General features: G+C 54.5%; 46 protein-coding genes and 6 pseudogenes (1 of these 52 only partly in view). 39 read left to right on the top strand and 13 right to left on the bottom strand.

Translation table 11 applies throughout. The features are described 5' to 3' along the window. Positions 1-1,302, bottom strand: a complete 1,302-nt coding sequence (locus J5X93_RS27610; protein ID WP_011920678.1) for an ISL3-like element IS1411 family transposase — start codon at positions 1,300-1,302, stop codon at positions 1-3. A 305-nt stretch (positions 1,303-1,607) separates the two neighbouring features. Here J5X93_RS27610 and J5X93_RS27605 point away from each other — a divergent pair, with 305 nt between their 5' ends. After that, entirely contained in the window at positions 1,608-2,051 is a 444-nt protein-coding gene (locus J5X93_RS27605; RefSeq protein ID WP_250034211.1) for a nuclease-related domain-containing protein, read from the top strand. Positions 2,052-2,107: 56 nt separating this feature from the next. Continuing rightward, positions 2,108-3,264 (top strand): IS3 family transposase gene (locus J5X93_RS27600; protein ID WP_155738431.1). Its coding sequence is split into 2 segments (ribosomal slippage): positions 2,108-2,366 and positions 2,366-3,264, totalling 1,158 coding nucleotides; the frame shifts between segments, so codons are not numbered across the junction. 27 nt (positions 3,265-3,291) lie between these two features. Here the strand turns inward: J5X93_RS27600 and J5X93_RS27595 are convergent. Together J5X93_RS27595 and J5X93_RS27590 are read right to left on the bottom strand one after the other, a co-directional pair. Continuing rightward, positions 3,292-3,660, bottom strand: coding sequence for a hypothetical protein (locus J5X93_RS27595; RefSeq protein WP_250034210.1), 369 nt, complete (start codon positions 3,658-3,660; stop codon positions 3,292-3,294). A gap of 330 nt (positions 3,661-3,990) precedes the next feature. Further along, a complete protein-coding gene (locus J5X93_RS27590; protein WP_100412841.1) occupies positions 3,991-4,314 on the bottom strand; it encodes a helix-turn-helix domain-containing protein in 324 nt (107 codons plus the stop codon). An 87-nt stretch (positions 4,315-4,401) separates the two neighbouring features. Here J5X93_RS27590 and J5X93_RS27585 point away from each other — a divergent pair, with 87 nt between their 5' ends. Beyond that, complete coding sequence (locus J5X93_RS27585; RefSeq protein ID WP_100412840.1) at positions 4,402-4,818, top strand: hypothetical protein; 417 nt, start codon at positions 4,402-4,404, stop codon at positions 4,816-4,818. A gap of 8 nt (positions 4,819-4,826) precedes the next feature. Here the strand turns inward: J5X93_RS27585 and J5X93_RS27580 are convergent, their stop codons facing one another. Genes J5X93_RS27580 through J5X93_RS27565 form a run of 4 tightly spaced genes read right to left on the bottom strand, consistent with a single transcriptional unit; the run spans position 4,827 to position 10,375 of the window. Next, a complete protein-coding gene (locus J5X93_RS27580; RefSeq protein WP_100412839.1) occupies positions 4,827-5,186 on the bottom strand; it encodes a hypothetical protein in 360 nt (119 codons plus the stop codon). Further along, a complete protein-coding gene (locus J5X93_RS27575; protein ID WP_250342653.1) occupies positions 5,183-7,573 on the bottom strand; it encodes a site-specific integrase in 2,391 nt (796 codons plus the stop codon). The genes J5X93_RS27580 and J5X93_RS27575 overlap by 4 nt, the downstream gene beginning before the upstream one ends. Positions 7,574-7,581: 8 nt before the next feature. Next, positions 7,582-9,186, bottom strand: coding sequence for a site-specific integrase (locus J5X93_RS27570; protein WP_233097289.1), 1,605 nt, complete (start codon positions 9,184-9,186; stop codon positions 7,582-7,584). Continuing rightward, positions 9,179-10,375, bottom strand: a complete 1,197-nt coding sequence (locus J5X93_RS27565) for a tyrosine-type recombinase/integrase (RefSeq protein ID WP_100412847.1) — start codon at positions 10,373-10,375, stop codon at positions 9,179-9,181. Before J5X93_RS27565 ends, J5X93_RS27570 begins: the two co-directional genes overlap by 8 nt. Before the next feature lie 534 nt (positions 10,376-10,909). Between J5X93_RS27565 and J5X93_RS27560 the strand changes: the two genes are divergently transcribed. The 15 genes from J5X93_RS27560 (at position 10,910) to J5X93_RS27490 (ending at position 19,208) form a co-directional block, all read left to right on the top strand. Further along, positions 10,910-11,068, top strand: a complete 159-nt coding sequence (locus J5X93_RS27560; RefSeq protein WP_023662064.1) for a hypothetical protein — start codon at positions 10,910-10,912, stop codon at positions 11,066-11,068. A gap of 102 nt (positions 11,069-11,170) precedes the next feature. Continuing rightward, entirely contained in the window at positions 11,171-11,494 is a 324-nt protein-coding gene (locus J5X93_RS27555) for a hypothetical protein (RefSeq protein ID WP_031324888.1), read from the top strand. A 150-nt stretch (positions 11,495-11,644) separates the two neighbouring features. Next, positions 11,645-11,914 carry a hypothetical protein gene (locus tag J5X93_RS27550; protein WP_039614974.1) on the top strand — a complete coding sequence of 90 codons (270 nt, stop codon included), beginning with the start codon at positions 11,645-11,647 and terminating at the stop codon, positions 11,912-11,914. Beyond that, positions 11,911-12,069 carry a hypothetical protein gene (locus J5X93_RS27545; RefSeq protein WP_164842895.1) on the top strand — a complete coding sequence of 53 codons (159 nt, stop codon included), beginning with the start codon at positions 11,911-11,913 and terminating at the stop codon, positions 12,067-12,069. The genes J5X93_RS27550 and J5X93_RS27545 overlap by 4 nt, the downstream gene beginning before the upstream one ends. A 223-nt stretch (positions 12,070-12,292) precedes the next feature. Further along, the gene (locus J5X93_RS27540; protein WP_023662067.1) at positions 12,293-12,769 is read left to right on the top strand and encodes a hypothetical protein; all 477 of its coding nucleotides are present in this window, start codon (positions 12,293-12,295) and stop codon (positions 12,767-12,769) included. 317 nt (positions 12,770-13,086) lie between these two features. Beyond that, positions 13,087-13,335, top strand: a complete 249-nt coding sequence (locus J5X93_RS27535; protein ID WP_023662068.1) for a hypothetical protein — start codon at positions 13,087-13,089, stop codon at positions 13,333-13,335. A 148-nt stretch (positions 13,336-13,483) separates the two neighbouring features. After that, a complete protein-coding gene (locus tag J5X93_RS27530) occupies positions 13,484-13,726 on the top strand; it encodes a hypothetical protein (protein WP_023662069.1) in 243 nt (80 codons plus the stop codon). Between the two features lie 751 nt (positions 13,727-14,477). Further along, positions 14,478-14,738 carry a hypothetical protein gene (locus J5X93_RS27525; protein WP_250035244.1) on the top strand — a complete coding sequence of 87 codons (261 nt, stop codon included), beginning with the start codon at positions 14,478-14,480 and terminating at the stop codon, positions 14,736-14,738. Further along, on the top strand, positions 14,735-15,676 hold the full coding sequence (gene lepB / locus J5X93_RS27520) for a signal peptidase I (RefSeq protein WP_023662072.1): 942 nt from the start codon (positions 14,735-14,737) through the stop codon (positions 15,674-15,676). Before J5X93_RS27525 ends, lepB begins: the two co-directional genes overlap by 4 nt. 115 nt (positions 15,677-15,791) lie before the next feature. Continuing rightward, positions 15,792-16,322: a hypothetical protein gene (locus J5X93_RS27515; protein ID WP_250035256.1), complete on the top strand. Its 531-nt coding sequence runs from the start codon at positions 15,792-15,794 to the stop codon at positions 16,320-16,322. A gap of 140 nt (positions 16,323-16,462) precedes the next feature. After that, positions 16,463-16,708 carry a hypothetical protein gene (locus J5X93_RS27510; protein WP_023662074.1) on the top strand — a complete coding sequence of 82 codons (246 nt, stop codon included), beginning with the start codon at positions 16,463-16,465 and terminating at the stop codon, positions 16,706-16,708. Beyond that, positions 16,709-17,329, top strand: a complete 621-nt coding sequence (locus J5X93_RS27505; RefSeq protein ID WP_023662075.1) for a hypothetical protein — start codon at positions 16,709-16,711, stop codon at positions 17,327-17,329. It begins immediately after the preceding gene. A gap of 105 nt (positions 17,330-17,434) precedes the next feature. Further along, the gene (locus tag J5X93_RS27500; protein WP_023662076.1) at positions 17,435-18,067 is read left to right on the top strand and encodes a hypothetical protein; all 633 of its coding nucleotides are present in this window, start codon (positions 17,435-17,437) and stop codon (positions 18,065-18,067) included. Between the two features lie 125 nt (positions 18,068-18,192). Continuing rightward, a complete protein-coding gene (locus J5X93_RS27495) occupies positions 18,193-18,792 on the top strand; it encodes a hypothetical protein (RefSeq protein WP_023662077.1) in 600 nt (199 codons plus the stop codon). Between the two features lie 11 nt (positions 18,793-18,803). After that, positions 18,804-19,208, top strand: a complete 405-nt coding sequence (locus tag J5X93_RS27490) for a hypothetical protein (protein WP_023662078.1) — start codon at positions 18,804-18,806, stop codon at positions 19,206-19,208. Positions 19,209-19,355: 147 nt separating this feature from the next. On the opposite strand, the gene J5X93_RS27485 is transcribed toward J5X93_RS27490, so the two are convergent. Next, the gene (locus J5X93_RS27485; protein WP_023662079.1) at positions 19,356-19,838 is read right to left on the bottom strand and encodes a hypothetical protein; all 483 of its coding nucleotides are present in this window, start codon (positions 19,836-19,838) and stop codon (positions 19,356-19,358) included. 392 nt (positions 19,839-20,230) lie between these two features. Here J5X93_RS27485 and J5X93_RS27480 point away from each other — a divergent pair, with 392 nt between their 5' ends. Together J5X93_RS27480 and J5X93_RS28410 are read left to right on the top strand one after the other, a co-directional pair. Beyond that, positions 20,231-21,025, top strand: coding sequence for a hypothetical protein (locus J5X93_RS27480; RefSeq protein WP_039614972.1), 795 nt, complete (start codon positions 20,231-20,233; stop codon positions 21,023-21,025). Between the two features lie 6 nt (positions 21,026-21,031). After that, positions 21,032-21,670 (top strand): helix-turn-helix domain-containing protein, encoded by a 639-nt coding sequence (locus J5X93_RS28410; RefSeq protein WP_023662081.1) that lies wholly within the window; start codon positions 21,032-21,034, stop codon positions 21,668-21,670. A gap of 167 nt (positions 21,671-21,837) precedes the next feature. Here the strand turns inward: J5X93_RS28410 and J5X93_RS27475 are convergent, their stop codons facing one another. Beyond that, positions 21,838-22,767: a recombinase family protein gene (locus J5X93_RS27475; protein ID WP_003150544.1), complete on the bottom strand. Its 930-nt coding sequence runs from the start codon at positions 22,765-22,767 to the stop codon at positions 21,838-21,840. A gap of 300 nt (positions 22,768-23,067) precedes the next feature. After that, positions 23,068-24,081, bottom strand: coding sequence for a class 1 integron integrase IntI1 (intI1, locus tag J5X93_RS27470; protein WP_000845048.1), 1,014 nt, complete (start codon positions 24,079-24,081; stop codon positions 23,068-23,070). Between the two features lie 101 nt (positions 24,082-24,182). Between intI1 and sul1 the strand changes: the two genes are divergently transcribed. The 12 genes and pseudogenes from sul1 to J5X93_RS27400 all read left to right on the top strand — a co-directional run bounded on the left by sul1 (position 24,183) and on the right by J5X93_RS27400 (position 35,357). Further along, positions 24,183-25,034 carry a sulfonamide-resistant dihydropteroate synthase Sul1 gene (sul1, locus tag J5X93_RS27465; protein ID WP_000946487.1) on the top strand — a complete coding sequence of 284 codons (852 nt, stop codon included), beginning with the start codon at positions 24,183-24,185 and terminating at the stop codon, positions 25,032-25,034. 127 nt (positions 25,035-25,161) lie between these two features. After that, on the top strand, positions 25,162-25,662 hold the full coding sequence (locus J5X93_RS27460) for a GNAT family N-acetyltransferase (protein ID WP_000376623.1): 501 nt from the start codon (positions 25,162-25,164) through the stop codon (positions 25,660-25,662). Between the two features lie 506 nt (positions 25,663-26,168). Beyond that, entirely contained in the window at positions 26,169-26,933 is a 765-nt protein-coding gene (locus J5X93_RS27450) for an IS6-like element IS6100 family transposase (RefSeq protein ID WP_001389365.1), read from the top strand. A 371-nt stretch (positions 26,934-27,304) separates the two neighbouring features. Further along, on the top strand, positions 27,305-28,279 hold the full coding sequence (locus tag J5X93_RS27440; RefSeq protein WP_017735522.1) for a hypothetical protein: 975 nt from the start codon (positions 27,305-27,307) through the stop codon (positions 28,277-28,279). A gap of 548 nt (positions 28,280-28,827) precedes the next feature. Then, positions 28,828-29,193: a hypothetical protein gene (locus J5X93_RS27435; RefSeq protein ID WP_017735521.1), complete on the top strand. Its 366-nt coding sequence runs from the start codon at positions 28,828-28,830 to the stop codon at positions 29,191-29,193. Between the two features lie 207 nt (positions 29,194-29,400). After that, positions 29,401-29,913, top strand: a pseudogene (locus J5X93_RS27430) (IS5-like element ISPpu21 family transposase); the annotation flags it as partial. Between the two features lie 521 nt (positions 29,914-30,434). Continuing rightward, positions 30,435-31,702: pseudogene (ltrA, locus tag J5X93_RS27425) on the top strand (group II intron reverse transcriptase/maturase). A gap of 59 nt (positions 31,703-31,761) precedes the next feature. Beyond that, positions 31,762-32,232: pseudogene (locus J5X93_RS27420) on the top strand (IS5-like element ISPpu21 family transposase); the annotation flags it as partial. A 351-nt stretch (positions 32,233-32,583) separates the two neighbouring features. Then, positions 32,584-32,799: a helix-turn-helix transcriptional regulator gene (locus tag J5X93_RS27415; protein WP_054881519.1), complete on the top strand. Its 216-nt coding sequence runs from the start codon at positions 32,584-32,586 to the stop codon at positions 32,797-32,799. Further along, positions 32,799-33,422, top strand: coding sequence for an AAA family ATPase (locus J5X93_RS27410; RefSeq protein ID WP_250035270.1), 624 nt, complete (start codon positions 32,799-32,801; stop codon positions 33,420-33,422). The genes J5X93_RS27415 and J5X93_RS27410 overlap by 1 nt, the downstream gene beginning before the upstream one ends. A gap of 40 nt (positions 33,423-33,462) precedes the next feature. Further along, positions 33,463-34,251, top strand: a complete 789-nt coding sequence (locus J5X93_RS27405; protein WP_250035282.1) for a TnsA endonuclease N-terminal domain-containing protein — start codon at positions 33,463-33,465, stop codon at positions 34,249-34,251. After that, positions 34,248-35,357 carry a TnsB C-terminal domain-containing protein gene (locus J5X93_RS27400; RefSeq protein WP_250035295.1) on the top strand — a complete coding sequence of 370 codons (1,110 nt, stop codon included), beginning with the start codon at positions 34,248-34,250 and terminating at the stop codon, positions 35,355-35,357. Before J5X93_RS27405 ends, J5X93_RS27400 begins: the two co-directional genes overlap by 4 nt. Positions 35,358-35,424: 67 nt before the next feature. On the opposite strand, the gene J5X93_RS27395 is transcribed toward J5X93_RS27400, so the two are convergent. The 3 genes from J5X93_RS27395 to J5X93_RS27385 all read right to left on the bottom strand — a co-directional run bounded on the left by J5X93_RS27395 (position 35,425) and on the right by J5X93_RS27385 (position 39,225). Then, positions 35,425-36,726: an ISL3-like element IS1411 family transposase gene (locus tag J5X93_RS27395; RefSeq protein ID WP_011920678.1), complete on the bottom strand. Its 1,302-nt coding sequence runs from the start codon at positions 36,724-36,726 to the stop codon at positions 35,425-35,427. A 122-nt stretch (positions 36,727-36,848) separates the two neighbouring features. Further along, on the bottom strand, positions 36,849-38,150 hold the full coding sequence (locus J5X93_RS27390; RefSeq protein ID WP_011920678.1) for an ISL3-like element IS1411 family transposase: 1,302 nt from the start codon (positions 38,148-38,150) through the stop codon (positions 36,849-36,851). Positions 38,151-38,220: 70 nt separating this feature from the next. After that, positions 38,221-39,225, bottom strand: coding sequence for an IS30 family transposase (locus tag J5X93_RS27385; protein ID WP_250035310.1), 1,005 nt, complete (start codon positions 39,223-39,225; stop codon positions 38,221-38,223). A gap of 28 nt (positions 39,226-39,253) precedes the next feature. Between J5X93_RS27385 and J5X93_RS27380 the strand changes: the two genes are divergently transcribed. The 7 genes and pseudogenes from J5X93_RS27380 to J5X93_RS28405 all read left to right on the top strand — a co-directional run. Beyond that, positions 39,254-39,688, top strand: a complete 435-nt coding sequence (locus tag J5X93_RS27380) for a Mu transposase C-terminal domain-containing protein (protein WP_250035326.1) — start codon at positions 39,254-39,256, stop codon at positions 39,686-39,688. A gap of 70 nt (positions 39,689-39,758) precedes the next feature. After that, positions 39,759-40,127: pseudogene (locus tag J5X93_RS27375) on the top strand (transposase family protein); the annotation flags it as partial. 58 nt (positions 40,128-40,185) lie between these two features. Further along, a protein-coding gene (locus J5X93_RS27370; RefSeq protein WP_155738431.1) for an IS3 family transposase occupies positions 40,186-41,342 on the top strand; the annotation gives its coding sequence in 2 pieces (ribosomal slippage) (positions 40,186-40,444 and positions 40,444-41,342; 1,158 coding nt in all). A gap of 22 nt (positions 41,343-41,364) precedes the next feature. Continuing rightward, a pseudogene (locus J5X93_RS27365) lies at positions 41,365-42,309 on the top strand (ISL3-like element ISPsp2 family transposase); the annotation flags it as partial. A 121-nt stretch (positions 42,310-42,430) separates the two neighbouring features. Beyond that, a complete protein-coding gene (locus J5X93_RS27360; RefSeq protein ID WP_250035337.1) occupies positions 42,431-42,787 on the top strand; it encodes a hypothetical protein in 357 nt (118 codons plus the stop codon). Between the two features lie 15 nt (positions 42,788-42,802). Continuing rightward, on the top strand, positions 42,803-43,708 hold the full coding sequence (locus J5X93_RS27355; RefSeq protein ID WP_250035349.1) for a TniB family NTP-binding protein: 906 nt from the start codon (positions 42,803-42,805) through the stop codon (positions 43,706-43,708). Between the two features lie 38 nt (positions 43,709-43,746). After that, a pseudogene (locus J5X93_RS28405) lies at positions 43,747-43,836 on the top strand (TniQ family protein); its annotated part runs 315 nt beyond the window's last position; the annotation flags it as partial.

The raw sequence follows: 43,836 nt of genomic DNA, 5'->3' as shown, positions 1-43,836 counted from the left end.
TTAAGGGTGTAGCTGATTTCTAAACCCTCCTGACTTCAGCAAGCACCTGGCTATGTAATTGGTTAAATTTCTAAAGCCCAAGGCGGTACCTCGTAAGTGCTCAAGTCGCCCGTTGATAGCTTCTGTTGGACCGTTGCTGGTTCCTGGCCGGTCGAAGTAGGCAAGGATGCTCTCAGCGTATTTTTTCAGCGTTTCCCCCAAGCCTTTCACCTCGATGAGCGCTTTGGGCAAGTCGCTGGCTGTAATGATATTTATGACCTCTTCCATGAGTTTTTTACCACGTTTTCGATCCGGCTCGTTGTAGGCGCTGACCACCCGTTGGTACATGCTCCAGGTGCAATCCACTTCGAGGTGGTGCTCATCTGCAAACAGCTGGAACAGTTGCTTTTTGTTGGCGTCAGACAGGTAGCTGATCCGAGTCAGTAGCGTTCGACGGCTTTTGTAGAGCGGGTCATTTTTACGCCCTCTGCGGCCCAGGATGTCGTGTTGCACACGCCGGCGGCATTCATCCAGCATGTTGCTTGCCCAGCGCACGACATGGAAAGGATCCAGCACGGTTTGGGCTTGAGGCAGGGCTTCTTGCGCTGCAGATTTAAACCCCGTAAAACCGTCCATGGCAATGCTTTCGATCTGGTCACGCCACGATTTGGGGCGACTCTGTAGCCATTGCTTAAAGGCTTGTTTGGAGCGGCCTTCCAGCACATCGAGCAAGCGGGCCGGCCCGTTTTTGTTACGCACGGGCGTAAGGTCAACCACGATGGTGACGTACTTGTCACCACAGCGTGTATGTCGCCAAACATGCTCATCCACGCCCAGCACGGTCACACCGTCAAAACGTGTCGAGTCATTAAAAAGCAGGCGCCGTCCTTCGTTGATAATGGCATTATTAGCGGTGTGCCATGCAACATCAAGCTGGCTCGCAACACGAGATACCGACAGATGATCCAGCACGATGGCAGCTAATGCCCAGCGTATCGCCCCATATGAAAGCTTTGAACGTGGAGGTGCTGCACTGTTTGTATCTTCATGCCAGAAACAGCCGCAAGCACAACGCCAGCGACGGATACGCAGCAGCAATCTGGTTGGTCGTTGTCCGTAAGGTGTGTGAGCAAGATGCCTATCGACAGTACCGCGTGAAACACCAGCAGCCCCGCACTTGGGGCATGGCTCGGGTGCTTTGGTTAAACGACATTCGATGACGGCGCGCTCTGCACAAAGATGTTGTCCAGTGGCAGTCAGGCCGAGGTTATTCAGTTGGCAAAAGCTGGAAAGATCAGGGCTAGAAAAGGTAAGATTGTTCACGTCGGGGGCTTAGTTTTTGTTGGTGTGAGAGCTTACATTTTCTAAGATCCTCGACTCCTTTTCCAGCCGGTCAGATTTTTTCTACACCCTTAAATGCGAAGAGCCGATAAACCTTAATATCCACTGCTAGTAAATGCTGAGATAGGGGGTTGATAGCCCGAACGGGATAGGCAGAGCGATCTCTCCGGCACAAAAGCCGATATTAATCTGCTCCTAACCAGTCACCACACCCCATACGTTTCGCTTCTCAGTTTGTTCGATAGCAAAAGTGATAGGCGCGGTAGCTCATAGGAAGGAGCAAACAGATGAAGTTAGTAGTAATAGGCAAAAATGGATTGCATCCAAGAGAGGCCTATGCTGTAAGTCAGATGGAGGAACACTTTCAAACTACCTGGCAAGCCTATTCGTCTCTGGTGATTACCGATGACCAGGGCTCGATGGAGATTGATTTGCTGATCATCACCAGCGACCGTATTTTGCTGGTGGAGATTAAGGACTGGAACGGCAAACTCACCAGCTATCGTGGTGAGTGGCGAGTCAACGAGAAATCCCGAGGCAAAAGCCCTTTCACCATCAAGAAGGAGCATGCCATACGCATCAGCAAACTGCTGAGCAGTCATCTGCGCAGTAAAATCGGTTACGGCCCCATGGTCGAAGCGCATGTAGTGCTGTCCGGCTCAGCCACTCCAGAGCAGCTACCGCCAAACGAAGCACGCTATGTACACACCCTGGACACTTTCCTGAAGTGATCTTGCCCAGTCCCAGTGGACACCCCGTTAAGCGATAAACTGCAACGAGGTGAATCATGGCAAGACAAGCAACCCCAATGAAACAGACCCGCACCCGCCATTCCCAAGCCTACAAGGACGAAGCGCTGGCTTTGGCCGAGCGCATTGGCGTCAGCAAGGCTGCCGAACAGCTTGGCCTGCATGCTTCCCAGCTCTACGGCTGGCGGAGCAAGAAGCACCAGACTCAGGCCGGCAGCGAGCGCGAGCAGTCGCTGGCCGACGAGAATGCCCGACTCAAGCGGCTGTTGGCCGAGCACGCCGAGGAGCTGGCCATCGTAAAAAAGGCCGCCGCGTACTTTGCCAAGAGCCTCAAGTGAAGTACGCCTTCATGAGGACTCATACCGCGCATTTCTCGATCCAGGCCATGTGTCGCGTGTTGAGCGTTGCCCGCAGCGGTTACTACGCTTGGTGCTCTCGCAGGCCGTCAATGCGCCAGCGGCGAAGAGACGAACTGGATCGGCAGGTCGCTCAGGCATACAGCGCACGCAAGGGCCGCAGCGGGGCTCCACGGCTGTGCCATGACCTGCGGGAAGCCGGCCTACCCTGCAATCGCAAGACGGTAGCCGCCTCGATGCAACGGCAAGGACTGCGTGCCAAGGCCGCCAAGAAGTTCAAGGCCACGACCAATTCTCAGCACTCCCTGCCAGTGGCAGAGAACTTGCTCAAGCAGGATTTCAAGGCATCTGCGCCAAATCAGAAATGGGTGGGTGACATCACCTACCTGCATACGGAGGAAGGCTGGCTGTATCTGGCAGTGGTCATCGATCTGTATTCACGGATGGTGATCGGCTGGGCCATGAACGAACGCATGACGGCCGACTTGGTTTGCGATGCCTTGCACATGGCGCTGTGGCGACGCAGGCAGCCTAATGACGTGATCGTGCATAGCGACCGCGGCAGCCAGTACTGCTCAGCGGCTTACCAGGAGCTGATCTGCGCCCATCACTTGCGATGCAGCATGAGCGCCAAAGGCAACTGCTACGACAATGCCTGTGCAGAGAGCTTCTTCCACAGCCTGAAGGTCGAGTGCATCCACGGCGAGCGCTTCACGAGCCGCGCCCAGATGCGTGAAACCGTGTTTGAATACGTCGAAACCGATTACAACCGCCAGCGGCGACACAGCACGCTGGGGCACATCAGCCCAGAGGCCTTCGAGGCCAGGATGTGTGCTTAAACCCGTGTCCACGGCTGCTGGGCAAGATCACACAGTGTACGAGCTCATCAGTTGCGACGTGGACTTCATCGCTTGTTCCTGGGCGTTGTTGACCAGCGCGGCCTGCTCCCCTTGGAGTGTAACGAGCGGCGCCATCGGTATCGACGGGGCCATACTCACCGGCGTCTCCTGCGGGGTGATCGTCCATGCATCGTTCTGATCGATACGCAACTGAACGGTACCGACCGGCACCTTGAGCCGGCCGCCGGACATGATGCCGACGTAGATCTCGCCGTCTTCCTTGCGAACTACGGGATAGAAGTGCAGCGGCTGGGTGACGATCAGGCTCGGCGTGCTCTGATCACCTGTGGTGACCATCATAGTGGTCTTGTCAGTGAATTCGTCGATTGTGGCCATTGCCTTCTAGGTTTGCTGCTCAGTGGCGCATCCTGCGACGGATAGAGCGACACAGAGTGTTGCGGCGATCCGTTTCATTCCTATCTCTCTGGTCTATTTGAGACGATTGTGTCAGGGTGCCACCATACCCCTGCAGGGCTGCCACAGCCACCGTATCGTCCGGGCTTGATACCCAGAGTTCCTGATACGCTGTACCTGGCTATTCCTGCGCTGAGCCATGACTGTCCGGCTGTAGAGCCACGGGCAATGCGCCAGATCAGTGCTCCTACGTCGTCTACCAGGCCGCGTTCAGCTTCCTCACCTAAGATCCAGTCGACTCGCGCGGAGAGCCTAGGGGATCGAGCGAGAGGATTTACTCAATGCTGACAGTGCAGCCTCAAGGTCCATGTGTTCAGCTTCTTGAGCAACTTGAGCGAGGAGGTCCCTAGCTGATCGGTTCTCCTTAAGGGCATAGCTACCTATCATCAGCGTTACCGGATGCACTCCTAGCACCGGCGCGATCGTGTCCAATTTCTGTATGGTTGGAACGTATCGGCCCCGCTCCAGCGTGCTGATATAGGTACGGCTGCTCACAGTCGCGAAATCTTCCTGGGTCAGTTTTTGCTTGACTCTCATCCACTGCAAAATCCGGCCGAATGCGCTTTTCAATTCCACTTTGCATGTTCCACAAAAGGAACGATAAGGCACCCGACGAACAGTATATGACTACAATGTATGCTGTTCATTTGAGAGGGAGTCGGTATGTTTATCACCAACCGATGGGCAGAAGTGGATCGTTCACACGCCTGGCTGGCTGAGGATCAGCAGGCTTGGCATTTCGTAGAGCAACGGCTTTCATCGCCTTGGATCCACATCACGGTCACGAGGGCGCGGGGAGAAGACACATGTATCGAGGTCTTTTTCCTGGAGGACATGCGGGGCCTGGAACGATTCACACGGATGGCCCTAGAGGGCACAGCACAGCTGTCCTTGCAGATTGTCACTCCAGGATGGATGAATGGCAGCGGCGAGTGGTCAATGGAGCCCTTGGAGGCTATTCATGAAAGCGACGATGGCTTGCACAGATGTTACACCGTTCAGAGTGGGCGGCGTTATTACCTGCCTAATAGCGTTGATTGCCAGCAACGTTCATTCAAAGAGCTTTTCCGAAGAGAATAGAGGCTTTGTCAGGTTGTGGCATCTCCAAAATACCGTCTTGGATCGATCGCGTCCTCCGTCATGAGCTGAGCAGCTTTGATGATAATTTGAATCAGCCGATTGTTCTCCGCACGCGCTTTCTCAAGTTGCGTTTCGAGAGCAAAAATCCTGGCGCAGCTGTCTTTTCGTCCTTTCTTTTTTATATTTAGAAGGTAATCCTGGGTAGTAGCATATAAAGATCGGATCTCCTCGTCTCTCCATAGAGTCTGGCGACTGACAGCGACTTTCTGCGCAAGTCCACTTTGTGTGAGCGGCCCCGTAACTCGACCCTCCTTATAATCGGCAAGAATAGACCTCGCACGCTCCTTCCATTTTTTATCCTGCTTCACGATGATACCTGCTTAGATTTCGAATATGCATTCAAAGCTGCCTTGCAGCTCCTAACCATATCGCAAACAAACAAAACGTGCTGATCGAATTCATGTGTGCTGTCGAGTTCGGACTCGATGCTGGCTGTTATATCTGTTCGGTTGTCAAAAATCACCTTCAGAATTCGCTCATACTCTGTGAGTAAGGTCTCAATGGCTGCCCTTGCTTCTAGATCATCAGGGTTCAGATGAAATGATTTGCACCCTGCTTCCGTGCCGAACCCTCTTACGCACATGAGGCCTCGATCACAAGGGCTAATGTACAACTCCCGTGAGCATCCGCCCCATGGCGTTAGATTTAAAATGCTCAGCTTCTGAATGATCATATCTTCAATTAGATCATCAGCGACTTCCTCCTCGCGCCATCGGATGACTAATTTTCCCAAAAAGTCTTCGGGTGGCTCATCGGTCAAGTATAACGACCTCACATATTCTGCCCGTTCTTTAGCGGTCCGATAGTCATATTGACGACTCTGGCGTGGAGTACGTCCCATCCAGAGATCCACCGCTGTCTCAGAGGGACCGGCGCGTAGGATCGCCGTGGTAACCCAGCGTCGGATCTGGTGGGGAGTGATGGAAAATATCTTCCCGTTTCGGTCCCTCAAATCAAGGCGTTGAAAAATAGTTTTTTTTGACGAGTTGTTTGAAAGGTAGTTATAAAGGTCCGCCCTGAAAAGCGGGCGCGGGATAATACCTTGCTGTGAGACCGAATTAAATTGGTTCTCCCAGATAACAATTAGGTTGTCGCTGAGTTTGTTAGGGTAGCCCTTGCTCGAAAATTTTGCATGATAAGGTGCTTCTTCGCCATCATCGGGCATAGCAAATTGTTCGTCAAAGTGGCGTTGCAAATGGAATCTGTACTTTTTTTCTAGAGCTCGTTTGAATAATCTGATGTCTATGGCCAGGGAGGGAACCCCCGCTCCCATCCCTCTCCTAGACAGCATGAGTTCTCTAATGCGAGCCCATTCTCTTTTAATGTCGAACAGCTGCACGTATGAGGGCAGGGCACCAGGCTTAAATAGCCCGCTTTTGACCATCCCCTTGAGAAATATTCGAAGTTCGTCATTAAACCACTTGCATTTGTTTACTGATGAGCGAGATGAGTTGGTGTGAATCCCGATATCAAGCACAGAGACACTATAGCAATTCTTTTTGTACTCATTAAGGTAGTTCGACCAGTCCCACTTGCTAATTCGGTCGTCTATCCAGGCCGCAAAGCGTGCAGCTGTTATTCTAGGAAGTTCAATTGCAGAGCTGTAAAACCGCCCGCCGCTGCAAAGCTCTTTAGCTGATATCGCAAAGCAACTCGTTAATTCCTCTACAAAATAGTGGTGCTCTACGGTTAGGTCCAGCGATGTGAGCTGATCTTTAGCTCCGGAGTCTAGTGGATTTTTTTCTCGGTAGGTGGTGAGTATTTTATCTACGAAGGAGAAACCATTCGCTTCGATATCAAGGGCTCGATCTCTTGCATCACGGCAAAACTCCAGTAAATACGCATAAGCTTCTGTGAGTGGAGTGCTCCATAAATCTGCGACTGGTACGGCGGCTGGTATGAGGTTTTTTTCAACAGGGACCCGCACGAAAGTTGTATGAGTATCATGGTCCTGGAAGAGGCAATTTTCCGGTAAGTTTGTGATTTCACCCACCCTCAAGCCGAGCGCCATGCCGAAGCAAGTCGCTTCCAGACGTACTCTGTCGAAGCCATTGATTGGCTCTAGGCTCGGATCGTTCTTTATAAGGCATCGGGCTTTCGCGATGCCCTCGTGTAAGTCAGGAGAGAACAGGGTTTCTTCTCTGTGTCTGAATTGTTGAGACGTGAGCTCAAGGTTGCTGTGGGTCGGGTTAGGTACGCCAGTCTTCCACTTGATGAATCTTTCAAGGAACCGAAGCGGTACTCCGCTACTGGTTATACTGAAGTTGTTGAGGAAGTTTAGAAAAGCCTTTAGGGCGTTCGCTCTATGGTATACCGTAGCCTCCGAGTGATCTTGCCTGATTGAGTCCACGGTGGTGTCAAAAACCTTGCGTGTTATGTCGCTCCATTTGACGTCATGGTTATTCATTACGGCCGAGAGGCGTCTGACCGCTGCCATTCGTCCGATGACCAGGGTGGCCGAAGGACGCCTAAGCATTTCATGGGCGATGAAACAGCGAGCCAGCTTTCCCGTCACTGTCGGAAGAGCGGGCTGATCTTCATGTCGTTTTTGCACAGAGCAGAGTGACGTAAATGGGATATTACTCGATCTGTATTGCCATACCTTACCCTCGAAATCTCCGGACACTAGTCCACTCGATTTGAGGTCGTTAAACTGTTTTCGTGCAAGCTCATAACGTTCATCGAGAACAGCCATTGATACGCTCAATTGTCTAGCTCCTTCACGGCAATTAGAATTGACTTGGCGCCGTGTATTGCAGCTTCGACTTGTTGAGCCATGGCGCCACTAGAAGAGCTTCCCAACATTTGTTGAAATCTAGTGATGTCAGCTAGAGCGGCTTCATGGTCTGCGTGACGGCTGGGCCTGAATTTGGAACATGCATAGCATGTAACAGTAGGGTGAAAAGGGCATGGTTTTTTCGAGCTGCATAATCCCAAGCTGCTTATAGGTGATAATGCAGATCTGTCAGCAGTATCCTCCATGAACCTTCCGCACCACATCTCAACTGCCGCATTGATTTCCGGGCTAGCCATGTGAGTGGTGTTAATGAATTCTTGAAGTTCAAGGTTGTAGCGAAAATAATGCTTTATGGAATTTAGATTTATATGATCGAGAGCTTCTGCTACCTCGTCAGGAGACGCCCCAGAAAGGACCATGGAGGTTCCTTTGGTTCTGCGAAGCCGGTACGCAGAAATACGCATAAAAGGCGCGGCTTCTCTAGGGGACTTGTGAGGATCAAGCAACTGAAGCTCCCAAGTAAGCGAGGTTAGCTCATAGCTCAAGCGTCGATTATCTTGATGTAATGTGAAGGGGGTCAGTCTTGGATTGGTTAGAAATCGCACGAGACGGGGTTCAGTTCTGAATGGTGCTGGAAACAATGGTATGGGCAGTTGAGGGACGCTGATACCATGCGTTACGCATAGCTTTTCAATTAACCCCGATGCAGCTTTGCATTGGTGCTCAGCTAAGGCGCACTGTTGCTGAACAGCTTCCGCTGTATCGTTGGAAATGTAGCGTTTCTTCAAATTACTGGGGTGTCTCCTAAGCCTTGAACGTCGAATTCCTTTCACGCTTGGCACCATGACGAAAGGGCCGTTCTCGTCAATACCAAAATCTTTGACCTGCATGAGCGCTAGCTGAATTGGGCGTATTCCCCAATCCCGACAAAGGAGAAACATCGTGCGTTGTACATGCGATACATGCTTACTTGTGAAAATACGCATTTCAATGTGCGTTAACTGTACCCGAGTAAAAGGTCCGAAGTCATCGTCTCGCATCGTGACCAAGTGCTTGTTATCAAATGCCTTTACAGTTAACTGAGAAAGCTCAAGGCTATCATGCTCATTGAATCCTGAAACATCCTCGTCCAGGCACCATCGATAGAACACTCGGAGGGCAACTAAGTCGTCGTTGCGGCCGGATGTTTTTAGGCGGATGCATTCGCGTACAGCAAAGGATGATAGCCGATCTCCAATAGTCTCTGCATCGTCACCCGGAAACTCATGAGCGGCTAAGATTCGCTGCACGAGGATCAGCGGTCTAAGGTCAATGTGGGTTTGAATTCGATCTATAAACCATCCTCTGAGAAGCCACTCCACTAACAAATTCTCGTGAAGTTGGTGGCCCCAGGAAATATTCATCGGGGCACACCCGATGATTTCGATGGTCATCTTTTCGAGCCATCCAGTATTGTTGCGAATCGTTATGGTCTGGCCGAAAGTAGATTGCACCCGAAAAGGGAAATCGTCAGTCTCGATGCCGAATCTACGTTCGACCTCTGTGGTCAAATCAGTCGGAGAATTAGTCATCAGTTTTCTCTCGTGGAAGTGTTCTGTCAGATGTCCTTAGTATTTCTCCGAGACGATCAGATATGGCTTGTCGAGAGTACTTCTGAATGCTGTCGCTGTTCGGGCTCCAGCCTCCCAGATACGCAAGAGCATCTCTGATGTTGAGGCTGGGTGCATCGCTTTTTTCAAGCTTTTTGCGGGCGTCGTTTGCACCTGTTGTTCTCAAACCATGCGGGTGAAGGCGGGTTGAGAAATTGGATAGGCCAAGGCTACTAGCGACGGTTCTGAGAATCGTGTTCACTGTTCGTGCTGACATTCGTCTGCCGTCACGGGAGCTGACAAATAGTGCGGTACAAGGCTGTTTCGGCTTGAGCAGCCTCGGTCGATGGTCGCAAAGATACTCATTCAGCATCGCGGCCAGCGATACAGATATCGGAACTATACGTCCGCGTGTCTTTAGGCTCGCCCCGTCTCTTCGTCGCTCCCTATTGATATCGTTCGGCTGCTTAATACGAATGGTTGCAGAGGGGCCTAGATCAAGATCGTTCAACTCAATCAGTACAACTTCGCCACGTCTGGCAAGTGTTTCCAGCATGACCAAAAAAAGGCAATAGTTACGGACCTGGATTTTTACGCTCTTGAAGGGATTTTTCGAGCTGCTCGGGTATAAAACTTTTTTGAGTAGAGCTTCTTCGTCTGCATCGAGTGGAGTGGAAGGTCGGGAGGGTTCAGACTGTTGCGCGATCTTAATGACTTTTTTACTAAGGTTTCGGAGGTTTTTATTTTTGTTTTTTTCAGCTTGGCTCTGCTCCTGCAGACCCAACCGATTGAGCTCGATGTAATGATCAAACGAAAAATCTATGAATGATTTGATGGATTCGAGCCGTCGCGTGCAGGTCGACTGACTCGCTTCCGCACCGCGCCTGGTTGAGCATAGGCGCTCAGCCAGCATTGTCAGCTCCGTTGAGCTGAAAACGGCCAAGCGTTCAAGCTTTCGCTCCAGGGGAGAGTCTCGGCTGAGGGCCCACTCGTACGCGACAGCAACGTCACGAAGGTAGCTCTCAACGGTGTTGAGGCGCGATTTGTGAAGCAAATCCTCGGCCCAGAGGTTTGCTAAGATCACCGGAACCCCCTCCACCAGCAGATACGGCCTGAGGCCGCTGGAAGCAGTCCGGATCATTCGGATTTCGCAGCAAGGCACGTCGGGCATCGGAAGCTCCACGTCTGCAACGTTTCCAAACATATACCATAACCGCGGATACGCCAAAGCCCGGAGTACCGAGCCGTTCCTGGTGCACCCAGAGGATCCAAAGCTCAGCAGGCTTTTCAACACGGCCGAGCACGAGAGGCTGAAAGGAATTCCAGCTGGATTAACCGATGGTGTTTCTGAAACTACTGGGCATGAGATCTGTGGTCAAAGCGTAAGCTATCCAAAGTTTGTCTCTGTAGGTGAAGAAATCGGCAGGGCTGTCATGGCCTCACGCAATAACGTAGTCAACTTTCCCATTCGATCTGCTCACGCCTGCAAGGATGAGTCCGTCGGTGCGGATGTCGACAAAATCCAAACTGGATCATTGGCTTTGCTGATCTGATTGGTAGATTTTCCGCTTCTAACGCAACACAAACCCGGCTCGCTTATGCGAATCGGGTTTTTCTTTGCCTGATGAAATTTTTTCAGGCGCTTGATGGAGGTCACTTAATTTGCTATACAGAAGTCACTAGTTTTCCCATGAGGGGCAAGCACATGAAAACAACCACTTTCACTTCTGAATTTCTGAGTGCGGCTAAGCAAGCACCTCGCATATACTTTGCGCCTGTGATTGGTGCCTATAAGGCCATCAAGGCTGAAATGGCTAAGGCTGGCGGCGGCGACCGCTCAACCAAGACCACCCCCAAGCACTGACCTTCCCAAAGAACCCGCCGATCGAGCGGGTTTTTTGTGCCTGTGGTTTACTGGTTTCTGTGAAGCATCCCCTTGGAGCAAGTTAACTTTCAGGGGGCCATCATGCTTCTCGCAATCAACGATCCAGCTGTGCAATCCGCTTTGATAAATGCTTTCGCTGCTGTAACCAGCACTGTCCTGGCAGCGGCGTCAGCTGCACTGATCGGAAAGAAATTTTCAGACCGGAAAAAGCTGGAGCAGTCGCTGGAGCTGTGCCAAAAGGACGTCGAGTTTCTGCTCCAGGTAGAAGCCGAGCATGTCGAGCTCCACAAGGAGCGGGGCGACAAATCCAACAAGCTGAAGGTCCGTGAGCGAGTAAGGGATCTCGGCTATTCGTTCTCTGGGAAATTCACGCCCGGCCGGCTGCGGCAGGCACGGCAGAGCTAAGCGAATTGTTCCACCAAGCCAGGCACTGCCTGGCTTTTTTGCGTCCTGCAGATTACAGGCCCGCGTTACGCATCTCTAGGGGCTAGGTCTACCGCAAGAAGGCCTATGGGATTTCTCAACGACCGCCCCAGGTCCTTTCAGGAGTAACAGATGTCAAAAACGCACAAAAAACCTTGGTGGAACCCGATCGCACACTTCGCAGCCCATGGCTTCGTTGGTACTGTCATCTTTTTCATCATCATGGTGCCAGCAGTTCTGCTCAACCATTTAGTCCACTACCTTGCTGATTTCGGTATTAGCAAGTTCACGCTGGATATACTGACGCTACTCGAACAAGCCTTGGTTTTGGCTGATGCGAGTCTCTTCTTTATATTTATCTGCATTGGCGCATATCGTGCCGTCAGGGAGTTTGCTGAATGAATTCGACATTTGGGTCTGAGTTTGCTAACGCTGCAAGGCAAGCACCGCGCATCTTTTTCGCGCCCTTGATGGGAGCTGTTGCTGCCATTAAAGGTGAGTTCAGACGCGTAAAATACGGTGCAAACCAAAACAGCAAGCCGCTGCAATCCAAATAAACGCTCAGCAGAGCCACCTATAAAGAAACGCTAAATCCGACCCACCATCCTTGATGGTGGGTCTTTTTTTGGGTTCGATTTCCGGGACCCGGCGTGGGCCTCCTGAACCCTGTCACCTACTCCTAGGGAAACGTGTAGATTTACATTGATCTCTATCGCCGTATGCGTACGCGTTATGTATTATTGATGGCGCCCATTTTTGGAACCGATAGGAGCGTTCAAATTGGCCAACTCCCACGAATTCGAGGTCGGCGCCGGCTACGAGGTAGCCAACCCGCCCATGCTTGCTGTCGGCGACGATGAAACCCACCGACTCTCCCGCTTTTTTACCGTGCTCACTACCGATGAGCACGGGGTGACAGTTTATGACGGTTGGTATGGTGACGGCCTTGCGAGCTTGCATCTCTCACATGAGGTCCTTGCTCAGCTGGATGTGACCAGGCTGCCGCCCCGTGGTGAAGCGGTGGCCGCAGAGCTGGCCAACGCTATTGCCACTTCTGCTGCCGCTGCCATCGAGAGACGAAACCAGGTGAAGGAGCATGGCGACTCTGTACAGAGCGAGCACGCTTCCCAACGTTTCTTCGTACAGTTTTTCTCTGGCCAGGTCAGGGGGCTCGCGTCGAAAGGACTGATCAACCCAGATCTCGCAGTTCAGATGATCAGCCTTTCGACCGGTTTGGAGTTTGCCGCTGGTGCGTAATCCAAGGCGTCTCCGCTCCTGGCGTACTGCTCTTGCCGCCTTTGCCACGGTAAGCGCTGCTGCTGGCCTGATCATGTTCAAGCCGGTGGCCCAGCCTCACTTCGGGGCAGCAGTCTCCAAGCCGTTAGGGCGTTACTGCTTGATCAAACCAGGTGAGCGCCATACCCATTGTGAGGGGCAAGATGCTAGCCCCAGGGATCCAGTGCTCGCAGCCATTAAGACCATGCGTGAACAAGGGAATCGGCAACCTTGACGCCGTTTCTCGCTGACTCACTCGCTCTACCTGTTCTGTATTAAATCCAACCTGAGGAAACGCAATGACTATCACTCCTGACATGCTTGCTCGTATCGCTGTCGTGGTGCTGGCTGTGATCATTTCGATCGCGATCAAGCGCCGCAAAGCCCTTTTCACCGTGAAAAATGCCTCCGGGCCTGAGCAGATCCAGGCAATGCAAGGCTTTACCGATCGCTCGCTGCGCGACGTAAAAATTCTGATCTGGCTGTGCTCGGCGCTTTGCGCGGCTGCATTGGCGGTGTGTATCTACTCGATTTTCTACCCGCTGTGAGGCTCTCCCGGCCGTAGATCAAGGCCTCTGTCCATCCCTGTGGACAGAGGCCTTTTTTGTGGCGCTATCATGACATCGCATGGCTGGCAGGCGTGCAAATCTTCTAGTATTATGCGTACGTGTTATCAATCATTCTGAGGAGCTTGTAATGCCGAAAATTCAATTCTGGGCCATGCGGACTTTGAACATTGTTGGTCAGTTGCCGGCGGCTTTGGCCCTGGCAGCCTTCGTATTCGTGTGGGCGAAGATTGGTCACATCAGTCCCACACCCGCGTTTATGCTGATCGCGATTCTGGTCATGGTTGTGCTCTTCGTGCAGCTGCTGAAAGTGGCCGATCGTAAAAAGGCCAAGGCCAGTGCGCAGGGCCGTGTTGGTACCGGGCTGCGCTGAGCTGCATCATGCCTGCCGGCCTAACGCAAGTGTCGCGGTGTCGTCCGCATGTGCGGAGCCGAATAGATACCGGCTTCTACAGCGAAATTCCAATGCATCGCGGCCTGGTTGAGCGCATGGAGCTCGCAGGTGACTACTCCGTAGAGCTGAGCCTTTCAGGGGATGTGTTTGATGGCTTTGCGGTATGTGAAGGGCGACTGGTTACAGCCTGGCTTCGGTTACAGTCAGAGGCTGTGCCAGTCGCTGTCCTGGACGCGGTTCTGTTGTCCAGCGGCGATGGAAAGCGATATTCCTTGGCTGATGCTTGCGACCTGGTAAGTGAGGCTCTCCAGAAGGCTGTGCAGGAGCTGGTCTGGACCTGCCGGAATGACTTCTCTGCTGTGCTCGAAGCTGGCAGCGTACTTTTCATTAGAAGACTTGAAGTGAGGGATGAATTCAGGTCATCACAACTAAGCCAAAATATAGTAGACGCTGCCTGCGTCTGGCTGACGTCGAAGTGTCGACTCGCGCTTCTTACCCTTAAGCCGTTTCCTCTTCAATACGAGAATATAGAGCCTGTGCTGGGTAGTCGCCATTACGAAGCGTATTGCCGGGGCTTACGAGAAGATTTGGAAAAGCTTTCTCTATATTACAGCTATCACTTCGGGTGCTTAGCTGCGTCACTTGAATCCACATTGTTGATCAAGCCGTTGAACGGACACCGATGCGCGCTAAGCCGGGCAGGGTGGTCGTTTATTGCCGCGGAGTAACTATGCTAGCGACACAGAGCCGGTCTAAAGGCGTGAAGTATAATGTACAGCTGCTTTTGAATGGTTGGGTATTTGCAGCGCTCCTCTGGGCTCTTGGATCTTTGGTTGAATTCCTTTTGGAAGAGCTAGAAGTTTCCATTCCCCATAGTTACGGCCTGTGGGTCAAGGCTTCTGGCTGGGGTTTGGGTGGTATATTCTTTCTGCTGTTCGTTGTCCGTATCGCTATCTATGGCTACAACAGAAAATCAGGTAAGTATCTATGAGCCTGTTTTGGGTTGGGCTTGGTTTAACTGCGGCTGCTCCAGTGCTTTGCAGCAAGAGGTACCGGTTACACGGGCCTGCCTGGATGTACTCTTTAGGGTGTGGGGCCGCTGTCCTTGGTCCATACATCTTGCTGTGCACCTTTCTGGATGTTGCTACCTTGCTCGCCGCTGCTGCGATCATCGGAGTGCCTTTCTGGGGCTATGAACGGTATCGAGCAGCTAAGGGTCAGCAGCACTATACGCAAGGCATTATGGGCTACATGGTGGAGCTGACCCCGGTTGCCGTGTTCCTGCTCTTATTCCGATCCTTCGTAGCAGAACCCTATCTTGTTCCGTCCTCCTCAATGCGTCCTACTCTAGAAGTAGGCAGCGTGGTTGTCGTAGACAAGTTCAGTTATGGTGTGAGGTTGCCTTTCGTTTCAAAACCGATCTCGCATGGGGGGGCGCCGAAGTTTGGTGATGTTCTGGTATTCCGTTTTCCTCTTGACCCGGCTAAGCCTTACATTAAGCGAGTGGTCGGCGTCCCGGGCGACAATATCACTTATCAAAGTGGTGAGTTGTCTATCAATGGTGCCCCGGCGGTGCGCGAAATGGAAATGCCATATGATTACGAAGATGAAGCCAGCGGAAAGCTTAAGCACGCCACCTATACGTTGGAGCGAATTCAAGGCTTGCAAATTGATACTCTGCAGGACAATGGCAGCAGTGATTTTGGTGTGAATACAGACTTCCCTGCCATCCCAGGCTGCGTGAGGAATGTTTCAGGGATTTCATGTGTTGTACCAAAAGGCTCTTATTTTGTGCTGGGTGACAATCGCTCCAATAGCCTGGATAGTCGCTATTGGGGGTTCGTAACAGACAAGGAAATTATAGGTCGGGCCATTTTCGATATAAATATCGATAACGGCAGTTTCCAGTTCAGCCGGCTCTCACGATGAGTGGCCACCAAAAGGATGCCGCCATGGAGTGCCGATCCAATACAAGTCCGTGTTTCTCATACCTCCTCTGTAAGGCAACGCAAGGCCTTGCACCCATCATTCAGGAGAGAAACGCATGAACTTTCATGAAACAGCCATCAAGTACGCTCAACTAGCAGCTGCACCGGTCGATTCCCTCGGCAACCTGGTACAGCAGGTGGGCTCGTATCCTGTTGGAACAGTACGCGATGCCGAACTCGCAGAGCTTGAGCAAGCGTATCGATCGACAGTCATCGCCCAGTTGGTCAGCTCCAGCGAGCTGAAGGCCACTGCTCACGTTGTGTTGTCCCAGGACGATGATGAGTCTGGCGCGGATGCCGAGGTGATCGGTATCTGTTTCGACTCCGCTTCGGCTGAAAGTCTTGCCGACGAAGCTGCAGCTGAAATGGCTGCACGCATCAACAAACTGCTGGCCAATGACATGGGGGCGGATTTCGAACCTGTCGCAGTAACGCAGACTGCCCAGGAGCGCATCGTCCACAATTCCAATGTCGGAATCTTGGGTGCGATTCGCGTCAAGACCGCATCGGTAAGCGTCGAAATGAACGGATTCGGACTGCATAACGTTACCTCGCCAATCATCCCGCTTGGGGTGCCCGGCTTGTAAACCTGCTACACGCCCGGGCCAAGTGCCCGGGTTTTTTTGCCTGCTGATTATTAGCCTCTGTCTTTCCAAACACGACATTGTGCTGATCTATAGTCATCCAGTATTATCAGTACACGTTACGTATCGATAAGGCGCTTGTCATGGATACCCGTCCTTCACACTCTCTGATCACCCGCGTCGTTGTTGCTCTCTGCGTTGTCGTCATGGGCTTGCTGGCCACCATGGCTGTTGGCGCTGGCCTGGTGAAGATTTCCCCGGTCCTCATTTTCAAGGGGGTTTTTCTCTGCCTTGTCGGCGGAGCCCTCTACCTCATGATCCGCGCCTGCGTCGCAGCTCACATGGAGCAGGACGAGCAGGGTGCGGCAGAAGTTGATGGAAGCAAATAGATGTTCGACATTCATGCCGGGGACGGCAATCCCGAGGTGCCAGCCGACCTGAGCTCTCGAAATCTCTTTTTTGAATCTGCAGACACCGGATTGAGCAGTGTCGCCTGGGCCCAGCTGATGGACCGGTTCCGCGAGGAGCAGGGCTGGGCGGATACTCGGCTTAGCAAGGAGATTGGCATCAGCATCTCCATGATCCGCCAATGCCGAGTGAACATGCGCCCGTTGCCGCCCCCGGCGCGCATACGCACGCTCGGTGCGATGGGGGTAGAGGTGACCCTGTCGACTCTGCTCGCTGCATTGCCTGAACCAATTCGAGAGGCGGTTGAGGCGGCCAATCAGCAGTCGCAGGTGGTCCGTGAGACTTTGCTCTACGGATTCTTCGATCGTCTGGATGCTGGCGGATCACCAGATTTGGTCAGCGCCTTCTTTGATGGTCTGGCAGAGATCTCAGGCCTCAGTGAAACTGAGCAAGCGTCCCGGATAGGCCTATCCCTGGAGGATTTCACCTCTATCCGAAAAGGACGAAAACCCATCCCGTTTCGAGTCAAGATGGCTATCTCTGGCTCTTACACCGCCAACGAGTTAGGTCCCCTGATCCTATCGCTGCTGCCGGCCGCATAGGAATAGCGAAAAATGTGAGGACGATTGCGCCTTTAAAATATACATACGTGTTATGCTTCATTAAGATTCTGAATGCGTTTACTGGTGTGTATTCTGGAGGTGTCCATGGGGGCTCACATTACCGCTCCAACCAAGTGCCTTTGTGGGCACCTTGATCTGTTCAGCTTCACCTCGCCAGGGATGGGCGGGCGCAGGCAGGATCGCCTCTACGCCAGTAGCACGATCTGTGGGGAATGCAGCGCCCATATCCGCGAACTCGTTGCGCCGCAAGCCAAAGGCTTCTATCAGATGAGCTTGCCCCAGTTGGCGGGGCACCCTCGCTCTGTTTCTTGGGCTCAATCTCTTCGTCTAGCTCACATACGCACCCTTGGCCCTATCATGGCTCATCTCAAGTGCAGCACAGATCCTGTGGCCGTCGCTGCGCTGGCCGTCTTTGAGATGCTCTTCAAGATCACTGATGCGCAGTACTGGATTGCGGGGAGAGACCACGCGTTTGGCGCTGGTCACTGGGTGGTCTCGGAGATCGAGCACCTGATGCGCAAGCGTGACCTGGCCATGCACGAGAACTCTCGATCGGCCTACTGCTACTGGAAGAGAGTCAATCCCGCAGTGATCGATCAAGCGAAGCAGGATGCGGCTGTGCTGCTGTCTTCATTTGCTTTGGCGCCAGGCAAAACGACGACACCGCAACCAGCACAGGCAAAGCCCTCTGAGGCTGGCACTTCTGTGTTCCTTTGATCAGTGATTCAGGTGGATTTGTGCAAGTAGAGAATTCGAGTGCGCACCTCGACTCAGGTGCGCGTCCAGCGGGCAGCGCTACCCAGCTGGCAGGGGCCTCGCCACAGGATGCGACTGGGGGCTGCATGATGATCAGCGGGACCCTTCATTGTGAAGGATTCGGCTTCATGGCGAGTCAAGGCAGCATTCCCAGCTACAACGAGTCAATCCCTTGTCCTGCTTGTAACACGATCTTGTGGCTGGCCAACGCGAAGAACCAGGCCTCTGCCCCCATGGGAGCCGGCAGCGACATGCCAACCGAACAGATCTGGTTGGAGGCACTCCGGGTCGCTCACCGAGAGAACCCCGGCGGCGTGCACGCTGCTTTGGAGGCGGTCGGTGAGGTCCAGGTCAGAGTGCAGGCTCAAGAACAAACGGCGCTTGTTGTTCGTACCTACAACTCACCGAGCCAGTTCGGCGAGGCTGTGCTTGATGATGCGGCCGTCGACGCTATCGCACTCAACATGAAAGTGAAGATGGCCCGAAACCGGGCAAAAGGGCGGTCTGGCTGGAATGACGAGACCACATGCACTGCTGATTTCCTTTCAACGGAGCTGCGCGAGCACGTCGCAAAAGGAGATCCCCTTGATGTCGCTATCTACGCAATGATGCTGCATCTACGCGGGGAGACCATTTCTGCACCGGCCTGCAGCACTCACTTACCAACTGAAAATGACCCCGCTTGAGTAATCCTCCCATGATCAAACTGACAAAACTGGCCCTCCTCGCAATTATGGTCTTCGGCTCTAGTAGTGCCTCTGCTGTCGAGCTCGTGCTTTCTGCACATGCCGCTGAGATCTCCCAGGATCTGATCAAGGAGACGATTTCATCTCACCTGCCAAAGCAGGTTGTGAAGCTGGATGGCGGCTACAAGATCTACGCTTACCTGGAGACGGCCGACTATCAGCCGGGGGAGCGTCTTTTCAGCTACTCGGTTCAGCTTCACAAGCGTGTTGTAGAAGCCGGTACGGGGAAGGTGTATTGGGTCAGCACAGGCGGCGTCCGCGGGCACGGGGTAGCGGTTTCTGGGGATACGATTCTAGCCAACCTAGGCAATGATCTGGTTGCCGGCGCCGAGTCATTTAAGCTCGATCAGATGTAGTGCAATCGTCGAGGCGTGATTCTCAGCCTTTCGGCCAGTTGGGGCTACAGGATTCCAGAAGCGGCGCCGTCCGAACATAGCCAACGCCCCTGCCACAGCGAGGCCAGGGCGTTTTCTTTTATGCATTTCGGAACGCCGCAGCAATGATCAACTGTTAGCTTTGGCCTCTAAAGCGCGAAGTTTTTCATCAACTTTCTCATTAAGTTCGGAAACTTTAGCTTTGACCTCGGGCGTATAGGTTTGTTGTTGTGTTTCGTAAATTTTTATAGATATACGCCTTGCGTTATCTTCGCTTCCTGCAATCGATACGGCATTAGCAGGATTTTGAATCATTCGCGCTACTACCTCTAGCTCTTCATCTGACCAGTTCAATTCACTCCATTGCTTTTGCACTAGCTCTCTATTCAAGGTCTCATTGGCCCTAAAACTTTCCTCAATGACAGCCTTGGCTTCAAGAGGAGCAATGTGAGGGTAGCTAACAGCATAGACTTTATACAACTGCTCTGTTCCGCTCTGGATGCGTTTCTCGGCCGGAAATAGGCGGTCAATTTTATCTTCACGACTTTCCTTACACCCAGTCAGCGCAAAGGCTGCAATGAAAATACAAAAAAACGAAGTAACCGAACGCATGATACTCTCACCTCATGATTGAATATTGAAATCATCGGAATAGAATCCAGGGAGTCATTATGCCATTATCTCGTTTAAACAAACAATGATTGCTGGCAACGGTCTGGTTTAGAACCAACTGATTGTGCAATTGAATTATTTGCTGCAAAGCTGCAGCGTAGCGATCGAACTCTCCCCCCGCTTATGTGGGAAACCGCTCATCGACGGTGGCTCCGTTGAGGGGGCTCCGATTCAGTGCGGCTCAGGCCGGTTTGGCCTGCGCTGAATTATGCCTCCGTTCAGCCTCCCCAATATTTCAGTGTCACAACAAGGCGCCAAGAGATACTATCTACGTACGTGTACGCGTTCTGTATCCCTAACGCAAAGTGATGCTGTCTGCGCTGGAGCCTGAAATGACTGCTAAACGTCAATTGCTTTTGTCACTGTCAGGGGCAGTAGCGCTGCCCCTGGTCTCAGCTGACTCGTTCAGTTTCAATCTCGTGCCAGCCCCTCCCGCAAGCCAACTGCCAACGTACCTGGTTGCATCGGCGGCTGGCCTTGCCCTCCTTGGTGCCTGGTACTGGTTCAATCGGTCTCGAACCACGGCACAAGCGGCTGAGTTGCGGATCGAGCGCCAACTGCAGGCTCTTGAGAAGCTGGCGACCCAGGTCGGAAGGGCGGAGCAAGTACTCTCCTTGAAGTGTGAGTTCATGACGCACCAGATGCGGACCGAACTCAAAGACGCCCTGTACGCCATCACCACTGACACCATCCGCAACATGGGCGGGTTACGCCGCAAGGAGCCCATGTCAGACAAGCAGTTCAGCAAATTAATGGCCAAGTCTGACGAGTTCTTCAGCAGCCTGGAGAGAGCGCAGGCGAGCGAGGTCACACTCAACCTGGATGATGACGTGCCGCTGCTTATGCCGGAGCGGGGTAACCCACTTCCGAAGCCAGTTCCTCAACGGCGCCCTGCGGAGCCCATGATACTCCAGGCCCCTGCACCTTCGTCTCCCGCGAGTATCCCTATGCCGGTGAAGCCTAGGCCCAAGGGCGCCAACGCTGATGCTGGAGATTCTGATGGGGTTCCGGCGCTGGGGCTTAACTCAGCTCTGGTTCTGGGCGGTGGTTTGCTTTCCGGCAGTGGACTACTCCTCGACCGAGATGATGGTCCGGACCCAGATCAGTCCGATTTCGCGACGGACTGAAGTCCTATGGATATCCCAAGCCTGCAGCCTGCCACCTCCACCTCTACAACTAGGCGCATTTCGGACACTGAGATGCAGGGCATTACTCGTGACAATCGACCGTCCAAACCTTCGGACGCGGGCTGGCGTGTGCGGTTGATGAAGGCTGGAAAGTTTGTCGCCGATCGCCATTTTCGCGACTTGGCCTACCACGGTCGTTCCCGGGCAAAACACGCAGCGCAATGCTACCGCGACGACATGGCCAGGGAGCACGATATCCAACTCCCCCCGACCGTGCAGAGTGAGCTTGCACGCCAACGCCATTCGGCGGGCCTGACACAGAAAGCTATAGCCATGATGCTATCCGTCTCGCCCGGGCTGATATCGAAGTGGGAGAAGGGGGCCGAAATGCCAGCTGCAGCTCGATCACTCTATCGCGCTGCTGTTGAGGGCCAATTGCCCGCGTGTGAACCGACCCTCACCGGCGCAGATGTCAGGCGCATCAGAGTCGAGGTTCTAGGTTGGTCTCAGGCACAGCTAGCCAATGCCCTGGGCTGGGCCTATGCCGCTGTGGGCTATTGGGAGAGAGGGCAGCGGCCTGTACCAGGATGGGTCAAGGTGTACGTGAACGCAGTCAGCAAGGGGTGGGTCAGTGGAGAGCAGTGAGCGTTTAGATGGCAATGACCCTGTAGGGGACGCAGTTGCTCAGTGGAGGCAAGTCATGCCGTTGCATCACAGCCTGCCGATCGTATTTTCAGATGGCACTGAGCTTGCCCGCTTTGCAGTGGATTGTGGGGTTTGGGGAGCAATGGAACCAAAAACCAACGTAAGCCCTACCAACGCTTTTCGGTGTCTTCTTCCCAGGCGCCCATCTCGACAAAACAGTTGCGCATGTCGGCCTCCTGGCTGATCTCGGTCAGCAGGTCATGCACGCTCTTGTCCAGCTCATCGTCGCTCCGATACGGAATGGTCAACTCATAGTGGCCGGCATCCAGCCGCTTCATGCCATAGGGCTCCAGGCAGTAGCGCTCAATGTTCTCCGTGGCCCGCTTCCGGCCGCGCACGAACTTGCTGTTATTCACCACCGCGAGGCGCAGGGTGACGGTGGCCACCCGCTCGGCGGCGGGCGGCTCTGCCGGCGACGCGGCCGAAGGCTGCTGGTCGCGTGACCTGGCGCTCTTCTGGTACGCGCCGATCTCGACACCACGGTGGCGCAGGTAGCTGTACAGCGTGCTCTTGGAGATGTGCAGCTTCTCGCCGATCGCGCTGACGCTCAGGCGACCTTCGCGGTAGAGGGTTTCGGCCGCCATGGCGGTGGCCTCAGCCTTGGCTGGCAGGCCCTTGGGACGGCCACCGATCCGGCCACGCGCCCGTGCGGCCGACAGACCCGCCTGAGTCCGCTCGCGGATCAGCTCGCGCTCGAACTCCGCCAGCGAGGCGAACAGGTTGAACACCAGGCGGCCTTGGGCGTGGGTGGTGTCGATGGGGTCATTCAGGCTCTGTAAGCCGACCTTGCGCTCTGCCAGCTCGCCGACCAACTCGACCAGGTGCTTGAGGGAACGCCCAAGGCGATCCAGCTTCCAGATCACCACGGCATCACCCGGCCGCACGTTGGCCAGCAGTTTGTCCAACTCCGGCCGGGCGCTTTTCGCGCCGCTGGCGATGTCTTGGTAGATGCGTTCGCACCCGGCCTGTTTCAGGGCATCGACTTGTAGGTCGGCTTTCTGATCCCGAGTGCTCACTCGCGCATAACCGATCTTCATCAAAAGTACTGTTTACTCGACTACGTTAGTAATAGTTGAACTTTGATTAAGCGTACCAGTTATTTGAACCGTAGCGCGGGGAGCTTAACGAACCGAGCTGTCGTTTTCAGAAGACGGCTGCACTGAACGTCAGAAGCCGACTGCACTATAGCAGCGGAGGGGTTGGATCCATCAGGCAACGACGGGCTGCTGCCGGCCATCAGCGGACGCAGGGAGGACTTTCCGCAACCGGCCGTTCGATGCGGCACCGATGGCCTTCGCGCAGGGGTAGTGAATCCGCCAGGATTGACTTGCGCTGCCCTACCTCTCACTAGTGAGGGGCGGCAGCGCATCAAGCGGTGAGCGCACTCCGGCACCGCCAACTTTCAGCACATGCGTGTAAATCATCGTCGTAGAGACGTCGGAATGGCCGAGCAGATCCTGCACGGTTCGAATGTCGTAACCGCTGCGGAGCAAGGCCGTCGCGAACGAGTGGCGGAGGGTGTGCGGTGTGGCGGGCTTCGTGATGCCTGCTTGTTCTACGGCACGTTTGAAGGCGCGCTGAAAGGTCTGGTCATACATGTGATGGCGACGCACGACACCGCTCCGTGGATCGGTCGAATGCGTGTGCTGCGCAAAAACCCAGAACCACGGCCAGGAATGCCCGGCGCGCGGATACTTCCGCTCAAGGGCGTCGGGAAGCGCAACGCCGCTGCGGCCCTCGGCCTGGTCCTTCAGCCACCATGCCCGTGCACGCGACAGCTGCTCGCGCAGGCTGGGTGCCAAGCTCTCGGGTAACATCAAGGCCCGATCCTTGGAGCCCTTGCCCTCCCGCACGATGATCGTGCCGTGATCGAAATCCAGATCCTTGACCCGCAGTTGCAAACCCTCACTGATCCGCATGCCCGTTCCATACAGAAGCTGGGCGAACAAACGATGCTCGCCTTCCAGAAAACCGAGGATGCGAACCACTTCATCCGGGGTCAGCACCACCGGCAAGCGCCGCGACGGCCGAGGTCTTCCGATCTCCTGAAGCCAGGGCAGATCCGTGCACAGCACCTTGCCGTAGAAGAACAGCAAGGCCGCCAATGCCTGACGATGCGTGGAGACCGAAACCTTGCGCTCGTTCGCCAGCCAGGACAGAAATGCCTCGACTTCGCTGCTGCCCAAGGTTGCCGGGTGACGCACACCGTGGAAACGGATGAAGGCACGAACCCAGTGGACATAAGCCTGTTCGGTTCGTAAGCTGTAATGCAAGTAGCGTATGCGCTCACGCAACTGGTCCAGAACCTTGACCGAACGCAGCGGTGGTAACGGCGCAGTGGCGGTTTTCATGGCTTGTTATGACTGTTTTTTTGTACAGTCTATGCCTCGGGCATCCAAGCAGCAAGCGCGTTACGCCGTGGGTCGATGTTTGATGTTATGGAGCAGCAACGATGTTACGCAGCAGGGTGACGGTGTTCGGCATTCTGAATCTCACCGAGGACTCCTTCTTCGATGAGAGCCGGCGGCTAGACCCCGCCGGCGCTGTCACCGCGGCGATCGAAATGCTGCGAGTCGGATCAGACGTCGTGGATGTCGGACCGGCCGCCAGCCATCCGGACGCGAGGCCTGTATCGCCGGCCGATGAGATCAGACGTATTGCGCCGCTCTTAGACGCCCTGTCCGATCAGATGCACCGTGTTTCAATCGACAGCTTCCAACCGGAAACCCAGCGCTATGCGCTCAAGCGCGGCGTGGGCTACCTGAACGATATCCAAGGATTTCCTGACCCTGCGCTCTATCCCGATATTGCTGAGGCGGACTGCAGGCTGGTGGTTATGCACTCAGCGCAGCGGGATGGCATCGCCACCCGCACCGGTCACCTTCGACCCGAAGACGCGCTCGACGAGATTGTGCGGTTCTTCGAGGCGCGGGTTTCCGCCTTGCGACGGAGCGGGGTCGCTGCCGACCGGCTCATCCTCGATCCGGGGATGGGATTTTTCTTGAGCCCCGCACCGGAAACATCGCTGCACGTGCTGTCGAACCTTCAAAAGCTGAAGTCGGCGTTGGGGCTTCCGCTATTGGTCTCGGTGTCGCGGAAATCCTTCTTGGGCGCCACCGTTGGCCTTCCTGTAAAGGATCTGGGTCCAGCGAGCCTTGCGGCGGAACTTCACGCGATCGGCAATGGCGCTGACTACGTCCGCACCCACGCGCCTGGAGATCTGCGAAGCGCAATCACCTTCTCGGAAACCCTCGCGAAATTTCGCAGTCGCGACGCCAGAGACCGAGGGTTAGATCATGCCTAGCATTCACCTTCCGGCCGCCCGCTAGCGGACCCTGGTCAGGTTCCGCGAAGGTGGGCGCAGACATGCTGGGCTCGTCAGGATCAAACTGCACTATGAGGCGGCGGTTCATACCGCGCCAGGGGAGCGAATGGACAGCGAGGAGCCTCCGAACGTTCGGGTCGCCTGCTCGGGTGATATCGACGAGGTTGTGCGGCTGATGCACGACGCTGCGGCGTGGATGTCCGCCAAGGGAACGCCCGCCTGGGACGTCGCGCGGATCGACCGGACATTCGCGGAGACCTTCGTCCTGAGATCCGAGCTCCTAGTCGCGAGTTGCAGCGACGGCATCGTCGGCTGTTGCACCTTGTCGGCCGAGGATCCCGAGTTCTGGCCCGACGCCCTCAAGGGGGAGGCCGCATATCTGCACAAGCTCGCGGTGCGACGGACACATGCGGGCCGGGGTGTCAGCTCCGCGCTGATCGAGGCTTGCCGCCATGCCGCGCGAACGCAGGGGTGCGCCAAGCTGCGGCTCGACTGCCACCCGAACCTGCGTGGCCTATACGAGCGGCTCGGATTCACCCACGTCGACACTTTCAATCCCGGCTGGGATCCAACCTTCATCGCAGAACGCCTAGAACTCGAAATCTAACGTCCGTTCGGGCATCGAGGTCCATGTCGGGGTGGGACGGGCCCGTGGCTTCAAGATCACTTGCAGTCCGACCGCGATGTCTTGGTTGCGCGAGAGGTTGTCGATATCCTCCACTTCCATCATCAACCCTGGATAATGCCGCCGCCGTCATCGCCGCCGACGCCCGTGCCGGGCTTTTCGGGCCTGTCAGGCTTGCTCGGCCTTCAGCCTGCCTGGGCGAGATCTCCGGCGGACGGATTAACGGCGGAGCTTCGCCGCCTTTCGTGCGTGTGAAGGCCGAAGATAGTTCTCTCAAAAACATCCGTTTATGAGAGATACCAAATGTCATTTTCAGAAGACGACTGCACCAGTTGATTGGGCGTAATGGCTGTTGTGCAGCCAGCTCCTGACAGTTCAATATCAGAAGTGATCTGCACCAATCTCGACTATGCTCAATACTCGTGTGGGCTCTGTTGCAAAAATCGTGAAGCTTGAGCATGCTTGGCGGAGATTGGACGGACGGAACGATGACGGATTTCAAGTGGCGCCATTTCCAGGGTGATGTGATCCTGTGGGCGGTGCGCTGGTATTGTCGCTATCCGATCAGCTATCGCGACCTTGAGGAAATGCTGGCGGAACGCGGCATTTCGGTCGACCATACGACGATCTATCGCTGGGTCCAGTGCTACGCCCCGGAGATGGAGAAGCGGCTGCGCTGGTTCTGGCGGCGTGGCTTTGATCCGAGCTGGCGCCTGGATGAAACCTACGTCAAGGTGCGGGGCAAGTGGACCTACCTGTACCGGGCAGTCGACAAGCGGGGCGACACGATCGATTTCTACCTGTCGCCGACCCGCAGCGCCAAGGCAGCGAAGCGGTTCCTGGGCAAGGCCCTGCGAGGCCTGAAGCACTGGGAAAAGCCTGCCACGCTCAATACCGACAAAGCGCCGAGCTATGGTGCAGCGATCACCGAATTGAAGCGCGAAGGAAAGCTGGACCGGGAGACGGCCCACCGGCAGGTGAAGTATCTCAATAACGTGATCGAGGCCGATCACGGAAAGCTCAAGATACTGATCAAGCCGGTGCGCGGTTTCAAATCGATCCCCACGGCCTATGCCACGATCAAGGGATTCGAAGTCATGCGAGCCCTGCGCAAAGGACAGGCTCGCCCCTGGTGCCTGCAGCCCGGCATCAGGGGCGAGGTGCGCCTTGTGGAGAGAGCTTTTGGCATTGGGCCCTCGGCGCTGACGGAGGCCATGGGCATGCTCAACCACCATTTCGCAGCAGCCGCCTGATCGGCGCAGAGCGACAGCCTACCTCTGACTGCCGCCAATCTTTGCAACAGAGCCTCCGTCGCCATGCTCACCTCGCTTTGGTGCACACGAGTATTGAGCATAGTCGAGATTGGTGCAGATCACTTCTGATATTGAACTGTCAGGAGCTGGCTGCACAACAGCCATTACGCCCAATCAACTGGTGCAGTCGTCTTCTGAAAATGACACCAGTAGCTCGTCTGGAATAGGTGTACCAAAAACGACCGTTTACGGGACGGATGCGCTCGTCAATTTCAGGTGCTGAAAGCGACCGAAAACGAACCACAGGATATTTTTTCTTCCTCAACATTCCCTACAGCAGCTCAGCACCTGAGCTGATTGGAGGAATGACCATGAAGCAGAGTTTCCACCTACATTTTGATCGGGACTTGAGCAAGGCCGGTTCGGCGATCCTCAGGGAGGCAGTCCGGCGCGGCCTCCTCAGCCAACACGAGGCAATGATCCACGACCAGCAGTGGGCCCAGTTTAGTATTTACGCCAAGGAGTCTCATGAGGTGGACATCCTGGAGCTCGTCAATAAAAAACTGGTGCGGCAATACGGCGAAGAACTCTGTATCCAGGTGTACCACGGGAATCTCTCGCAGCAAGGCGCGGCGAACTTGCTTGAGACCGTGTATTCAGTAATGGCCCTTGCAACCGATGGTGGCTGGAAAGTCGCGACAGCTGACGTTGGCGACCGTATTGGCTTTCCTAACCATGCACGGATTACCGTCCCGCGCAGCCTTGATCAAGCGAGGTTCGAGGCAGCTGTAGAAGACGTTCAAACTCGCCTCTCTGAGCACCTGGCGGTGGTGATTATGTTAGTGCGGTATCTGGGCATTTCGCTGCGTGAAGCGTTTTTCTTCGATGCCCGAATAGCTCTGAATGACGCCAAAGCAGACGGATATCATTCGGTAAGTAACGGCAGCGAAGATCCATACGATCACCGCAAAATTAATATCTCAGGGGGCAAGCAGATCGCCGTTTTGGAAACGGCCTCGGCAGTTCAAGGTGTGCGGCACTGTCACCATCCAAGACAAGAAGCATGGCGGATATGGCGGCAAAACAGCCTACCTGCAGCTAAGGAGCTTTTGCTTGCTCATGGGTTAAATTTTGATGATTGCCGCTCAGCGTATGCCTGCGAGCTCTACGAACAATGGGCCGATCATAAAGCTCCGATTCTTGGGGGAAACGCTCCCCACGACGAGGATCTAGAGGCGCGGGATCACGTCGCCTACGAGCTCGGAAATTTACGTATCTGGGAAACTGATGCATACGTCGGTGCCCGAGCCACCCTACTGAAGGAAGCAGCCGGTACCAGCCGCTAAGGCACTACGCAGCAGATTTGGGATTAGATCAGACGCCCTTAAACTTGGCTTACCTCGAGTCAAAGGAGTCAGGGCGTGGATCGTTTTGAATTGTTGGTATATGCGGTACTTGCGGTCATCAGTGCGCTCACCATCACAGGTGCTGTTGGCTACATGGTCGCAGCGTATCTGGACAAGAAGCGTGGCGACGATTGAGTCTTCAGCGGTATGACCAGATACCTGTAACAAACTGTCCGCTGCCTTTTCATCGGCAGCGGGCGCCTACCCGAATCCACCTGCAAGGCATCACTACTGCGATACGCAATATTTGCCACCCAAGTCCATGAGATCAGCGATGACCTTGGCTGGGTAGTCAGTTGCCGCGTCAATGCGAAAATGACCGGAGCGCCGAAGCGCTTAGATCAACGGCATGCTCGCTTCTCGATGTGGCGAATTAGCTTGCCCGGTACGCCATAACCCGTGCGCCGACTCGCAGGCAACATCTGATCTTGGGTTTTCCTAAAACTACCGGAGAGTGTCTAGCGACCTCATCTATCCGGAGCACCACCATGGAATTTCGCCACCTCGGTAACGGGCAGTACTTCCCACCCATTGCACCAAACGGTCGGGTTTACGCCGTACCTCTTGGGCAGGAAACCCAGGTAGAAATTTTCTGCCTGACACCAGTAGGCATCATGGGCGCGGGCGTCCAATCGCACTGGTCAGAAATCGTTGGTTTTTACTACGACGACGAATCATGGGAGATCATCCCGCGCAATTACTCGGGACGAGGAATGCGCTTCCGCAGAGGCCTCTCCTGCATCATGGTGATCGCCGGCAGCGAGGCTCTCACGACCCACATCCAGGGCTACCCCATCCCCATCTGCGTAATGAACCGCATTGCATTCGAACAGCAGCGATGCAGTGAAGGGTAGCGCATCACCGCCGCCATCCGCTGCGCGACACAGGTACCAGCTAGACCGGCACCTACCAATGTTTATTTTATGAAAGTGAAGCCTCTCACTGCTAATACAGATCGCAGTTGGCCAGCAGCCTTGGACGTACGCATCACTGCTAAGGAAACTCTGAAAAAGACTTCCTGATTTGGCAAAATCCGCCGACTTCACCCGCAGAGCTTTCCGATGAAGCAGATGACCTTCGCCGACGCCGAGTACGCCGGCAAGCGCAAGCAGACCCGCAAGGAACTGTTCCTGATCGAAATGGAACAGGTGGTGCCGTGGCAGGGCCTGATCGCCCTGATCGAGCCGCACTACCCGAAGGGTGAAGGCGGTCGTCCCGCCTATCCGCTGATGGCGATGCTGCGCGTGCATCTGTTGCAGAACTGGTTCGGCTACAGCGACCCGGCGATGGAGGAAGCGCTGTACGAGACGACCATCCTGCGCCAGTTCGCCGGGCTGAGCCTGGAGCGTATCCCCGACGAAACCACCATCCTCAACTTCCGTCGCCTGCTGGAGCGCCACGAGCTGGCGGCCGGGATTCTGGCGGTGATCAATGGCTACCTGGGCGACCGTGGCCTGTCGCTGCGCCAGGGCACCATCGTCGACGCCACGCTGATCCATGCGCCGAGCTCGACCAAGAACAAGGACGGCAAGCGCGATCCCGAGATGCACCAGACCAAGAAGGGCAACCAGTACTGTGTGTCACGAACACAGGTCGTATGACCTGTGATGCTGTACCGAAGATGGAAGTAGGCCTTCCGAAGTCGGCTTGCAGGAGCAGGCTTCAAACCACCCGGTGCTGCTGCATCCAAAAGGTGCGGTGGTGAGCAACCGAGGAAAAGTCATCCCATGATGATGGCAGGTGAGTATGGAGAAGATGAGCGAAAGCAAACCGTCCGATGACGCATCGTTATTCCCTAAAGTGCTGTCGAAACTGAGGTTGAGTACTGGCTTCAGGACGAGTTGGGGCGTTACCTGCTTACGGCCCCAGTGGCAGCCGGTGTAAAGGCGGCATGATCTCCATACAGGCTTGGGTACGGAACGTGAGAACCTTGTTCCAGATGCAAAGGAAAATGACAAATGGCTAAAACCATGAGGAAGAATACCAATGCTGGAATGAGGGGCGGAGCCTCCTGTAGTAGTGATGAAGCCTTTGTAATGAAGGCGGAGCGAAGGGGAGGCGTTATCCTGTCAACGAACGCTGTCAACCTCAGGGGATGAGTGGCGTGAGTTCGAACAAACCTTACAACATAGCGAAGCGCGTGATATGGGAGGCCTATCAGCAGGTCAGAACCAACCGGGGAGCTGCTGGAATCGACGATGAGACCATTGCCGATTTTGAGCGGAACCTGCCGAAGAATCTTTACAAGCTATGGAATCGAATGTCGTCGGGGTCTTATTTCCCGCCGCCGGTCAAGGTTGTTGAGATACCGAAGGCATCGGGGGGTATACGCAGGCTGGGAGTGCCTACGGTCAGCGACCGTATCGCACAAACTGTAGTCAAACTCCTCATCGAGCCGAAGCTGGATGCGCTTTTCCATCCGGACTCATATGGATACCGACCAGGGCGTTCAGCCAAACAGGCCATAGCGATCACACGCGAGCGCTGCTGGCGATACGACTGGGTGGTGGAGTTTGATATCAAGGCGGCTTTTGATCACATTGATCATGAACTGCTGATGAAAGCGGTGCGAACCCATATCAAAGAGGACTGGATACTGCTGTACATCGAACGATGGCTGGTTGCTCCGTTCGAGGCAGCAGATGGCGTTCGCATTCAACGCGAACGTGGCACCCCGCAAGGCGGCGTGATCAGTCCCATGCTGATGAATCTGTTCATGCATTACACCTTTGACGCTTGGATGCAACGAAACAGCGCAAACTGTCCTTTTGCCCGGTACGCCGATGATGCGGTAGTGCATTGTCGTAGCGAGAGGCAGGCAGAACACGTGATGCGTTCAATCGCTTCACGTCTAGCAGTTTGTGGTCTCACGATGCATCCCGAGAAATCGAAAATCGTGTACTGCAAGGACAGCAATCGACGCGCGGAGTATCCGCATGTGAGCTTTACCTTCCTTGGTTTCACTTTTAGACCCAGGAAGGCAATCGGCCAACAGAACAACCTTTTCACCAGCTTCCTGCCGGGAGTCAGTGCGCAAGCGTTGAAGCGGATGCGGCGAGCAGTGCGCGAGTGGCGGGTCAACCGCCAAACTCACGTGACGCTGGCTGCTGTGGCTCGGCTTTACAACCCAGTGATACAAGGTTGGTGGCAGTACTATGGCGCGTTCTATCGGACGGCCATGCTTGGCATCTCTCGACATATCGATAGCGCACTCAAGCGTTGGGCCGGTCGTAAGTACAAAATACTTCACGGGCGCAAGCGGCGCATATCTCAATGGTTGGACACGGTGCAGACGGCTGCCCCTCGACTGTTTTATCACTGGCAAGTAACCGAGCAACAGGTTGGATAACGGGAGCCGTATGACGCGAGAGTGTCACGTACGGTTCTGCGAGCGGCTACGGGGGCAGTTCCTGTGGCCGACTCACCACTTCGGCATGAAGGCGCACATCGGCGCCGACAGCGAATCCGGCCTGGTACACAGCGTGGTGGGCACGGCGGCCAACGTGGCCGATGTCACCCAGGTGGACAAGCTGCTGCACGGCGAAGAGAACCTGGTCAGCGGCGATGCCGGCTATACCGGCGTCGAGAAGCGTGCCGAGCATGCAGGCCGCTCGGTCATCTGGCAGATTGCGGCGCGGCGCAGCACTTACCAGCAACTGAGCAAGCGCAGCCCGCTGTACAAGGCCAAGCGCAAAATCGAGAAGGCCAAGGCGCAGGTACGTGCCAAGGTCGAACATCCATTCCGGGTGATCAAGCGCCAGTTTGGTTACACCAAGGTGCGCTTCCGTGGCCTGGCCAAGAACACCGCACAACTGATTACGCTGTTTGCGCTGTCGAATCTGTGGATGGCGCGGCGGCATTTACTCGCGAACACAGGAGAGGTGCGCCTGTAACACGGCGAATAGCCGCTACGGGGTACGCGTAGCGGCTAAAAACCCTACATAAGACGACGATCTGAGCGCTTTTTGATCGATGGATCGCTTCAAAAAACAGCGAGGTCTGTAGTCGGCCAGAAATACGTGGCTACTTCAGACCATCCCTAGAAGCCTTAGTACCCTAGAACTTCTGTAGCCCACAACGACCTCCGACGCTACCGACCATGAATCTCGGAAACGCGCATATACCTATGCGTGTGGCAAATGCCCCTGCTCGCTATATAGCCAGCCGATACCCGTCTTTTACCCTTTTTAGCAGTAGTGCCGGAGGACGCTGCCCCACGCTTCAGAACCTGGGACTCAAAACCTATGGCAAAGCACGTTAGCAACTTTGACGACGTCGGCGACGATGACAAGATTCTTCGTTTGCGCGATGTCGAAGCAATCGTCGGCCTAAAACGTTCAACGATCTATCGGAAAATATCGGAAGGCCTTTTCCCGCGACAGCGCCTTTTGTGCGGCTCCAGCGTCGGTTGGCGTAACAGCGAAGTCCAGGCTTGGATTCGGCAAAGGGAGGCGCTGTAATGCAGCGCCGAACACCTCAACAACCGGGCTGGACGATAGAACTCACAGCAGCGGTCGATATTCCAGCGGAAAAAATCCAGTGGATTTGGCCAGGCTGGCTGCCAAAGGCAAAGTTATCCATTCTTGCCGGCGCAGGTGGATGCGGCAAAACCACGCTGGCAATCTCGCTGGCCGCCACGCTCAGCAGAGGTGGTGACTGGCCAGACGGCAGCAAATGTGAGGCAGCAGGCAACATCGTAATCTGGAGCGGCGAGGATGGTATCGCTGATACGATCATTCCCCGCCTTACGGCTGCAGATGCAGACCTAACCCGCGTGCACGTTATCGAGGGGCTCAGAGATCAACGTGGGAACAGACGACAGTTTGATCCTGCAGCCAACTTTTCCCTTTTGGATGAAGCAGCCGCAAGGATTGACGGCGTTTCATTGCTGATTTTCGACCCACTGATCAATCTCATTCGTGGGGATATGCACCGGGCAAACGAAGTTCGGCAGGGGCTACAAATGGTAGTGGATTTCGCAGAGCAGCATTGTTGCGCTGTCCTCGGTATATCTCACCTGAGCAAAGGTACATCCCAGTCATCCGTAGCTGATCGCGTAATCGGCAGCCAGGCATTCTCTTAAGGAATATAATATATGAGAACGAGAATGGTGGTATTTGCGAATGTACAAAGCTCGCCCTTACATCGAGAACGTTTCACCGGCTTCCTTCGACGTCTGGCTCAGCCGGCTTTTCGAGGGAAGTGAGATGACTGCAAGGAAAATTCGCCCTAGTAGCTTCAGCGTGACGGGCTACGTCCCTACCTCCAAAGGCCCCAAGGTTCAGGGCGCAGAGTCCACCCTGGAGCAGGACTTCATCACGCTGCTCGAGTTTGACCTGCGTGTTGGCAACTACATCGTCCAGCCATTCAAGATCCGCTGGCGGGACTCCGATGGAAAGCAGCGACGGTTTACCCCCGACGTTGCCGTGCGATACACCTCGCACGCACGTGAACTCGATCCTTCCTTACGAACGACCATTTTTGAGGTGAAGTCGCGGAAGTTCTTAAAGGAGCGATGGGCAGTGGAGAAGCCTCGCCTGCGTGCTGGCATCTCCTGGGCAAAGGAATACGGCTGCAGATTCGCGATCGTGACGGAAACGGAAATTCGGACTCCCTATCTGACTAATGCTCGGTTCCTGATGAACTACCGATCGATTACGGGCGATCCCATCGTTCGTCGAGCAAGGGAACAACACCTTGCGGAGACGCTTGTGAGATTGGGGCCGACGACTCCACGCGATCTTATCCTCGCGATATCGACCAATCGGGACCGTCAGGCTGAATACATCCCTTATCTGTGGGGCTTGATTATCCAGACCCTCATCGGGGTCGATCTCAATTCGGTTCTTACCATGGCCTCGCCGATCTGGCCAACGGACGGTACCCGCTGGATGTCGGAGCGTTTCGTATGATTCCCACCACCGTGCACGTTGGGGCAGGGGCGATTGTTACCTGCGAAGGACGAACCTTTTGTATCAAGCGCTTTATTTCGCTGGATGAGGTCCTGGCGAGAGATGTTGTTGCCGGCGTGGACCGCAAGCTCCGCTTGAGTGACATCACTTCGAGCTACGGCAAGGCAGTCGACGACGAGGGAACGAGTCGCGACCTGACATCAATCTCCGAGGATGATTGGGATCTTGCCGTAGAGCGATACAAGGCAATGAGGCCCTTGATTCACAATCGAGATCGCACTGCCCGCTTGGTGGGAGAGGTTGCGGACGAGCTCCTGGTCACTGTTTCGACCGTTTACAGATGGCTTGAGCGGGTTGAGCGTTTCGGAACGGTTAGTTGTTTGCTGCGCAAGCGAAGGTCGGACGCGGGAGGCAAACGCCTCGATCAAAGAGTTGAGGAAATTATCAAGGAAGTAATTCTTAACGAGTATTTGACGGATCTTAAGAAGAGCCCGACAGCAACACTCAGGGAGATACGAAGGCGTTGCAAGAATCTAAGTTTGCCGCTGCCTAGTAAAGTTGCGCTGTTGTCTAGGATTTCGGAAATACTTCCAGAAGAGCGCGCACGCAAAAGAGAGGGGCGAAATGCTGCGCTCGCTCTTAGAGCCAAAAAAGGTTCACTGCCGAATGTTGATACCCTCTATTCAAAATGGCAGATCGACCATACGCCTGTTGACCTTATGTTGGTCGATGAGCGCGATCGTATTCCAATCGGTAGGCCTTGGATTACCCTGGCGATGGACGTGTTTTCGCGGATGGTGGTGGGATGGTACATATCGTTCGACCCTCCTGGCTCCTTGTCGACAGGCCTCTGTATTGCGAGTGCTATCCTCCCCAAGGATCTTTTACTCTCGCAACTAAATGTAGATTTTCCGTGGCCCTGTCAGGGTAAACCTGGCGTCATAATGGCGGACAACGCGAAAGAATTTCACGGAACCATGCTCCAAGATGCCAGCCAAGAGCATGGGTTTCAGATGCAATTTAGGAAGCGCAGGACGCCAAACTATGGCGGTCACATTGAAAGTAGGCGGTTGCAGGAGCTGAGTGCAACACGGTCATTGAATTGAAACTGGAGCATCATGCCGCATAGCCATGGCCTTCTGCATCACCTCGCCCATAACTGGCTCTTCGCATTTAAGGGTGTAGCTGATTTCTAAACCCTCCTGACTTCAGCAAGCACCTGGCTATGTAATTGGTTAAATTTCTAAAGCCCAAGGCGGTACCTCGTAAGTGCTCAAGTCGCCCGTTGATAGCTTCTGTTGGACCGTTGCTGGTTCCTGGCCGGTCGAAGTAGGCAAGGATGCTCTCAGCGTATTTTTTCAGCGTTTCCCCCAAGCCTTTCACCTCGATGAGCGCTTTGGGCAAGTCGCTGGCTGTAATGATATTTATGACCTCTTCCATGAGTTTTTTACCACGTTTTCGATCCGGCTCGTTGTAGGCGCTGACCACCCGTTGGTACATGCTCCAGGTGCAATCCACTTCGAGGTGGTGCTCATCTGCAAACAGCTGGAACAGTTGCTTTTTGTTGGCGTCAGACAGGTAGCTGATCCGAGTCAGTAGCGTTCGACGGCTTTTGTAGAGCGGGTCATTTTTACGCCCTCTGCGGCCCAGGATGTCGTGTTGCACACGCCGGCGGCATTCATCCAGCATGTTGCTTGCCCAGCGCACGACATGGAAAGGATCCAGCACGGTTTGGGCTTGAGGCAGGGCTTCTTGCGCTGCAGATTTAAACCCCGTAAAACCGTCCATGGCAATGCTTTCGATCTGGTCACGCCACGATTTGGGGCGACTCTGTAGCCATTGCTTAAAGGCTTGTTTGGAGCGGCCTTCCAGCACATCGAGCAAGCGGGCCGGCCCGTTTTTGTTACGCACGGGCGTAAGGTCAACCACGATGGTGACGTACTTGTCACCACAGCGTGTATGTCGCCAAACATGCTCATCCACGCCCAGCACGGTCACACCGTCAAAACGTGTCGAGTCATTAAAAAGCAGGCGCCGTCCTTCGTTGATAATGGCATTATTAGCGGTGTGCCATGCAACATCAAGCTGGCTCGCAACACGAGATACCGACAGATGATCCAGCACGATGGCAGCTAATGCCCAGCGTATCGCCCCATATGAAAGCTTTGAACGTGGAGGTGCTGCACTGTTTGTATCTTCATGCCAGAAACAGCCGCAAGCACAACGCCAGCGACGGATACGCAGCAGCAATCTGGTTGGTCGTTGTCCGTAAGGTGTGTGAGCAAGATGCCTATCGACAGTACCGCGTGAAACACCAGCAGCCCCGCACTTGGGGCATGGCTCGGGTGCTTTGGTTAAACGACATTCGATGACGGCGCGCTCTGCACAAAGATGTTGTCCAGTGGCAGTCAGGCCGAGGTTATTCAGTTGGCAAAAGCTGGAAAGATCAGGGCTAGAAAAGGTAAGATTGTTCACGTCGGGGGCTTAGTTTTTGTTGGTGTGAGAGCTTACATTTTCTAAGATCCTCGACTCCTTTTCCAGCCGGTCAGATTTTTTCTACACCCTTAAATGCGAAGAGCCAATGGGGCTCTTCGCATTTAAGGGTGTAGCTGATTTCTAAACCCTCCTGACTTCAGCAAGCACCTGGCTATGTAATTGGTTAAATTTCTAAAGCCCAAGGCGGTACCTCGTAAGTGCTCAAGTCGCCCGTTGATAGCTTCTGTTGGACCGTTGCTGGTTCCTGGCCGGTCGAAGTAGGCAAGGATGCTCTCAGCGTATTTTTTCAGCGTTTCCCCCAAGCCTTTCACCTCGATGAGCGCTTTGGGCAAGTCGCTGGCTGTAATGATATTTATGACCTCTTCCATGAGTTTTTTACCACGTTTTCGATCCGGCTCGTTGTAGGCGCTGACCACCCGTTGGTACATGCTCCAGGTGCAATCCACTTCGAGGTGGTGCTCATCTGCAAACAGCTGGAACAGTTGCTTTTTGTTGGCGTCAGACAGGTAGCTGATCCGAGTCAGTAGCGTTCGACGGCTTTTGTAGAGCGGGTCATTTTTACGCCCTCTGCGGCCCAGGATGTCGTGTTGCACACGCCGGCGGCATTCATCCAGCATGTTGCTTGCCCAGCGCACGACATGGAAAGGATCCAGCACGGTTTGGGCTTGAGGCAGGGCTTCTTGCGCTGCAGATTTAAACCCCGTAAAACCGTCCATGGCAATGCTTTCGATCTGGTCACGCCACGATTTGGGGCGACTCTGTAGCCATTGCTTAAAGGCTTGTTTGGAGCGGCCTTCCAGCACATCGAGCAAGCGGGCCGGCCCGTTTTTGTTACGCACGGGCGTAAGGTCAACCACGATGGTGACGTACTTGTCACCACAGCGTGTATGTCGCCAAACATGCTCATCCACGCCCAGCACGGTCACACCGTCAAAACGTGTCGAGTCATTAAAAAGCAGGCGCCGTCCTTCGTTGATAATGGCATTATTAGCGGTGTGCCATGCAACATCAAGCTGGCTCGCAACACGAGATACCGACAGATGATCCAGCACGATGGCAGCTAATGCCCAGCGTATCGCCCCATATGAAAGCTTTGAACGTGGAGGTGCTGCACTGTTTGTATCTTCATGCCAGAAACAGCCGCAAGCACAACGCCAGCGACGGATACGCAGCAGCAATCTGGTTGGTCGTTGTCCGTAAGGTGTGTGAGCAAGATGCCTATCGACAGTACCGCGTGAAACACCAGCAGCCCCGCACTTGGGGCATGGCTCGGGTGCTTTGGTTAAACGACATTCGATGACGGCGCGCTCTGCACAAAGATGTTGTCCAGTGGCAGTCAGGCCGAGGTTATTCAGTTGGCAAAAGCTGGAAAGATCAGGGCTAGAAAAGGTAAGATTGTTCACGTCGGGGGCTTAGTTTTTGTTGGTGTGAGAGCTTACATTTTCTAAGATCCTCGACTCCTTTTCCAGCCGGTCAGATTTTTTCTACACCCTTAAATGCGAAGAGCCCCATAACTTCGATTGGGCATTTGAAGTCGAAGCGCTTACGCGGTCGCATATTCAGTTGCAGCGCAATGGCGTCCAGCTCCTCCTGGCTATGTACCGACAGGTCTGTGCCCTTGGGCAAGTACTGGCGAATCAGGCCGTTGATGTTTTCGTTGCTGCCGCGCTGCCAGGGGCTGTGCGGGTCGCAAAAGTAGATCGCCACGCCGGTTCTTTGGGTGATCTCGGCGTGTCGTGCCATCTCCCGGCCCTGGTCGTAAGTCATGCTCTTGCGCATCTCCAGCGGCATGCTATTGAGCGCGGCGCTGAAGCCTTCCAGCGCCGAAGTCGCCGTCGCGTCGTTCATCTTCACCAACATCAGGTACCCACTGGTGCGTTCCACCAGCGTACCGACGGACGAGGCGTTGGCCTTACCCTTGATGAGGTCGCCTTCCCAATGCCCCGGCATCAGCCTGTCTTCAATCTCCGGCGGGCGCACATGAATACTGACCATCTCGGGGATCTGGCCGCGCCGATCCACGCCACCAGAGCGCGGCCGGCGCGTCGTCTTGCCTTGGCGCAGACAGATGATCAGCTCCTTACGCAGCTCACCCACTGGCAGGGCATAGATCGCGTTGTAGATCGTCTCGCGACAGACGTAGGCATCTCTGAGGCTAGGTATGTTCATGTGGCGCAGCTTGCCGGCAATCTGTTCGGGAGACAAACGCTCACGCAGCATATGAACCACCAGTTCGAAGCGCTCGCTCCCCGGCAGCAGCTTTCGGCTCGGTCGACAGACTTGGCGGCGGGCCTTCATCTGCTCCTGGGCCGCGCGGGCCGAGTAGCTGCCACAGACATCTCGATTGCGGCGCAGCTCTCGACTGATGGTCGAAGGAGACCTATTGATCAGGCGAGCAATCCTGCGCAGGCTGAAGCCCTGGGCGTGGCCGATTTGGATGGTGGCGCGTTCTTCAACGCTGAGTTCGGTATATGACATAGGGGCAGCACCGTACCGGAAAGGTCAGGTGTTGCACTCAGTTTTTGCCGCCGCCAGTATATTAGGTACTTTTGCTGAGCGAATTCACGAACTGGAAGGAACGACTTTCTCGAACACCCAAGAGCGCGGCGAGTATGATTCAGAAGGGAACGCTATCATGACTCTTGATGAATTCGAGAGATGGTTGGCGAACCTGATCCTTGGTGAATATCACCACCAGTTGCACTCCGCCCTTGATTGCTCGCCTCTTAAGCGTTATGAGGAGGGTATTTTTGGTACGGATGAGTTTCCGGGTATTGGAATGCTGCCTCTCGCTGCAGATCCTTACAAGCTCAAAATTGATTTTATGCCGATCGTCACCCGTACTATCCAAGCATACGGGGTGTTGTCGGATGGCATTTATTATCATGATCCTGTACTGGATAAGTGGCTCTTCGCATTTAAGGGTGTAGAAAAAATCTGACCGGCTGGAAAAGGAGTCGAGGATCTTAGAAAATGTAAGCTCTCACACCAACAAAAACTAAGCCCCCGACGTGAACAATCTTACCTTTTCTAGCCCTGATCTTTCCAGCTTTTGCCAACTGAATAACCTCGGCCTGACTGCCACTGGACAACATCTTTGTGCAGAGCGCGCCGTCATCGAATGTCGTTTAACCAAAGCACCCGAGCCATGCCCCAAGTGCGGGGCTGCTGGTGTTTCACGCGGTACTGTCGATAGGCATCTTGCTCACACACCTTACGGACAACGACCAACCAGATTGCTGCTGCGTATCCGTCGCTGGCGTTGTGCTTGCGGCTGTTTCTGGCATGAAGATACAAACAGTGCAGCACCTCCACGTTCAAAGCTTTCATATGGGGCGATACGCTGGGCATTAGCTGCCATCGTGCTGGATCATCTGTCTGATCTTGCCCAGTCCCAGTGGACACCCCGTTAAGCGATAAACTGCAACGAGGTGAATCATGGCAAGACAAGCAACCCCAATGAAACAGACCCGCACCCGCCATTCCCAAGCCTACAAGGACGAAGCGCTGGCTTTGGCCGAGCGCATTGGCGTCAGCAAGGCTGCCGAACAGCTTGGCCTGCATGCTTCCCAGCTCTACGGCTGGCGGAGCAAGAAGCACCAGACTCAGGCCGGCAGCGAGCGCGAGCAGTCGCTGGCCGACGAGAATGCCCGACTCAAGCGGCTGTTGGCCGAGCACGCCGAGGAGCTGGCCATCGTAAAAAAGGCCGCCGCGTACTTTGCCAAGAGCCTCAAGTGAAGTACGCCTTCATGAGGACTCATACCGCGCATTTCTCGATCCAGGCCATGTGTCGCGTGTTGAGCGTTGCCCGCAGCGGTTACTACGCTTGGTGCTCTCGCAGGCCGTCAATGCGCCAGCGGCGAAGAGACGAACTGGATCGGCAGGTCGCTCAGGCATACAGCGCACGCAAGGGCCGCAGCGGGGCTCCACGGCTGTGCCATGACCTGCGGGAAGCCGGCCTACCCTGCAATCGCAAGACGGTAGCCGCCTCGATGCAACGGCAAGGACTGCGTGCCAAGGCCGCCAAGAAGTTCAAGGCCACGACCAATTCTCAGCACTCCCTGCCAGTGGCAGAGAACTTGCTCAAGCAGGATTTCAAGGCATCTGCGCCAAATCAGAAATGGGTGGGTGACATCACCTACCTGCATACGGAGGAAGGCTGGCTGTATCTGGCAGTGGTCATCGATCTGTATTCACGGATGGTGATCGGCTGGGCCATGAACGAACGCATGACGGCCGACTTGGTTTGCGATGCCTTGCACATGGCGCTGTGGCGACGCAGGCAGCCTAATGACGTGATCGTGCATAGCGACCGCGGCAGCCAGTACTGCTCAGCGGCTTACCAGGAGCTGATCTGCGCCCATCACTTGCGATGCAGCATGAGCGCCAAAGGCAACTGCTACGACAATGCCTGTGCAGAGAGCTTCTTCCACAGCCTGAAGGTCGAGTGCATCCACGGCGAGCGCTTCACGAGCCGCGCCCAGATGCGTGAAACCGTGTTTGAATACGTCGAAACCGATTACAACCGCCAGCGGCGACACAGCACGCTGGGGCACATCAGCCCAGAGGCCTTCGAGGCCAGGATGTGTGCTTAAACCCGTGTCCACGGCTGCTGGGCAAGATCAGTCGGTATCTCGTGTTGCGAGCCAGCTTGATGTTGCATGGCACACCGCTAATAATGCCATTATCAACGAAGGACGGCGCCTGCTTTTTAATGACTCGACACGTTTTGACGGTGTGACCGTGCTGGGCGTGGATGAGCATGTTTGGCGACATACACGCTGTGGTGACAAGTACGTCACCATCGTGGTTGACCTTACGCCCGTGCGTAACAAAAACGGGCCGGCCCGCTTGCTCGATGTGCTGGAAGGCCGCTCCAAACAAGCCTTTAAGCAATGGCTACAGAGTCGCCCCAAATCGTGGCGTGACCAGATCGAAAGCATTGCCATGGACGGTTTTACGGGGTTTAAATCTGCAGCGCAAGAAGCCCTGCCTCAAGCCCAAACCGTGCTGGATCCTTTCCATGTCGTGCGCTGGGCAAGCAACATGCTGGATGAATGCCGCCGGCGTGTGCAACACGACATCCTGGGCCGCAGAGGGCGTAAAAATGACCCGCTCTACAAAAGCCGTCGAACGCTACTGACTCGGATCAGCTACCTGTCTGACGCCAACAAAAAGCAACTGTTCCAGCTGTTTGCAGATGAGCACCACCTCGAAGTGGATTGCACCTGGAGCATGTACCAACGGGTGGTCAGCGCCTACAACGAGCCGGATCGAAAACGTGGTAAAAAACTCATGGAAGAGGTCATAAATATCATTACAGCCAGCGACTTGCCCAAAGCGCTCATCGAGGTGAAAGGCTTGGGGGAAACGCTGAAAAAATACGCTGAGAGCATCCTTGCCTACTTCGACCGGCCAGGAACCAGCAACGGTCCAACAGAAGCTATCAACGGGCGACTTGAGCACTTACGAGGTACCGCCTTGGGCTTTAGAAATTTAACCAATTACATAGCCAGGTGCTTGCTGAAGTCAGGAGGGTTTAGAAATCAGCTACACCCTTAAATGCGAAGAGCCGGATAAGTGGATCGGCTCGCGTGATCCGCGCACTAATAAGAAGGCGCGGGAGTTTGTATTTCGTCAAGACCCTAGAGATATAAGCTACTTAATCTTCTGGGACCCTGATGTGCAGCAGTACTATAGGATTCCTTATCGGAATACGAAATATCCTCCGATCAGTTTGTGGGAATTGAGGTCCATTAAGGCCTATATGAAAGCCCGACGTATCTCAATTGAAGACGAGGAGCAGATATTCAAGGCCTGGAATGAGATGCGGCGCATTGAAGACGAGGCCCGAAGCAAGACTCGGAAGCAGCGTTTGAATCAGGAGCGCTCACGCCGCCATAGGAAAGTAACTCCTGCCGTTATTCCTCGGGTTGAGCAGCAAGCTTTAGCTGGGCCAGAGGCTAAGGTTAAAGTATCGAATGCCGTTGAGGATGTAGTCGATGAATTCGCTCATCTTACTCCTTACGATGAACGTTGATAATGGGTAAGAAGAATGACCACAGTCGATGCTAGCGTGATGCGGGGGCGAGCCAGTCCTGAGAATAGGGAGCGGATAAGGCTGTTCAAGGAAGATAAGTGGATTGGGTATGAAGGAGCTATATTGCTTCGTGGAGAAATTGAGAATCTCTTAGATCATCCCAAAACGCACCGAATGCCGGGGATGGCCTTGATTGGCGAGAGTAATAGTGGGAAGTCAATGATCTTGTCCAGCGTTAAGGATCGGGCTAATCCTCCATTTGATCCTAATGCTAGCAAAATTACGCTTCCTGTTATGTTAGTGCAGACCCCGCCATCGGCAGATGAAGGGCGTTTGTATAGCCGTATTCTGGAAAATTTGGGCTTGCACGTTGCTGATCGCGAGCCGGAAGACGCTAAGTTGAGGCGAATAAGGATTGTCTTTGAGAAACTAGAGGTTCAGATGTTGATCATGGATGATTTCCTCAATATCGCTTCCAGCTCAATATCGCGTCGGCGGAGGTTTCTTAATGCTCTGCGAAACCTCAGTGTCGAACTTGCAATTCCTATCGTCGTTTCTGGTACGCCTGAGATTCAAAACATCCTGGCGGTTGATGCCTCCATCGCGAATAGGTTTAAGCCAATTTTTGTCAGGAAGTGGCATAAAGATCGGTTGGAGGAATTCGCTAGGTTTGTCTTGACGATCATGCCGCGCTACCAATTAAAGGGCGGCATGGAAATAATGCAGCGTAAGACGCTTGAGAATCTTCTGATGTTCAGTGAAGGTTTACTGGGCGAAGCTGTAGAAATTCTTGAACTGTTGGCTGAGTGGGCGGTTCGCAGCGGAACGGAGAAAGTGACAGCAGACCTACTGACAAGGGAGAATCTATATGCGTTGGGGTATGTGATGCCCTCGGACAGAACCCGACAACTGGCTGAATAAGATGACAGCTTTCTGGCCGTACCGTACCTCTCCCTTTCGAGGATGAACTGTTCTCGTCCTGGCTATGCCGGTTGGCATGGGGGAATGGAACCAAGCTTCAGGCGTTTACCACTCATCACCTTCTTCAA

The sequence above is a fragment of the Pseudomonas sp. BYT-1 genome (genome assembly GCF_023611805.1).
Taxonomy (GTDB): Bacteria; Pseudomonadota; Gammaproteobacteria; order Pseudomonadales; family Pseudomonadaceae; genus Aquipseudomonas; species Aquipseudomonas guariconensis.
The sequence above is the reverse complement of the archived record's forward strand: the minus strand, read 5'-3'. Positions and strand labels throughout refer to the sequence as shown.

Bases quoted from the DNA above. Each gene is read 5' to 3' on its own strand.
- J5X93_RS28410 (WP_023662081.1), top strand. From the start codon at position 21,032: ATGGATATCCCAAGCCTGCAGCCTGCCACCTCCACCTCTACAACTAGG.
- J5X93_RS27510 (WP_023662074.1), top strand. From the start codon at position 16,463: ATGGATACCCGTCCTTCACACTCTCTGATCACCCGCGTCGTTGTTGCT.
- J5X93_RS27355 (WP_250035349.1), top strand. From the start codon at position 42,803: ATGACCACAGTCGATGCTAGCGTGATGCGGGGGCGAGCCAGTCCTGAG.
- J5X93_RS27595 (WP_250034210.1), bottom strand. From the start codon at position 3,660: ATGGCCACAATCGACGAATTCACTGACAAGACCACTATGATGGTCACC.
- J5X93_RS27545 (WP_164842895.1), top strand. From the start codon at position 11,911: ATGAATTCGACATTTGGGTCTGAGTTTGCTAACGCTGCAAGGCAAGCA.
- J5X93_RS27550 (WP_039614974.1), top strand. From the start codon at position 11,645: ATGTCAAAAACGCACAAAAAACCTTGGTGGAACCCGATCGCACACTTC.
- J5X93_RS27385 (WP_250035310.1), bottom strand. From the start codon at position 39,225: ATGTCATATACCGAACTCAGCGTTGAAGAACGCGCCACCATCCAAATC.
- J5X93_RS27410 (WP_250035270.1), top strand. From the start codon at position 32,799: ATGCAGCGCCGAACACCTCAACAACCGGGCTGGACGATAGAACTCACA.
- J5X93_RS27460 (WP_000376623.1), top strand. From the start codon at position 25,162: ATGGACAGCGAGGAGCCTCCGAACGTTCGGGTCGCCTGCTCGGGTGAT.
- J5X93_RS27585 (WP_100412840.1), top strand. From the start codon at position 4,402: ATGTTTATCACCAACCGATGGGCAGAAGTGGATCGTTCACACGCCTGG.
- J5X93_RS27415 (WP_054881519.1), top strand. From the start codon at position 32,584: ATGGCAAAGCACGTTAGCAACTTTGACGACGTCGGCGACGATGACAAG.
- J5X93_RS27575 (WP_250342653.1), bottom strand. From the start codon at position 7,573: ATGGCTGTTCTCGATGAACGTTATGAGCTTGCACGAAAACAGTTTAAC.
- J5X93_RS27450 (WP_001389365.1), top strand. From the start codon at position 26,169: ATGACGGATTTCAAGTGGCGCCATTTCCAGGGTGATGTGATCCTGTGG.
- lepB (WP_023662072.1), top strand. From the start codon at position 14,735: ATGAGCCTGTTTTGGGTTGGGCTTGGTTTAACTGCGGCTGCTCCAGTG.
- J5X93_RS27560 (WP_023662064.1), top strand. From the start codon at position 10,910: ATGAAAACAACCACTTTCACTTCTGAATTTCTGAGTGCGGCTAAGCAA.
- J5X93_RS27535 (WP_023662068.1), top strand. From the start codon at position 13,087: ATGACTATCACTCCTGACATGCTTGCTCGTATCGCTGTCGTGGTGCTG.
- J5X93_RS27490 (WP_023662078.1), top strand. From the start codon at position 18,804: ATGATCAAACTGACAAAACTGGCCCTCCTCGCAATTATGGTCTTCGGC.
- J5X93_RS27495 (WP_023662077.1), top strand. From the start codon at position 18,193: ATGATGATCAGCGGGACCCTTCATTGTGAAGGATTCGGCTTCATGGCG.
- J5X93_RS27505 (WP_023662075.1), top strand. From the start codon at position 16,709: ATGTTCGACATTCATGCCGGGGACGGCAATCCCGAGGTGCCAGCCGAC.
- J5X93_RS27400 (WP_250035295.1), top strand. From the start codon at position 34,248: ATGATTCCCACCACCGTGCACGTTGGGGCAGGGGCGATTGTTACCTGC.
- J5X93_RS27570 (WP_233097289.1), bottom strand. From the start codon at position 9,186: ATGACTAATTCTCCGACTGATTTGACCACAGAGGTCGAACGTAGATTC.
- sul1 (WP_000946487.1), top strand. From the start codon at position 24,183: ATGTTACGCAGCAGGGTGACGGTGTTCGGCATTCTGAATCTCACCGAG.
- J5X93_RS27530 (WP_023662069.1), top strand. From the start codon at position 13,484: ATGCCGAAAATTCAATTCTGGGCCATGCGGACTTTGAACATTGTTGGT.
- J5X93_RS27485 (WP_023662079.1), bottom strand. From the start codon at position 19,838: ATGCGTTCGGTTACTTCGTTTTTTTGTATTTTCATTGCAGCCTTTGCG.
- J5X93_RS27475 (WP_003150544.1), bottom strand. From the start codon at position 22,767: ATGAAGATCGGTTATGCGCGAGTGAGCACTCGGGATCAGAAAGCCGAC.
- J5X93_RS27525 (WP_250035244.1), top strand. From the start codon at position 14,478: ATGCTAGCGACACAGAGCCGGTCTAAAGGCGTGAAGTATAATGTACAG.
- J5X93_RS27435 (WP_017735521.1), top strand. From the start codon at position 28,828: ATGGAATTTCGCCACCTCGGTAACGGGCAGTACTTCCCACCCATTGCA.
- J5X93_RS27555 (WP_031324888.1), top strand. From the start codon at position 11,171: ATGCTTCTCGCAATCAACGATCCAGCTGTGCAATCCGCTTTGATAAAT.
- intI1 (WP_000845048.1), bottom strand. From the start codon at position 24,081: ATGAAAACCGCCACTGCGCCGTTACCACCGCTGCGTTCGGTCAAGGTT.
- J5X93_RS27605 (WP_250034211.1), top strand. From the start codon at position 1,608: ATGAAGTTAGTAGTAATAGGCAAAAATGGATTGCATCCAAGAGAGGCC.
- J5X93_RS27565 (WP_100412847.1), bottom strand. From the start codon at position 10,375: ATGCCCGACGTGCCTTGCTGCGAAATCCGAATGATCCGGACTGCTTCC.
- J5X93_RS27515 (WP_250035256.1), top strand. From the start codon at position 15,792: ATGAACTTTCATGAAACAGCCATCAAGTACGCTCAACTAGCAGCTGCA.
- J5X93_RS27480 (WP_039614972.1), top strand. From the start codon at position 20,231: ATGACTGCTAAACGTCAATTGCTTTTGTCACTGTCAGGGGCAGTAGCG.
- J5X93_RS27405 (WP_250035282.1), top strand. From the start codon at position 33,463: ATGTACAAAGCTCGCCCTTACATCGAGAACGTTTCACCGGCTTCCTTC.
- J5X93_RS27440 (WP_017735522.1), top strand. From the start codon at position 27,305: ATGAAGCAGAGTTTCCACCTACATTTTGATCGGGACTTGAGCAAGGCC.
- J5X93_RS27500 (WP_023662076.1), top strand. From the start codon at position 17,435: ATGGGGGCTCACATTACCGCTCCAACCAAGTGCCTTTGTGGGCACCTT.